Below are 57671 nucleotides of genomic sequence, written 5' to 3' on the forward strand. Positions count from 1 at the left end.
CCCCTATGCCTACATGAGGCACTTGCTGACTGAACTGCCCCGATGCCAAACCGCCGATCAAATCGAAAAACTCGTGCCCCACAAAATTGATTCCAAGATTTTAAGGTAAGGTGTAGGGTGGGTTTGGTGATCGCTTACGAATGGAATATTGACTGTTTTTATAGTTCTTTTTGTCTCAATACAATTGAGCGCCTGCGGAGGAGGCTCTAAAATTGGTGTGGGTGAATCACCAAAAGATGTCGTTGGTGATCCGGAGCCACCACCCGTGGGCGAAACAAAGCCACCGGAGGCCGTTGGTACGCCAGAACCCAGCCCATCACCAGGCCCCATACCTACCCCGGTCCCTTCACCTACTCCGAAAGAAGTCAAAGATTGTTTAACATACACAGGCAACATTTCCACGGCCGCAGATCTGACCACAGTGCCCCATGGTGTTTGCAAAATCATCGGTGATGTAGTGTTTATTGGTATTAACTTTACCGATGAAGATATTACAAAAAACCTACCAAAACTCAATTCGCTTAAGTACATTGAAGGTACTGTTGGTATAATAAAGACAAATCTAACAAACCTGCACTTCTTTCAAAATGTCCTGATGATTGGCAAAGACCTAAACTTGAAAGGAAATACCGATCTAAAAACTTTAGACGGTTTGGCTTCCCTAAACGTAATCCAGAAAAGCTTGTATATCATCGGTAACAAAAGCTTAGACAACATCGATGCCCTTTACGGCTTAAAATTTGTTGGAGCAGAAGCCCATGATGGTAGTGCAGCAGTGATAATTTCTGGCAATCAATCACTTGAAGAGACTGCTTTAAATGAATTCACTGAATTCCTCGATACACATTTAAACTTATCAAGTGCTGGTGGTACAATGGAATTCTATCCTAATAAAGCCGATTAATTAATTCAATGCAAGTTAAACACCCCCGCCTTTAGGCACTCTAAGCCTAGAGGCGGGGGTGTTTTTGAAGCCTAATGTAGCGGCCTTTTTCACTGTATACCGATGGTATGCGAAATCTGTTCGGGACTTAACTCATCACCCTACTTCATCACATAAGTTTCTCGATAAATATTTAACGGGCAAGGGTTTGCCCTTAAGGGGGTTTAGTTTATTATGGCAGGGCCTACTATTTCGCCAAATCCAGTGCCTATTGCGCAGCCTAGCGTTTTAAAGCCAACCGCAGAAACACCTCAAGAAGAAGTTGTAGAGCTTTGGGAAGAAACCCCAACCAGTAGGACAGCCGTACCTTTGCCCGATCCATGGGTTTCTCGACCTTTAAGCAAAGATGCCCGATTGCTTGGAGAGTGCCCCTTTCAAACTCCCATCATTGAAACGGCTAACTATGAAAGCTTTGTGGGCACCATGGAATTTCTGATCGGAGATACGGGGAGCCTACTCCAAGACCCCCTAAATATCAGCAATGGAGCTGTATTTCGTTGGGTTCATCAACGTGGCGGAATTCCGCAAGACAAATTGTTGCAATTGTCAGAATGTGAACTAGAAAATTTTTTGGTTTTGATGCGATACATCGGTATCGACCCAAGCGCTTTATTAGCAGAAGCGGCGCCCCTTGATCCAGTTTCCCTTGAAGGTTTACTCAAAAATAGGCCTGCCTTGGCTTACTTTTTCGATACCGCCGTTGATTTGAAAAACGAACACGCCGCTCAGCTAGATTACTTGCTCGGCCAAATTGATCAACACGGTCTTGTTTTTTATAAATTTTTTCGGTTGATGGCTGTCTTAGAAAAACTCAGCGGCAAACCCTGTTTGTTGCCACTCCCTGTCACAAAGCACTCAACTTGCCAGAAAGCCGCTGCCTTTATTTCTGAAAATAAAATTTCTTTTAAGGCCTTAATGAGGCTTGATGCTGTAGAATGGAATTCATGGATAGATTGCTTTCAATATTCGAAAGCTCGTGAATGGAACCCTGAAACCTATATTTCACCGTCACTGGCAGCCGATCGAGATCAATACCTAAAATGGTGTTTAGAAAAACCCACTCTCCTTAACTTTGTGCCTAAACAATTTTTAGAGGATCCTAGTTTTGTCGCCTCTGTTATGATTACTCATGAACGGGAAAATCCTGGGTGGCTTTGGACATCCTATGAATCTCATCGTGAATTCTTTTGGTCTGGACTTGAGCCCTCATTAACCTACTTAATGCCCGACTATCCCCTTCGCGAATTTTTCAAGTTACCTGAGGAGGAAAAAAACCGAGCCTGGGGCTATTTGCAGGCTCAAATGAGGGCAAGGGGAATTTTCTTTCCCTTTAAATTTAACGGCTACAAGGAATTTTTTACACAACTAGCAGAACATCAGCTTCATCGCTCAGATCGATTTAGTTTAGGAGAACTTGGGCAAATTTTTGAAAATCGTAGGGACACACAGGACCCACGAAAACGGTTACTAATGATCTATCCCACTGCAGATTGGAATAGAGCATTTGCAACCACAGCTTATGAAATGAACAAACTTAGCAAAGAATATCTTGTTCTCTATTATGAGATTAATTCTAAAGAAGATTTACTCAAGGCCTTACAAGAGGGAACCAAAAACTTTACCCAAGCTGCACATACGTTGGTATTGGGCGCCCATGGCAATCACAATGGCCAATATTTTGGGAGCATTGGCAGAGAAGGCCAACTAGTTGTCACCGACTTTTATCCTGGTTCTAAAATTGCCGAGGCCTTGCGTCAAGCTGTTGAAGTGAGAGTGATCTTAGAATCATGTTCTAATGGGATGGGAAGAAAACTTCTGGCAAACTTTGCAAACACCGTCGCTAACGTTGTAAAAGATGGTGTTGAGGTAATAAGCTCACCCCAAATAAGCTCTGCAACTTTGTCCCTTAATAATGGTGATGATCGCCAAGCAGAGATAGCCTACCGCGATGATGATCAAGAAGCAGTCGAACCTTACCTAGCCTATGGTAGTGAAAACCCAAAATATTATTCCCCTAATCTTCTGTTTGGCATGGTTTCTTATTGGAGACCTCATTCAGGAGGGCACTCCTTATTTAACGGGATGGGGTTCTCTGCTGCGCTGGGCTTTGCCAATTTAGATGGCTTAACTTTGGCAGCTGGCTTAGATTACAACCTTACCTCTCAACAAGAAATCTTGCCGACCCTTTCTACCTTTTACCAATTGAGTGATGACGTTTATTGGGAAAATAAATTTGGGATTGGCGTTGGGCTCCCTTTTTTGGACCCCCCCTACCCTACTGCAATGGGATCCTCAGGCTTGGGCGCTGAAATTGTGTTTGGAATAAAATTAAAAGGTGGGGTTCGGTTTAGTTTTCCCCTCGACGATCAACACCACAATGAAGATTACATCCCCAGTCTCTTTCTTGGAGTTGACTATTTTCTCTAAGGCCTTTTCATTTCGCCTTGCAACAGTCTGTATACAAAAAGTATACATAATTGCACCTTCTTTAACTCCTTCAATCAATTCCTCATCACCGCTTAATCGATAATCAAGGCTTAGAAAGGAGATGTATTATGAAACATTTCATTATTAGCTTAGTATTAAGTATCTCGATTTTGGGTTTAGGGGCCTGTGGGGGAAGTAGTGCTGACCTCCCACCGCCAGAAGAGGAGGCCAAAGAAGCATTTCAGGCTGTCGCAACGCCTACGGCTGTCGCAACGCCTACGGCTGTCATAACCCCTACACCAGAACCTTCACCTACTGCACTTCCAGATGGTGATTCCGATGGAATTCCGGATGCAGAAGATAACTTTCCTAATTGTAATGATTATGCGGCCTATTCGTGCTCGCAGAGGGTACGACAAGAATAATCGTCTATTTTATTTATAGAGAAGAATTGGCCTTGAGACCAACATACTCAAGGCCAATTCTATTATTAAAAAAAGTTCCGTATACCTTTGGTATACGAAAACTTGGCGAGTCGGCATTATTCATGCGGCCAAAAATAACTAAATCCCGATAAGGTTATTAGGACCAGCTAGTAACTTTAAATAAAGGGGTTTAGATATGAAGAACGTATTACTATTAAAGCTTGTCATGGTTGCCATGTTAATTTCGGGCGTAGTGGCTTGTGGAGATGCAGGCGACTCGGTTGATGTTGAGATTCCAAAGGCCCCTGTTGCCAGCACACCACCTGAGGTTACTGTTCCTACGCCACCGCCTACTGATGGGCCCATGACTCAAGAAGAAATGGTTGAATTTGTGGCTAGCTTGCCAAACGGTACCCTTGAAGCCCTGGCTGAATTAGGCAAGAGCAAGCAAAAGACGCGCCCTCCAGTGATTATTCAAATACCGGTGAAGCCCGTATGTCCAGAAGGAGAAATGCTCCCAGCCTATGATTGCACTTCTGCTACTATAGAAGAATAAAATAGGAATTAAAGGATTTTTTATGAAAATTATCTCCGTGTTTACCAAGTTTTTATCGATTGTTTTATTATTATCAGGGTTCATGGCTTGCGGAAGTTCAGACACCTTCATAGAAATTGTGATTCCAGAGGTTCCAGAGACTGAAACGACTGTATTTAATCCCAGTGAAGCGGCTGAAGAAGCACTCACTCCTGAACCTTCGCCTACGCCGTCTCCGAATGAAGAAGAAGAGCCTCTTGAGCGCTCTACTATTCCCGACTGCCCTGAAGGACCGCTACCTGCTTATAATTGTAAAACTGTCCACAAAGGGGGGAAGGACCCCAGCCGCACGCCTTCTGTCTCATTAGCCGCTGCTGCAAATACTACCTCCGTTGTTAAGGAATATATGGCGGAACAATTGGCGAAATATCGTCTCGATGATTTAATATTCGATGATAATAACGCCGCACTGTCTGAGGCAACAACGCCTGAAATGGAACAATTAGATTTAGAACTCAAGTAAGCACACATCGTATACGCGCAGTATACAAAAACTCTGTTTTTTAAGGGCTCCCTAAAACTCTACCCCTTTCCAGAATCGATAACAGCAATAAGGCACGGCAATACCATGGACCTATTGTTGGCCTTTCGAATGGGGTTTATGTGGAATATGGATTGCGTGTACGGTTCAGTTTAGGCTTTTTTTTGATGCTCTGTCTTGGTTTACTTGGTTATTCCAAAGACCTTTACGCTTGTGCCGGTGTGTTTCCCAATTTTAACGAATGTTTGTGGGGCTTCGAAAATAACGAAACAATTTCTCTTGTCACCCTTGAGGGCCCCGATGGCTCAAACCTTAGCCTAAAAGAAGGCTGGGTAGGCAAAGACATCCCTATGCTTACTTATGCCAATCAACCGGAAAGTGCGGCAGGGGCTCAAGCTGCACGCATCCAATTTAAAAAAATTGCTAGCATCACAAGCACAAATAAAACGGGGCAAGCCTATGGGATTCGTCGCCAATTAAAAAGTGGAGAGTGGAATAAAATACAGGCCCTCAGCCTCCAATATAAAATAGGAAGCGATGAACCAACTTCTGCTTTGGTACCCCAAAATAATTTTGCCCCTTCTGATAAAGACATTTTTCAATTTTCGATTGTTTGCCAAGATGGAACGATCCAACCTCCCATCGGTATTGATGCCTTGTTTAATTGGAGTTTTACCAATAGCTATAAAAAAAGATGGCGCGATGATATAGCCAGCCTCAAGAAAAATATCCGTTGCTCGGGGGATCCTGAGCTGGGCCCTTACACAGCGGACGCTCTCATTCTTTGGCTTGATATCCCAGAACCCATGACACTGTATTTAGACGATGTGCAAGGCATCTTTGATCAAGCCTTAAAATCACCTGCCGATTTTGCGATTGATCTGGGAGGCTCTTACACTGAGGCTTCGGCCTTTGCGGTTCTCAATTCTGTCGCCGATGAACTGCAACCAGCCCCTGAAGGAGCTATCATCAAGGCCTATGGTTGGGCAAAACCCCCTCAAGGTTCCATCAAATCTTTTGTTAACAATTATATAGGTGGCAATCATTATCCTTGGATCGTCGACGCCGTGCAGGCAGATTTTATGCAATTTGTCCCTGCAAATTATTGGACAAACGCAGGCATGTCTCAAAAAGCCACCTTTCGGCTCGAATTACCTTATCAAAAACAATCAGAACAAAATTACACGGTTTTACTTCTCCTGATGGATACCGGTAATGCAAACGAATTAGGACGATCCCACTACATGGACCACAGCGAGTATTATGCCAATTCGAGTGATGAAAATCCAGAAAAACGCCGCATTGAAATATTTCAAGAGGGCAACAAATTAACTTCTAAAAATGTTTCATCCCTTTGGAAATCTGGCGGAAAACCAGACAAAGGCTGGCTAGAACAAATGATGTCAAAAGAACCCGATTATAATACAAATATCTTTGACTTTCATTTTGCTCACAAACGCCAATGGGTTAGACTCGATTTTTCAATTAAAAAAGGAATTGGGAATCCCGAGGATGGCACAACGGTTGACATTGACCTAATGCCAGGAGTTTCTTTTCCGTTGGCTGCAATTTTTATTTTCAAAGACAAACAAACAGCCGATGATGACGAACTCACCCAACCGATCGAACAGTATTTTAAAATGTTTCAACCAAGTATCCCGCTAGTTTATTCACCCCCCTCCAAACAGGCATCGACACTAGCTCCGAAAAAGAATCTTGTGGTTTATCCTATTTCGGTTGGATCAGCGGTTGATCGATATGCTGCCCCGATCGATGAAGAAATCGAATGGGCCAATAACTTGGTTGATAACAAGTCTGCTCTCACTCTCAATGGTTTTGCTGGCGAGCGCGGGCAACTCGAACTGAATATCTACGCTCAAACAGCAGTGAATGATCTTAGTATTACACTGTCAAACCTTGATGAACTTCCTCAACCCAAAATGGAAGGCGGACGTTATAGTATTTATTCTGAGGGTCTTGGTAATCATGGTCTCAGCCCCTTCCTCATGAAAGTGCGCAGTTTTTTGCCGTTTAATGATTTCTCTTATTTTAAAATTCTTCAATCCAAGCAAAACCGCCAAGTGTTATTGACCTGGGATTTTCCTAAACAGGTGAAAAGTGGAACTTACCAGGGAAATATCGTTATTAAAGGTGGTGGCACAACTTTTTCTTACCCTCTGCAAATCAATATTTTGCCCTTTGCTTTAGAAACCCACTCGTTTGAGGGGCGTTTTTACAACGGAGACAATTATAAATCCTACATTCACGAAATAAACCAACTCAATCAAATGAATTGTTTTTATACTCAAAGCAGTCACGCCAATATTTCGACCAACACCCCCGAACATAATTGTCAGATCGGCAGTAACTCCGTAACATTGGATGAAGCAAGAATTTCAGAAATTATCGATACAACAAAGCATCATTTTCGACGTGGTAACACGCCGATTTGGTTGACAAGCGTGGTTAATGATAAAAATCCTCAAGAAATTATTAACTGGGATCAGCCCCCCAATGCAAACATTGGAATAAAAAACCAAAGCCTCTGGTTTTATAATGACATGGTTAACCCCAACATCCCACCGGCTTATTCGAATCAGGAAATACCGAGCTTTTTACCAAGCGACAATTCTCTCATCGTTCACCTTGACGCTCTCTATCAAACAGCCATGGTCTATGTGGCACGTAACAATAGTACTGGAAAGATTTGTAATAACGATTTTTTTGGCTCAGGTGTGGGAGACTTGCCTCCTTTAACGGATAATTGTAGTTGGAAACTAGAACCGATGGGGGTTGGGGGCGGTATTTTCTTGGGCCCTAACGACTACCAAATCGTCTCTACTTTTTTACCCAAATGGATCCAAAACGTTACCCATTTTGTCAAAAAATATTGGAGCAATAAAGATATTTATTATGACTTTTGGGGCGAATTGGATAATGCGCAAAATCACCTTAACGATGTAGCGGAGTATAAAGAAGATTATTATTTAAGCGGAGTTCTTGATCTTGGGTGTCAATTTCGAGATTTCCTAAAAAAAGTCGACCCTCAGGCCAAAATCAGCTTACGCATCAATGGCCTGGTTGGTTTAGCCGTTGCCTGTAACTATTGCACGCCTGAAGGTAAGCCCGGGCATTACAAGCCCTTACCCTTTCCTATTGCATCCTACAAAAACACCTCCCAAAATGGGCAAACGGTTAAAGAAAAATATTCCCCTGAACAGATGAAACAATTTTCTCAAGGAAACTTTTCTGCCATTGCGCAGGCATGTCTCAATAGTACGGATTCATCGCCAAAATTTAGGGTTTTTGCCAATCACGCGATGATTAAAAAATTTGAATACCAAGGCAAAGCGATAACCCCTATTGAATTATTGTATCAAAGTAGTCGGGAAGTCGGCTTTTACAATCATGGCTATGGAAGATTTGGGCATGGGTTCTATGCCATGGGGGTTGCTTACAAACTTTTACAAGACAATAAACAAGAAATCTCTGCCCAGGCAATGGCCTCTACGATTAAGATTGCACAAGAACATTACGCAAAAGAAGTGGGGGAATGTATTAATGAACTCGATGGGGACTCGGGTCGTACAACACCCGCGCAAGCCTGCCCCAGTGGCATTGTTTCTACACCAGGGTGGGAGGGCATGTACCAAGGCATGTCCGATGCTCACCATGTGATTACACTATTCGATTTACTATCAAAGGCTGAAACGAAGCTTGACGCAGCATTGCCCACAACCCTTCGTGGAGAGCTTGACGCCATACTTTCCCAAATACCCATAGCAGATGTCAAAGCACTACCTCCTGAGGCTATTGGTGAAATGGCGGGCTGGGATGGCCCCCAAATGGATAAGGTGCGGCTTTATTTAGCAAACTATATTTTAAAGATAAAAATCCTGCTGGGGGATTTTGAAAAACAAAATTTATCAGATTTCGATGGCGATGGTATTTTAACGGAAAATGATAATTGCCCCCTCATGGCTAACCACAACCAGGCCGATGAAGATATGAATGGAATTGGGGATGCCTGCCAGTACACTGCCATTGTACCTAAAATGCCACCTAAACCAGAAACTATAGGTGAAATTACAAAACCACCTTCTTATGAGTTGACGCTCGACGTTATAAAATCATATGCGAATTTCTATGAACAACTTAATTTCAACAAACACGCTGCTCAAAAACCAAATTGCCCCCCTGAAACTGTTTTAGTGGGCGACCTATGTTTCAAATTCCCTACTACGTCAAACTCAAATGACAATGAACCTCTGGAGTCGAATAACAATGAATCTCCGGGGAATGAACCTAACGATTGTGCTATGGAGCTTGAGTCATGTGATAACATCGACAACAATTGTAATGGTCTGGTTGACGAAAATTGCGATTGCTCGAGCGGAGACGAACAACTGTGCATTCTTCCCCTTGAAGAATACAAACCTGGGATTCAACAATGCATTGATAAGCAATGGAGCACTCATTGTGAAATGACCGACGATGACAAAGCTAACAATGGAATTATTTTCAAAGATGAGCAGGACAAAGCCGAACCACTGCATGACTCTCCAAGCATAATGGGCGGTGGTTGTTCACTCCACAAAGGATGATGACATCATTTTAGAAAAGTTTGGATGAGTTGATCGATTTGCGGGTTGGGTTGGCCGTTGACTAAGGCCTTGCCGTCTTTGTAACTGAACTCCATCGATAAGGTATCGGCTTTGCGATCAATCACTGCATAAGGTGTTATCATCATCAAGCTACTTGAAGTGCCAGGTTTGATTTTATCTAAAAACTTTTCGAAAGCACTCAACGAATTGATCTTATTAAGATAAGATATTTCTAATTTTTGCCAAAGATAAGGCAGCACTTTGCTTTGAACTGCTGGGTTTTTGCTTAAAGGCTCGCTCGTGAGTTCTTCGGGGTTTAAATTTAAATCTTTAAGATTAATGCTGGTCTTAAGATCGATCTCATCAGAGAACCATTGTGGCCTTAGATCCACCATTAAATAGAGATTAACCCCATATTGACCCTTTAACAAAGTTTGAAAAAAAGGTGCCATGTCTCTGTTGGGTTGACTCTCCGCCAGCATGCCTTGGGCATAACTGCGAATCGATTGCCAAGGATATTTAAAACCCATCTTTAGTTTTGCTGATAAATTTTCTAAAGTACCAACCGGGAGCTTGGGCAGATTGGCGCTGCCCGCAGCACTGATCATATATTCCAAGCCATTTTCGTTCAGGTCAAGGGCTACCGTAAGGTCTTTCAAATTAAAATTCGATTCACCATCCTGATAACTCAATTGGGCAACTCCAAGTTGAGATTTCCATTGGAGTGGGTATTGAGCAAGTGCGGTTAAGTAAAAAGGCCATAGTTCCCCAACCCCTAATTGGTTTTGAAAGGTTTTGCCTAAATAACGATAATAAGCGCTCAAAAAATTTGCATAAGACATGCCAGGATAAATGCTGGCAGAAGTTGCACGAACTTCTCCTAATTCCCATTCGCTAACTTTTTTCTCATGATCGGCCGTTTTTATTTTGAAGCCTTTGGCACTCATATCGGCATTAACCGAAAACCCATTGGGGCTTTCTTCTAGAAGCACAAGAGCTTTCATGGGTTTGATATCAAGCGATTGGTTTTTTTCTTTGTTGGTATAATGTAGGCCGTCCCATGAGCCTTCAGCTTTTGAAAACATGGGGGCAAATTCTGCAATCCAAGTCGATAGATTATCTAAAAGCATTAAAGGATTCTTGGGATCTTTTAAAACGCCATCGAATACCGACTTGATTTCTTGGGTTATTTCTTGGCGTCGCGTGATTGATGCATGTTTAATCGAACCTAGATAATTAAAATGCAGCCCCTTTAGGGGAATCATTTTAGGGGTAGCATCTTCTTTTAACAATAGATCGATGCTTCGAATATCACCTACTACTTCCCAATGATCTCTTTGTTCACGAGTCACCGATTTTAGAACCAAAGCAAGTTTGTTGAATTGAACTCCGTTTGAGATTGCCGCAGCCCCTTCGGGGCCTCGCAATGACAAAAAGCCTAAATTAAATTTGACTTCCCACTGATCAGGATTTTCATTATCGAAGGATAATTTTAAATTGGAAAATTTAAACTCCTTTTTAGGTTGAGGAATGACAATGTCGCGAATGGTTAATTGCGAAATTTTACTGGGGGATTTGAGATAAAAAGCAACCCCGGCTAACTTAAGCTTATCAATTTTATACTCATCGATCGTTAGTAAAGCATGTTTGCGATCCCAAGGGCAGGTCCGTAATTTAGCCCCAACCACTTGGAAGGGGGGGGGTTGTAAAAATTGTAAAGTGATGGGCTGAACACCAAAGGAAAGATAAGGTAAAAAGAGGCCCTTGGTTCCTGGTTCAGCAGGCGGGAGGGTGATTTTTAAACCCATGCCTTGGTAAATGCCGCCTGATTGAAATGCCTTGAGACGGCTTTGCATTTGGTAGCGGGTCCAAAGCAGGCCTGCTACCACGATCAATAAGATAATAAGAAAAATTTTGAGAAACTTTTTCATTATAAAACTGAAGATTGCTTTGCTATCATGGATCCCGGATCACCGGATCAAGTCCGGTGCAGGCTCGTCCGGGATGACATGGAGTTAAAAATGCACACCTATGGCTCCCATCAGCGACAACTGATAATCAAAGCCACCTCTAATAATCAGGGTGTCCACTCCAGCTACATCTTCACGTTCTTCCTGTAAGAAAAGTAGATCGTTGGCAAAATCTAAAGCAATAAATAGGGCACGATAATTAAGCTCGACCCCTCCACCCAAGCTCACCCCGCCACCAAAGGCCCCCACTTTGTCATCATCGACTGGCGCATTGACAAACAAACCATGAGCAACCCCACCCACTTTTACATAGGGATAAATTTTTACGTTTTTATCTTTTTCGGCTTGGCTAGTTAAAAAACTAACTTTGGCGTTGAGGCGAATATTTAAGGCATGCTCGCGCCCTTGCCCGCCCGAGGTCTGACCTGTGCTGGTGGAATAAGCAATTTGAAGCTCGGGGGCTATCCAATTGGTAATGTTATAGCCCAGCCCTAAGCCAAAACCAGACTCAAGATCACCGCCAAAGCGTATACCATTGTCTACATTGGTGTCGTGATCGAGCAACATCATACCACCCATTCCATAGAAGAAAAACCCTGTGTGATTGGTGCGCACGTCAAAGGCTTGCACGGGTTTTATTAAAAATAGAACCCCCACTACAAAAGAAATGATAATGAATGTTTTCTTCATTTGGGGTGCTATGCTAAGGATTTTTCACCAGATCGTCAACTGAAGAGTACTAAAAACACTGAGATTGCTTCGGGCCTCATGGGCCCTCGCAATGACAGATTCAAAATCCTATATTGACTCGATGCGGCACTTTCAGTAGATGTTAACTATGCCTCGACCTAAACGAATTTTAATTCCGAATGCTTATTATTATATCTCTAATGAGAGCAAGGGGAAGAGATCTGCCTTTAGCTCTGCTACCGACAAAAAATATTTTACCGACCTCCTTCATGAGATCGCCAAAGAGTTCAAACTAAAAGTTTTAGAATATAGTTTGACCCGCCAGGGCTATCATTTGTTGATCCAGATGCACGGGAAAAACCTTCCCCTGGCTTTGCGTTCGCTTAATGGTATCTATACCCAAGATTACAATCGAAAGTACCAAAAGAAAGGGTCTTTGTTCAAAGGGCGTTACAAATCGGTGCTTATGAGTGAGAGGCCCTATGTTACACAGATTGCAAATTATATCCGTAGTTTTGCCAAAAAATCTTTGCTTTCCAAGGTGAGTGAAGACGTTTTGCAAAGGCTCAACCCTAAAAAATGGCCTAGTGTTTTGGGGAGTGAAAAGTTTTTGAAGAAGATGAAGAAGAAGACGAGATAAAGTGGAAGAGATTGCCACGCTCGCCAATGGGGCTCGCTCGCAATGACATGTTTTTTACAAAAACACTTTGTCGTAAATGCTGCGAACCTTTTCCCGATACATCAAACATTGTTGCCAAAGATCATCTCCACTCTTAAACTCAAGTTGCTGGCTAAGTTTATTTAAAAAATCATCCCCCTTCACGATACGGTTGATCTTTCGTTTGGTAAGCAAGTAAAGTTTCGATTCCAAGGTGCGATAAAAAGTATAAGCCTCTTTTAAAAATACGTTAGCTTCGTCTTCACCTAAAATCCCCAATTGAATAAGCGCATCTAACCCTACAAAAGTGTTTACTTCTCGAAGGGTGGGGTATTGTGCCCCCTGAGTCATTTGTAAATATTGCAAGATAAATTCAATATCCATCAGCGCGCCCCGGCCTTTTTTAAAATCAAAGGCCAAATCGGTTTCTTGCCCCAATTCTTTTTCCACACGCATCCGTAAATGGTGCATTTCAAGACCGATTGAAGCGGGAAAACTCGTAGAATAAAGCAGGGCATGCAAATGGCTTTGGATCACCGAGGCCAAATGGGCATTCCCAGCAATCGGACGCGCCTTTAACAAACTTTGCCGCTCCCAAGTTCGAGCGGATGATTTTTGGTATTCCATAAAGGCTTCTAAGGTGGTTACCAGCGGACCTTGATTGCCAGAGGGTCTTAACTCCGTATCAATGCTATAACCAATCCCTGCCGGAGTGAGCATGGTAAGGATAAAAATAAATTTTTGGGTCAGGCGGGCAAAAAATTCACTATTGCTTATTTTCTGTTTGCCATCGGTAGTGCCAGGTTCTGAATAAATGAAGATAACATCTAAATCGCTGCCATAGTTGATTTCCATCCCGCCTAGTTTACCCATCCCCAACACCACCAACTGGGACTGGCCTAACAATTTGCCCCCTCGCACATAGGTGGGTTTGCCAAATCGATTTTCAATTTCTAATGTGGCAAGATTGAGGGCCTGTTGACAAATTAATTCAGCCACTCGACTCAAGCGCAACAAAATTCTTCGCCTCGAACTGAATACATTTTTCTCTACTTTTTGGATTTCTGCCTCTTGTTCTTTTTTGAAAAACCGCAAAAGGTTAATTTTTTCTTCTAAGTTTGAAGCGCCATGAAGTCTAAGGCCTAAGGCCTCTCGCATGGCAAAAAGTTCTTCTGGATCTTCTTCACTATACAAAGTCTTGGTTTGAAGGGTCCATTCTTCAGCAGCAAAAAGTTTATTAAAGACAGATTGCACGCCCGTCGTCACTTGCTGCAAATCGGCTGAGAAGGTTTTTAAAATAAGTTCATCTTCGCCCGTGTAACCCATACGCTTGGCAACTTGAATTTGTTCTTCCGACTCATCAGAAAGCAAATGGGTTTGCAACTCTTCAACTATTTGTAAACGATGTTCAAGTTGGCGTAAAAAAAGATAACTTTTGCGCAAAATTTCGGCATCGGATTTACTCATGAGCCTGGCGTGCTCTAAGCGAGTAATCGATTCTAGGGTGTTAGTGTGGCGCAAAGTGGGTTCTCGCCCGCCAAAGATGATCTGGAGCGATTGCACAAAAAATTCTATTTCTCGAATACCCCCAATGCCTAACTTAACATGAAAACCGGGGCGATTTTTCTTGGTAAGCTCTTCATGAACTTTTTGTTTCATGCGCACCATGGAAGCCAAACCCTCGATGGCGTAATAACGAGGGTAGACAAAAGGGCTAACCCGACGAATAAATTCTTCGCCTAAGGGGATAGAACCCGCACCTGGCCTTGCTTTGCTCAAGGCCTGCCGCTCCCAATCGGCCCCAAAAACTTCGTAATAATTTTCTAAAGCCGATAGCGAATTAACCAAAGTGCCAGATCGACCTTCAGGGCGTAACTCTAAATCGACTCGATAAAGAAACCCTTCGGCAGTCATTTCTTCCATAAAACCTTTTAGCGCTTGGACATGTTTGACAAAAAATTCGTGCAGGCTCAAACCTTGGGTAGTGGCGCCAGCATCGGTTTCGGTGATGACCAGCAAATCAATGTCGGATGAATAGTTAAGTTCTCGCCCCCCTAATTTGCCCAACATTAATAAATGATAGGCACAAACACCACCTTCGGCGCGCAAGGGCTTGCCCCATTTGCTTTCACTCCATAAAAAAGTTTGGGCGTCAACGGCTTGAAGCAAGGTAGAAGCTAAGTCGGAAAGTTCGGTTAAAATGGTTGCTGGCTCGATTCCAGAAAGATCTTTTATCGTAATGCGGGTGAGTTCTTGATATTTATAAACGCGTATGGCCTGCAGCCAATCGGCGAATGAACTGCATGGGATAACTTGAATCTCGCGCTGATAAACATCGGCTTCTTTAAGCTGATGCAAAAAAGGGGAATTTAAAATGCCATTAATAACTTCGGGATGGCGGAATAAAAAGCGTGGTAAAAATCGGCTATTGCCAAAAATTTTTAGGAAGCCGGTTGGAGCTTTGGGAGAGCAAATAAATTCGCGGCCCAATTGGCGCTGATAGCTTTCTAAAAATTGTGTAAAATCGTGCTGGGCAATAGCAGGTTGGGCAGACTTAGAAAAAATTTGTTCGGGTAAAAAATTCATAATATAGAAGATCGCTTCGCTATCATGGATCCCTGCCTTCGCAGGGATGACATTGTCCAGAATGAATGGATGCCGGATCAAGTCCGGCACGACGGTATTGCGTCATCCCGGGCAAGCCTGCCCCGGACTTGATCCGGGGACCCGGGATCCATATATGACATTCTATAACTTAAAGTGATGTTTGTAATTTTTTCATAAACATAGTTCGAGAGATTTCTTTGGCACCAAAACTTTTTAATAAAGGTGACAAGGTCTGCACGTCTAGCCAAGTATGCCCTAAAAGCTTTAAGTATTCCACCGTTCGCACTAAAACAAATTTAGAGGCATTGGGTTTTAGATAAAACATGCTCTCGCCTGCGAAATAATTTTTTAGCTTCACTCCATACATTCCCCCCACCAACTGATCCCCTGCATAAGCTTCAAAACTATGGGCATAGCCTGCCCGGTGAAAACGTTGGTAAGCCTTCGCCATTTCAGGGGTAATCCAGGTGTCTGATTGATTTTTGCGATTGCGACTTGATCGGCAGGCTTCGATAACTCCGTGAAAATTTTGATCGACTGCAAAGGTAAAGGGGCAATTTTTTAAAAATCGCACTAAACGTTTAGGAATTTTAAATTCTGAAAATTCTAAAATCCCTCGCTGAGGGGGAGCAAACCATAACAGGGGTTCACCCGAGACAGGCCAAGGAAAGATACCATTGGAATAGGCAACTTTTAGGGTTTCGACTTCTAAATCACCACCCATGGCAAGCAAGCCGCTTGCGTCGGCCAGATCAACACTGGGGAAATAAGCCACGACCATGAATATGATGATACAATGAAAAGAGGGAATAAAAAAGCCCGGCGAAAAAACTGGCTTTCTTGTCATTGCGAGCCCAACGGGCGAAGCAATCTCCTATATTTAACCGATGAGATTGCTTCGCCCGTTGGGCTCGCAATGACAGAGGGGTCCCTCTAGAACGCGCAATGACAATTAAATGTCGTAGTAAAGTGAGAATTCGTACGGTACGGGGCGTAGTTTCACGGGGTTGATTTCGTTTTCGATCTTGTAGTCGATCCAGTTGTGGATGACATCGGCCGAAAAGACATCGCCCGCCAGTAAGAATTCGTGATCTTTACGTAACGCTTCTAGGGATTCTTCTAAAGAACCGGGAGTATGAGGCACACCGGCTAATTCTTCAGGAGACAAAGCATAAATATTTTTATCAAGGGGTGCGCCGGGGTTGATCTTATTCTTAATCCCATCGATGCCCGCTAGCGTGAGGGCTGCAAAGGCCAAATAAGGATTACAAGAAGGATCAGGGAAGCGCGCCTCTAGCCGTTTGGCCTTAGGAGAGCTGACCACCGGGAGCCGAATGGCCGCCGAACGATTGCGGCTGGAATAAGCCAAATTCACCGGGGCTTCGTAACCTGGCACCAAGCGACGATAAGAATTGGTGGTGGGGTTGGTAATGGCGCAAAGGGCCTTGGCATGTTTTAACAAACCACCGATATACCAAAGTGCCATTTCAGAAAAACCGGCATATTTATCGCCCGCAAACAACGGCTGCCCACCCTTCCAAATGGATTGATGGCAATGCATACCACTACCATTGTCACCATAAAGTGGCTTGGGCATGAACGTGGCGGTTTTGTTATTGCGCCGAGCGACATTCTTAATGATGTATTTGAACCACAAAAGTTTGTCGGCCATCTTGGTGAGTGAATCAAAGCGCATATCAATTTCGCATTGACCCGCGGTGGCCACTTCATGATGTTGGGCTTCGATACGAATCCCCACCTTTTCCATTTCTAACATCATTTCAGTTCGAATATCTTGCAGACTATCGGTAGGTGGAACCGGGAAATAGCCCTCTTTAAAACGAGGCTTATAACCTAAATTTGGACCCTCATCTTTGCCTGAATTCCAACGACCTTCTTTGGAGTCGATGTAATAAAAACCATGCTGGGTGGTTTGATCAAAGCGAATATCATCAAAAATAAAGAATTCGGCTTCGGGACCAATATAAATGGTATCGCCAATCCCCGTGGACTTTACATAATTTTCGGCTTTTTGGGCAATGTAGCGTGGATCGCGAGAATAACGTTCTTTGGTGATGGGATCATAAATGTCGCCAATGACCGATAACGTAGGCACTTGCATGAAAGGATCAATGACCGCAGTAGAAGCATCGGGGATAACAACCATGTCGGATTCGTTGATGGCCTTCCACCCACGGATAGAGGAACCATCAAAACCCAAGCCGTCTTCAAAGAGACCTTCGCTCAATTCGCTGACGGGAATGGAAAAATGTTGCCAAACCCCGGGGAAATCGATGAATTTAATATCAACTACTTTGGCCTTGGCTTCTTTAGCTAAGGCAACGGCTGCTTTTGCGTCCATAAGAGAACTCCTTCATAGAAAAATATTATGGATCCCGGGGGTCTAAGCCCGGGATGACGGTGTCGCAACTTCGTTAATCCAGGTGCAAGATTATTGTCTAGAACAAATTCCCTTTGTGATGATTTTTTTTTGGGTAGTTAGCCTAATATTTAGGCAGATGCAGAGATTTTGGGCAAGAAGATTCGGCCTAGCAACAGGAATAAGAGGAACAACGCCCACCCGCCCCAAGGCAAGCCATGGAATGCCGTTGGTTGCAATTGACAGCCGCTGCCGGCAAAACCATTGGTATCACCACCCTCGCCGCTGGGGCTAGGGTCTGAAGGAGAAGCGGTTTCGTTGAGCGAAAAATAGACCACCTCCCCGGTAGAGGTCATGGTGTAAATCTCTTGGGCTCCATCAGTATTTTGGTCCATGAGTAAAAAGTCGCTACCTATTTGCGCTTGTTCGGTTTCTCCTACTAATTGTTTAGCATTAGAAATATCCGCAGCAAAAGAACTAGAACCATAGAAAACGTAAATAACCCCCACATCATCTTGTTCACAAGGTGCGCCCACCATTAAATCATCAAAACCATCGCCGGTAACGTCCCCCATCGCAAGTGCTTGGCCAAAACAGGCGCTTGATTCATGGTCAAAAACGAAACTCGCGTTGGCTGCGGTAAAATTGTAATCGGCCGTTAATGGGCCTAAAAATCCATACACCCAACCGTTGTTTAAGCTTAAGACCAAATCTATTTTGCCATCGCCGTTCAGATCGCCTTGCGCCAGGGCCTGAACTTGCCCACCCAAATTAATGGTGTGTTCAATCTCTTCACTAGAAAAGCGCTCGCCCATGACCCAAGCGCGCCCGGCTTCGAGCAAGGGCACGGTTTCAACCGAGGTAAATGGGTCAGCACTTGATACAAACGTCAGCTGTGGATTCATGGCCAGGTTGTCGGGCCCCAATAATAATTGGGGGGGCTCACCCGGCACTAAAGAAACCAAGAATAAAGAATAAATAGGATAGGCTTCACTACCTTCGATGAGACCAATCAATTGGGCGTGGTTATTATAAATGTAGGCGAAACCATGCTCGCCCGCCCCGGGGGCAGTCATGAGAAATTCGGAAATCCCGTCGCCATCAACATCGCCCGAGATTAAGTATTTGCCAAGCTCATCGGTGGGATTAAGGGCGCGGATTTGATGAAAACCGATGGACTCATTCGCTAGGCTAAGGCTCGAAGGGGTTTGTAAATTTTCTTCTTTGGCAACGTGGCTGCTCACCGGCTCGCGCAAGGTCAAATTACCTTTTAACTCAGTCCACGGCACACTTGATAAATACACGGTGTTGGCACAAGGATCCACAATGGCCAGATAATCTTGCTGGCTCACTTCGACATTATAATCTTGGCATTCCACCGCAATGCTGACCTCGCCAACTTTTAATTGAGTAACTTTAGTACCATCGTCTGCGGTGGTGTGACTTATATAAATGGGCGTGCCGTGTGCATTGGAGACAAAGGGATTTTCCAAAAAACCTTGTTTGGGATTGGCCAACATCACGGTGATCTCGGTAGAAGCCGCAGCCGTGTTGCCTTGGGAATCGGTTACCAGCAAGGTGAGGGTATCTTTACAAAATTCTTGGCCTGCCGCAAAAACAGCAGAAGTCGCCGGCGTATCGGGTGTTAAGGTACCACAACCACCCCGTTTAACAACCCACTGGTAATTAAAAGGCGCCACCCCAGAAACCTCGGCTCTTAGTTTAACCGTCTTACCTGCATCGAGGGTGATCTGCTTAGGCAAGGTAACACGTGGTTTGGGGGTTTCATCGTTATCCACCAAGGTAACCCGATAGTTGGTTTGTGAACCTAGGCTGGCTTGAAGCGGATTTTCTAAAGTCAAAAGAATAGTTTCGTCGGGCTCATCCACGGCATCGTCGATAATATTGATCAAAAAAGTACCCTTCGTTTCGCCCGCTAGGATGGTTACGGTATCAGACAAGACCGAATAATCTATGCCCGCACCTTGTGCTGTCCCTGACACTGTAACCGAAACGGTTACAGGTAAGGCCGAAGGGTTGTTCAACTCCACGGGAATGTTCAATGTAGCCGAGCCTTCCCAATGCGATTGACTGGCCTTGGAAAAATAAACTTGCGGAGGCCGATCATCATTTTGCAAAGTCGCTACACCGAGGTCGTCAACGATGTTTGCGTCTTGGGTGGCAGTGGTTAAGCGCAAACCAAATGCTTCATCGGGTTCATAGAGCGTGTCCCCTTTTATCGTAACCGTGAGGCTTGCTTGAGTGCTCCCTGCCGCAATTTCCACAACGGCGGCAGTCTCTTCATAATCAATCCCCGCCTGTGCAGTACCCGCTTCGGTTTGATAGCCGATGCTGATGGGCAGCGGATAAACGTGGGAAAGGGTTATGGTAAATTGGGCGGTGGTGGAATTGGAATCGCCTTCGTTAAGGGTGACATCATCAATACTCACTTCCGGCGGAGCCACCCATTCTACGGCCCCCCTATCCACGCCTTCCCCTTGCGGGCGCTCGGTACCATAAATATCGTAAGTGGGCGCGTTTGAATCATCCCCTTGGTCAACAATGGTTATAGATCGAGGGGTCAGGTCTAAAATTTGATAGGTGTTGCCAACCACCGCAAAGCTGGTGAGACTATTATCACTTAAAACGTTGAGTTTATTAACCGTGTTACCACGAATAAAAAAGTAATGGGGTTTGGCATCACCGGTATCGGCGATCAAAAAGAAACCCTTCCATTGATCAGGGGTCCAGGTTTGAGTAGCATCGGTTAAGGTTGTGGCGCTAATCTCGGTGGATATTCGGCTAGCCAGCACCTTAAACTGAGGATTGTCGTTGGTTCCGTTACTTGCCACCGTAAGATTGTTGAGCTGCCTGCCTCGGTAAAAAGCATAGCTTATACTATTCAACACCGTGTTGTTACGAATGAGGTTGGTGGTGTTTTGGCTCCCATAAATTCCAATGCGGCTGTTGAGAATAATATTGTTTTGCAAAAGCCCTTGCGTAGAATTGCCTGAATAAATACCATAAAAGCTTGTGGCATCGTCGTCGGCTAAGACAACGTTACCATCAATCAGCGGGGAGGCTAAATTTTCAATAAACAATCCACTGCCCCCGTTGGCTTGAACCACCAGATTTTTAATAACCAGTCGCTGATCGATTTCGCTGCCTCGCAAATGAAACACCTGTTTTTGATTGGGCCTGGCTTGCACAATCGCCATGCCATCACCCCGCACACGATCGGCCCGCACGGTGATGAGCCTACCCGCAAAGCCAAGCGGGGCAGGGCCTACATCGTGAACCCCACCTTTTAGCCAAACTATATCACCGCTCTTGGCCATGGCCATGGCATAACGCAGGCTTGCGCAAGCCACCGCAACACAATCTCCATCATCTATTCCCAATAATGCATCTACTTGTAACCGCCGGTTTAATTCTAAAACAGAATCGCTGGCCTTTACTGCACCCCGATCGGCGGCACCACGGGTATTGCCATAAACATCCAGGGACGGCAAACCAGTTAAGGTCCCCGTCCCTGCTACTGGGGAATTGGAATGGATAGCGAAATCTGTTATCACAAAGGCTGCTCCCAAAGTGCCAAAGGCTGTGCCTTCCCAGACCTCGAGCATGCTATTGTTGCTACGCACTGTGAGGGTGTTTTGGTTATTCCCCATAATATAAAAATATTGCGCACCGCCGGGGCGATTGGCATTGGGTGTCACAAAATAACCTTGCCATTGATTGTCTGCCCAATCGGCACCGGCAAAACTTAAGGTCGTAGCGGTCAAGCCAGAAGAAAGCCCCGCCGTTAAAACATTGAACAAAGGATCGTTGGTATTGTTAGTCGAGTCACTCGAACAATCGGTATCATCAAAATTGTCGTCGTTGGCAAAACTCGTGTTATAGGTGGAAGGAAACGTCGCCGCACAATCGTCAAAACCGTTGTCGTAATTATTATAAGCCAAATTATTGCGCCGGTTGCCGTAAGAAAAGGCATCGCCCTTGGCATTTACCACCGTATTGTTGGCAATAATATTATTGGCGTTGTCGTCTCCCAAAATACCCCAATAAGATTCTAAAATAATATTGTTGCGGATGACGAGATCTTTGCTGCCCCAACCATAAATGCCACGATACCCACTACGATTATCATCGCCAATGATGATGTTGTTTTCGATGATGGGAGAAGCATTGCCATTGACCACTAGGGCGTGGCCGGCTTTGGCTTTAAGCACGAGTTGACGTAAGACCGTTGTGTTGTTGATTTGGGGTTTGTTAAAAAGAAATAATTGAGCAAGGTTTGAACTTGCCTCGATGAGAGTTTGGTTTTCACCTCGCAAGCCACTCCCTTGAATAATAAGATTTTTGGTATTGGGATTAATCGTCGCAGTAATCGAACAAAGCCCGGGGGCAATTTGAACCGTATCGCCAAGGCCAGCTTGCATGACGGCACGCGAAATAGAACGGCAGACCTTCGTTGTGTTGTTGCTACAATCGTTGGTATCGCTGCCGCTTTGGCAATCAACATAACGGATTAAAGCTTGAGCAGTGGCTGAATAAATGAAACTGGTGGACAAGAAAATTAAAAGGCCCACGCCCCTCAGCCGATAAAGCTGTCGCACCCATCCCCTAACCATATCCCGATCCCTAACTTTTTTTTAAAGGAACTATCCCAGTTAATTAAAAATCCCAGACACTTAAAATTGTACGGCTTTGAAGAGCGGGTTGTCAAGATTTTGGATAAAATCCTATTTTGGCACCTTTACTATTAGATAGTGCCGATTAATTATAGATTGAGGGGGAGATTCGGGTTGAGGGTGAGCAATATTTCTAATCTTCCCAAGGGCTTACGTGAATATCTCGTGGCCCAAGATTTTCAATTATCTGATAATATCCAACCTAGCACGGCTAATCCACAAGTGGGTGATCGCCCCGACGATGGCAAGGTTTCTTTTTTGATTCAAGGCCGTCAATCGTCTGTCTATCTTGTAGTGGGGCGTAATGATCGAGTGGGGGTATTTAGAGATTTTTCACTATTAGGGTTTCCCCTAACTTATTTCCCGGTTCATATTGGTGCTGTTAAAGATATTTCCCGTTGGGCAGCAAAGATTGATCCCCCCACCGGACCTGATTACTGGAATACTGCTATTGCCGGTACAGAAAATCGAGCTTCACGAAATGCAAACCGCGGAATAACCCTAGCTACGGGAGTTGCCCCAAAGGGTTATCTTGAAACCAGCAGTCTCCGTGAATATTCAGAGCTACCCATAGGCCACCCTGCCAAAGATTTTTTAGAAGGGCTTTTACAAAAATTTGGTTCTGAAATTGATACTACCGCTCGCAATATTCGAAATCTAGATGAACGGCGTGCCAACGCGGCTCACATCAATAACCGTCATTTCCCAATGTTGTGGGACATGAAATCAACCAAGGCCCATTACGAAGCCGGACAAATCATTGCCGAACAATTTTCCTACATTTTGACTCAAGATAAAGTTCAGGTGATATACCCGGGGGCTGGAGGCAATATTGGCGCTTTGGCCACGGCTATGGCCTTGGTGGACCATGGTGCAAAGCAAGTTAAATTCATCATGACAGAAATTGAAATTCCAGGAAAACCCACCACTGTTCCGACTGATGCGCTACAAACGCTCCCGGCATGGATGGATGCCAATCCCCAATTGCAGGGTAACCTAACTTATGTTCGTCATCCAGGTTTAGCAAATGGATACCGTCTGCAAGCACAATTTTATTATAAAGGGGCACGGATCGAACTGGAATATGCCATCAATGATAGCCCTGGTGATCTTTATTTTCATCCAACAGATATTAACAACGCCGATGTTGTGTTAGTGCATGATCCCTACAGCGAGGCTGGGAACCCTGAAGCTTTATTACTCAAGCAAATTTTACCTGAACTTAAACCATCCCATTCTCCTAAAGCTATCGTGATAGCTAACGAACTCGATAATAATCAAACCCTTGAATATGCTTATCTACGCCCTTCCGTGCTGGCCCTCCAAGGTTGGAAGGTCCCGGCTAGTTTTGGCCATGGCGGGATGTACCCCTTTCGCAACAAACGGGTAGACATTGATTATTGGTCGATGGCGGAAATTGGGCAGGCACATAGTGGCTCGGGGTTGGTGGTATCTTCCCAGAACGGTTATTGGCAGGCTTTGAAAAATAAAGAACAAATCCAATTATGGGTTGATTTTTGTAGTATGGCGGGTGGGATTGAGGCTGAGAGAACTGGCGACCCAGGCGCTCCAGAAAGAGATTTTATGTTACGTCAAACCTATTGGAAGCGAAAGAATATAACCAAGCTTGAGCCTGAAAAAATTTATGCCTTTCTGAATGAATACCTTCCTCAATTGACAGCAACCGAAAGCGAAGTGGTGGCGCTTGTGTTGGCACGATTGGTTCTCAGCAATTTGCTTGATGATATGGGCTTCACTGATGATGAAAAACACGCTTTGTTAAATATCCCTGCACCGTTGAAACATGCAATGTTTTCTGCTTTAAAAAAGTATCGTATCCTAAAAGAGCCTTCCCACCAATGGGATCCTCTTACCACAAATTCTTCTCTGGATTCACAGCGCCAAGGCCTCATTAATAAAATTGATCAAATGATACTTCGGCTACAAAGGATCTATTACTAAAAACTAATTCTTAAACACATTTCTTTTTACGCCTCGGAAAAGTTTTTGCCGAGTGGGGGTGGACCACAAATTGCTGTCTTCTAAATCTTCTTTGACCAACAAACCTTGGGCAGCTGCCTTGCGCAAAGGGCTGGCTAGACGACGTAAAAATCCCCCTATCGTTACCGCATCTTCAATAAAATCTTTTCGCTCAAAAAACTCTTGGGCATCCGCAAACTTGGCCATAACATCTAAGGCTTCTTGCGCCTGATTATATTCTAATAAAAACCTTGCCCAATCAACATAAGCCTCTAAGTCTAAGGGATCGTGCATAGCCTTGCGAGCCCAATAATTAGAAATTCTTTTTACCCAAGGTCTTGGGTCAGCAAAAGATCGGGGCAAGGCAAACAGCGCCTCTTTTGCAATTTTATTAAGATAAAAAGGTTGCTCTTTTAAGAGCACCAAACCTAAGGCCTGTTTATCCCGGGAGGCCGCCAACAGCTCTAAATAAGCCGCGCGGCTGCCTGCACCAGGCTGTAATTGGCAATGCCGTCTTGCCAAGTTTAAGGCATCGTTCGGCCGACCCTCTGAAAGCAATTCAGATAAATATTCAAAGGTAATGGCATTGGGAAATTGCTCGTAATATTTTCGAGCTAAAGCAATTGCCTCGGGTTTTTGTTTGGCTTTGATTAAAATACGACCATAAGTTTTTAACATTCGGAGAGAATGATAATATTCATAAGCACGCTTGGCCAAAGCAATGGCTTGGGGGTGCTTTTTTTCTAAGCCTAACATGGCAACGGAGTAAACGACCTGATTTTCCGAGGGAGGGGACGCACTGTCAAAGATGGTAATGACTGTTTTAGCATCAGCATCTGCAGATGCTTTGAGAGCTTTGTCGCCCTCAGCAGCGACTTTAGCTAGAAAATTTTTAAGGTCGCGTTGGGGAATTTGCACCCCGAATCTCGCATGATTTTGCATCCAATGCTTTTCTTGGTCGGCAATCACCTCAAACCCTGGATTAAAAGTATGATCAACCACCATGGGCTCATAATAATAATCTTCCCAGCCAAGCCAATGACCTAGCTCGTGCGAAATGGCCCTGGCACCGGGGTCTGTTAAACTAGGTTCATCCCAATTCCCCATATTGGCGCGCCCTGATTTTACAAAACTAACGTCGGCATAGTCATTGGCACCCGCGGCAACAAAATGAACTTTAAGGATGGCTTGCAGCGGCCCATGTTCTAAAGAACGAGCAAAGACTAGCTCAACCCTTTGGGACAAACTTTGTAAAAATGACTTAGTTACAAAGGCCCCCATGCCTTTTTTTGCGTTTACCGTGAGTGTCGTTTCAATTAAAAATCTGTTCCCCCCCAAAGCCGTAACCGCTAAATAGCTATCTGCTTTTTTCACCGTTTCGCCGAGTGTAAGATCGATCCAGGCGCGCGGGTCATCGGGTTTTGAATCCCCCTCCACACAAACCCCATCGTTATCTTGATCTAAGGAACAGCTACGATCTAAGGGCTGAGGGTCTGCATCGTCGTAAACACCATCTTCGTCGGTATCAAAATAGGTAGGCCCTAATTTTCGATAAAGATCAAACAATTGGCTTCTTAGCCCACTGCGGAAGCGCTCAATATCTCCCAAGGTGGTTTGGCCAACACAATGGGCATTGACCAAAAGGCCCCCCACCAACAAGGCTTGCTCATCCATCATGGTATTTAAACCCGCCAGCAGTTCGGTCACCAGCAAGCGCTTGCGCTCTAAGGTCGCAGGCTGGTTTAACTTTTCACGATACCTTTCAATATAGTCATGGGCCAGTTTATTCATGCCCCTTGCACATTGAACTTGAGCGAAGCCACCCAAGTCAGGGAGGAATCGCCTTAAAACGGAATGTTCCCCTTCACGCTTTAAATGGGTCAACACCACGGCTTTGTCGGCATCTGACAGGGCACTATATTGTTGGGCAAAATAATCGAGTTCAATGGGGTGATAGGTAGCCTCATTCACTTGCGGCGAACTGTCTATCTCATAGGCCGCACGAGTGCGCATGATGAGCTGAATTAAATTGTGAGCTGGTGGGGCCATACCCTTCCTTTTTAAGTGTCTCCAAAAATCCAAAAAAATTTACTAAAAATACACTTTATTGGCATGGATTCATAATTTTGGACTCAATATGCCAAAAATGAAATTTTTGTGAAAATTACCAATATAAACTAATAAAAACAATAAGTTATGCATCGCAATTTGTGTACAAAAAGAAGTACTCTTTGCCCAATAAAGTATTATTTCACTCAGTTAAAGACTAAAAATGAACAGATTATACACACTAATTTTGTTCCTCCGTCATGCGGTTTGCTTCTCATTCACAGTTAAATCCGGGGCTTAAGTCTGATGGCACCCTTCTTGCTCTATAAGACGGTCACGGGGGTAGCGTTTTGTTCCTAACTAATAGGAGGCACACTTGTGATGCAACGTTACACCCCGAAACCCGGGAGCTTATTCCCCTTCATCCTCATCGCTCTGCTTGCCCTCAGTTATTTTGGATTAATACCATCCACGGCGTTAGGACAAGCACTAACCACACGTCAGGCACCGGCACCTATTCACAGTAATTTTTGCCCGGCTTACACTCAATCAGATTTATACCGGCCTCGTTTACAGCAAGTCACGGTGGGACCGCAAGACAATTGGATTAGCGCCATTCGCGGTGCACTCCCTGGCACGGAAATTTTGTTGCAAGATGGGGATTATTTTTTGGGCAGCACTTACACAGTCACCATTCCTGAAGAAGTAACCGTGCGTTCGGCCAGCGGGAATCGCAATGCCGTAACTATTATTGGCCAGGGTTACGGGCCGGGGGCAGAGGCTTTAATGGTTACGGGCAAAAATGTAACCGTGGCCGATCTTTCGATCACTCAGGTGCGCAACCATGGGATTGCCATCAAGGGCGAATCAGGGGCTCACGGAACTCATATTTACAATGTCAATCTCTATGACATTGGAACGCAAATGATCAAAGGGACCAAAGGCCCGCAAGATGCGGTCATCGCGTGTTCGGCAATGGGTTACAGCGCCAATGGCGTGCGAGGAGATTATATCGCCGCCATCGATGTTCATGGGCCTCAAGATTTATTGATTCGCGACAATTACATTTACAACTTCATGGGAGAAGGCACGGGCTGTGAAGTTGATATTGATTGTGGCGCTTACATGTCGCAACACCCCGCCATCTTAATTTGGAACGAAGGGGCACGTGGCACCATTATTGAACGCAACGTGATGATCGAAAATTATCGTAGCATTGCCCTTGGCCTCGACCGAGGCCATGAAGATGGGATTGTTCGAAACAATTTTATTTTTCGTTCTCAGCCTGGTGATGCAGGGATCGAATTGCGCACGGCTAACAACACCTTGGTTGCCCACAATACCGTGTATGTTGAAAATTATATTGGCGCCATCGAGCTAAGCCCTGGGACCAACAATCGAATTTACAATAATTTTATCAGCGCCTATTTCCGGACACGCGATGGGGCCACGTTTACCGAAGATGGGAATTTATTTGATTTAGAACCTGGTGATTTGCTCCAGGCAGGCGATTCGCATCTGCTCGACAATTCCCGCGCCATTGGCGCCGGAGTTTCGCTGCCCGACATTTTAACTTATGTTACTGACGACATCGATGGTGATTTGCGCGATGGGCGCTATGACATAGGTGCTGACCAATTTGTTGAAATAGCCCCACCACCCGAGCCCTTGTTTAGCCAAGCTATTCCCATCACCCAAATTATCGCCAAGACGAGCGAAAACCAAGGCACGCGCCATGTGTTTAACGCCAAGAATGAACTTTCTTATTTTGACTTCACTCCTCCTCAAGACGGCTGGTATCGATTCCAAGTTAATTTGGGGGCTAATGCACTTACCACTAAGTATTGGTTTGCTCTTCAAACGAACAATATTGTGGATGGAAGGATTATCCAATCTCAAAACGTTGATTCGATTGAAGCCAAAAATTATGATTTTTACCGTCATTTAACGGCTGGGAAAAAGACCCGGGTTAATCTTATTTCCGGCACCCGCAATGGAATGGAGCATTATCTCTATGGGGTGAATATTCAAGAGACTCATGCCTTTGATGAAACCCCGCCTGAAACGACACTTAATATTGTGCGCTATGAAACAAAATTGACGTTTAAAATTAGCACCAACGAACCTCATACAATTTTATTTTACCTCAATGGTGCGTTAAAATCATCCAATCACACCTTAACCACTTCACGTAAATTTACCTTTACGGGCTTAACCCGTTCAACAATTTACACTTACAAAATTATTACTAAAGATGCGTTTGGGAATGCTGACACGACTGAAGGCGAAGTAAACACCTTGCCCGATCCACTACCACCACCTCCACCACCTGAACCTACGCCGACTCCAACGCCCGTGCCTCCTCCACCGCCACCGCCTGCGCCCACACCGACACCTGTGCCACCGCCGCCTGCACCCACACCTACGCCCGTACCTCCTCCTGCGCCGACACCAACACCTGTACCACCGCCCCCCGTACCCACACCTACGCCCGTACCTCCACCGCCTGCACCTACACCGACACCACAACCGGTGCCTAATCCAACACCTCCCGCACCCACTCCAACGCCTGTACCACCTCCACCGGTTGACGACAGCATTGATGTACCGCTCACCGTGCACTTCCCCAGTGGGGCCAATGAATCGGTCCCTGTCACCGTGGGAGTGCCTGTGCCACTCGATGCAACCGGGCCCTTCACCGTGGTGAACACAAACAACGTCGCCGTGCCCACCCAAGTGCGTGAACAAACCCGCTCTAGCCATCAATGGTTATTGGTCGATTTCCAAGCCGAACCTAATCAAAGTTATCGCCTCAAAAAAGGCAACAGCCCGGCCGGAAATTACCAAATGAATGTCATCAACCAGGGTAGTGCTGGAATCACAGTCAACACCGGAGTCACCGAATTTAAATTACCGGCCGATACCCGATTGTTTGAACAAGTGCGTGATGCCAATGGCAATGCATTGATCGATCAAGCCGGCTTTGGTGCCAACGTAAGCCCTGCTCTCTTGGAAATCGCCGAAAATGGCCCCTTGCACACCATGGTTAAAGTCACGGCACCTCGTGCCATTCAAGGGCTTGACCTGGTGGCGAGGCTGCATTTTTACGCTGGCAAATCTTATTCCCGCGTCAGAATCACTTTGGTGAACCACAACAACTGCACGTGGAGTAGTGGTCAGCCGCGTTGTAATAATATTGGCGATACTGGCACGATTTCTTTTGAAGATGTTTCTTGGTCGCTCACGGTGCATAACCCAGAGGCCAGTCGTAACGAAGTGCTTTATCAAGATTCAAGCGGAACCAATGGTTGGAACTACTACCAAGGCCGAAACCCACGGATGCAAGGAGGGGTTAGCTTCCGTGGTTACCGCCGTTATGTGAATGGTGCCGTGGCCGAATCGGGAGATGCAGCACCTGGCACCTTAAGTTTTGGCGGCATTCAAATGGAAGTGCCTTATTTTCGCGAAATGTTCCCCAAGGCCTTGCGTGCCCAAAATGGCCTGTTGTCTTTTGCTATCTTCCCCACCGAGTTCCGGCCCAATAACTCAAGCACCTCGCACGCGATGCGACCGGGCGAACAAACCACCGTGGACGTGTGGGTCAATACCGGGAATAACCGTTCCCCTGGCAACATGGTACTGGCCTATCCCAGCCTGTCTTACTTACGCAGCACCCATGCCTTGGGCTTTGTCGGCCCACGGGTGGATGGGCAATTCTCGGATTATGAAAGCTATATCGATGCCCAATACGATTTCAGCAAGGCCAAAATTACCGGCCCCAATAATTGCCTTAATGCAGAATGTACCATCACCGGTGCCATCAATCGCTTTGATCACTATGGTTGGACCGACTTTGGCGACATCCCGCAAGACTTTGAACAAGGCAGTGCACCTTACAATTTAAAATACGATGTGAGTTTGGGCTTTATCTATCAGTGTATTCGTACCGGCAGCCCCTTCTATTGTCGCGATGCCGTAACTTCAAACCTACACTTTGCTAACGTTGACATCATGCACTCCACGGTACGCGGCTATAACAACCCCAACCGCGATTGGATGGTGGGTGGTTCTTGGGGTCATAGTCTGCACGATGAATCGGGCATCTCGAACCCCCATCGCAACAATAACAACCCACACCCTGACACCACCTGGGGTGGAGCCGGGCTCTCGGCCTTTGCACTCTTGACCGGCGACGACATGGTGCGCGATGCAAGCCTAGAACTTGCCGACAACATTCTATGGCGAGCTCAAAATTCTAACGACACGGGTTGTGATGGACAAGCTTGGGGCGGCGGGAGCGACAATGGTTACGCCATCCTCGGCACCAATCCACGAGCCGCGGGGAATATCGGTCGCTTACTCAATTGGGCCTTTAAACTCACCGGCGATATCAATTATTTGAACGGCGCCGCGGGCACTTCCCGTTGGGTGCAATGTGAACGCGCCAACCTCACCTGCGGAAGTTGGGGCGTTGCCCTTTCGGCCCGCGCTATTGGTGAATACATCATCACGACTCGCGATGCCGGAATTAGCGAAGACCCCAATGCCATTCCTGCCATGAACACCTTGCTTAATTCCATGGCCAGCAACACCACCCGAAGCGGTGACCGAGCTTGGTTTGGCGCTTGCACTGGCACCCAGGAAATCAATAACTGGATGGTTCTGGCCGCTGATGCCTTTAGTTTGGGTTATGCTGTGACCGGCAATCAAACTTGGCTAGACGACTATGCTCGCCCCAGTTTCAACACTGGCCAAACCGATCCTTTCTATAATAACGACTCGTTACACTACCACAGCACCAAAGAATTGGTGAACTCGGTAGGCGCAGGCACGACTTTCTTGCACTTTGCCAACAACGGTCAACCCGTGCCAGACCCTGTTCCAACGCCACCACCCCCTGTGCCTACACCAACACCTGTGCCACCACCGCCGCCTGCACCCACACCAACACCTGTGCCACCACCTCCAGCTCCAACGCCCACTCCTACGCCGGTGCCTCCTCCACCCGCACCCACTCCACAACCTGGGCCATTCCAAGTAAGTTTAAGCGATATCGAAGACACCTATTTGAGTGGCATCGACTGGACCTACATTCCCGAAACAGTCGGCAACTTTGGTAATGACGATATCATTTATCTCTACAACGTAAACTACGCCAGTTCACAAATCCGGATCGGGCTCATTAAGATGAATCTAACTCCGATCGACTCACAAAATCAGATCGATCGCGCCATCTTGCATCTTCCTGTGGTCAGCGGCAACCCCACACAGCTTAAAGCCTACGAAGTTACGGCTAATTGGAAAGAAGGCACCTGCGTCAATCAATATGAATGCACGGCCGATGGTACCACCTGGATTTCTCGTGGCCCAGGCTATGGTAATTGGGCAACAGCGGGCGGTGATTTCAACGCCGCCACGGCAGTGAATGGCCAACTCAGCAACGGAGAAGTGTTGTTTGACATCACGAATAGTGTCAACAAATGGGTGCAAAACCCCAACACAAACTTTGGTTTAACTTTGCGGGATAGCAATGCATGGGAAGAAATCAGTCTAGGGTCTTCAGAAAATGGCACTTTGTCATTACGACCCTATCTCGTAGTGCAAGGAAATGGCAGTGGAAGCACACCACCACCCGCACCGACGCCTGTACCAACTCCCACACCTACACCTGTGCCACCTCCACCACCACCTCCTGCACCCACACCCACGCCAACACCGACGCCCGTGCCACCACCGCCTCCGCCGCCTCCGCCCCCACCTACACCACAACCTGAACCGGTGGATTTCAATCCAGAAAACGAGCGAGTCATCACGCCTACCACCAACAACGTTAATCTAGCCCAGCCCGCCAATCTGCAAGTGTTCCATCGTTCCGGTCAAACCTTCCTCACTTGGAACGAAAATACCGGCATCAGCGGAGAACGCTACATTGTATATCGTCACACCGCACCGATCAACAGCAGCAATCTCAGTAGCGCCATCCCCATTGCCATCGTCAAAGAAGGTTCGAGTTATTATCGCATTGAAGCCGTGCGCTCGGGCAGCCGGCAATCCCGTTATATGATTCAAGATCTAGGGACCCAGCTGAGTAACACCACAGGTCTCTTTGTTTACACCACCAAACAAAATGGCGATTTTTACTACGCTGTAACCACGGCCAATGCCACTTCAGAAAATAAATCCGCCTTGGGTTCGACTAACAGCGTAAGTGCCACTATAAGTGAAACGGTGGCTGACCCTCAGCCCGTCTTAGTGTGGCGTGGTGCTGGCCTTTCCGGCAATACAACCTTATGCGGTTTGGTTTACACGCAATTTATGGATTATCATAATTGGAACCCCACCTTCCATGGTTATGCCTACAATTATTCGGTCACTCTACCTTCTTGTAACTACCAACCCGACGCTCAAAATCCCTTGTCAGTCGCGCTCTACATCGAAGGCAAGAACAGCCGCTATACCAACAGTGTCTATTACGCCATGAACAACAGTATTTATATCAGTGCCGAATCCGCTTGTTCGATTCCAGATTATGGCTGCGATAGTGAACAAGATTGGTATTGGGGATTTAGTTGTAAACACAATTTTAATGGCCCGCTTGCCGAAGGTGCCAGTACTAATCAATTTAATTACAATGTCACCCCAGGCCCGGTTTGCAATTACACCGAATTGCGAATTTTGCGCGCTGTGAAAGACACCCTACGACAATGGGCGGGCGATCCAAAACGCGTCTATGTTTACGGCCACTCCATGGGTGGTTCAGGCGCCATCACCCTTGCCATGCACTATCCAAAAATCTTCTCCATCGTCTATGCTAGCGAAGCCATGACCGATTACGGTAATTCTGGGAATTGGCTTGGAGAACTAACCCGCTTTTGGGGATCCCCCAACGACTCAAGAAACACCGTACGTAACTTAGGCATTCGTTGGCTCGATGGCACCATGACCAACGAACACTTAAAGCAATTCAATGACCGTATGAATGTGTTTACCTTCATGGATCACCAAGCCCTCGCCTCCGATCCTGATTACATGGATGAAGACAATGGATTTATCATTGCGGTTCATGGCACCAACGACAATGTGATCCCAGCGGCCACCCAAGGCTATGGCTTCTACGAAGAAATGAACCAAGGCCACCGCGGTTTCATTGGCATGGTAAACAGCGACGACCACATCTCGCAAATCGCCATGGGTTGGAACCCCAGCACCCCCATCAACTTTAGAAAATTGGTAGGCTATTATGATGGCCAAGAGCACTTCTATAACCAAAGTTACCCGGCTCTCTCCAACATCTCAGGCACAAATTATGCGGTAACCTCGGGCACGGCCAATTACAATCGCAATGTTTATTGGGATCAATACACAGTGGTTGATCAAGTCGATCGTTACGAGATCACCTTGCAAGGCCTTTCGGGCGCAGTCACCGCCGACGTCACCCCACGCCGCTTACAAGACTTTAGCCCCCAAGCCGGCGAAGTCTTGCAATGGCAAAATCTGCAAAGTGGGGAACAAGGCCTAATTACGGTTGACCCCTTCGGCCTAATCACAATCCCTCAAATGAGAATCGTGTCTGGCAACAACCGATTGGTGATTACGAGGTGATTAATGAAAAGTATAGTATGACAGGGAAAAGTATGACGAAGGTACGATTTTGCTACTGTTTATCAATCACTAATCGTCCGAAAATCATACCTCCGTCATAAATTGCGCTTTTCATAAATCATCATTAACAACTTTTTGTGGCATTATTCCCGCAAAATCCTTATCATTTAACTTGTCTCCATTATTCGAAAAGGGCGGAAGTGATACAACAAACGCTGAGAATTAGTATTTTTGTTATGGCCATCGCATTGACCGGTGTAACCGCAGGAGCATTTGATAAAATCCCTTACAATCCAAAATTTCCCCCGAAGGTCCCTCCTAAGGGGGGGTCTGTCTGGTCTAAGACTCAAGGGTTGATCGAGCATTTCTGTTTCTCCGATGGGATGTGTAATCAAAAAGAGGGTAAGATTTGTTTCAATTTTCGTTGTGTGTTGCAATGCACCGATTCTGACGGCCCCCCAACAGAAAAGAGCTATGATGGGATATTGGTTCCGGGTAAAATTACGTTCTACTATCACGCTGACGGCACTCCAGGGTCCAAGTATGTTAAGGAAACGCATTACGACGCGTGCAACTATATTCCTTCAAAGACCAAGCCTGGGGCGGTTGAAATCGATCCCCAGCATCTTACCGAACGTCGGTGCCACTGGGATAACGGGAAACTGATGGGTGGGCATGTTTGGGTTTCATGTCCGGAGGGAACCGTTTGTCAGGAAAAAAAAGAATCCTATGGCTACTGTGGGCCGCCTCCCCCACCTTTCACCCCGCCTTTTGCTGATTTTTGTCAGCAGCAGGAGGAAAAGGGTCTTTTGAATGACTTTGTCCCTTGTACGGTTGATGCGTGCGACAGCACGACGGCTAATATCACCCATACCCTTGTTGCCTGTACGGATAAACAAGCATGCCATCCGCAAACAGGGAAATGTGTTTCCTTAGCGTGTGTCAACACACCCCTCGATGACCTGAATGCCTGTACGGATGATCTTTGTGATGCGGTTACTGGCGAAGTGACTCATGTGGATCTCTCGATCAATCCGACGGGTGGTACTTGTGAAAAACCAAAATTACCCGACTATGATAGCGACGGGTATTCCGACTTGCAAGACAACTGCCCACTGACCATCAATGCAAACCAGATTGATAGTAATAAAGACGGTATTGGCGATGCCTGTACCTGTAGCAATCACCAGGAAATGGCTCCGTTCGGCATCATGAAGGGATTCCCAACCGCAACTTGGTTTATAAATATCAAGGAAGTGAACTTTTTTTACAGTGATGGAGATCAACTGAGTGATGGAGATCAACTGTATGCCGGCACAGAGATGGATGGACTGTGGCAATTCAAATCAGATGACATCGGCTGGATATCGCTCAGTCAAGGGTTGCCCAAAGAGAACCCTCCAGACCCTAAGAACCCTAGCGCGTTTACGAGTATCTTTTCGCTGCAAAGACATGGGGCTTATCTCTATCTCAGCGCTGCCAATGCCGGTATTTATCGTACTCAAGATCCTGAAAAAGGCTGGGAGCTTTTCTCCACAAACCCACCGGGGATATCCTATCTCGTAAGTCTTATTTCCTATGGTGGATATTTATATGGTGCTGCGCAAGACGGGCTTTATCGCCTCGTGGAGGACGGAACGTGGTCTAAACTCACCAATTTCGCTGAACCCTCCGGCGTTTATGATGTCATTATGCACAATGGGGCTCTTTACGCCAGTACGCAAAAAGGGGTGTTTCGGTTATGGAAAGAAACCTTCATTGGCTGGCAAGATGTTAGCTGGCAGGATGGAGGAAACGGCCTCCCCCTCTGTGCGGGTGGTGGAAAATTTTATATGGCGGGTCTTGGTGCCTGGGTGTTTGCTGAATTTAATGGAAAACTCTACGCCGGGTGCCCTGCTTCAGGAATAGGTTTGTATGTCTTTTCTGATTTCAGTGAAAGTTGGAGTGCCTTTGCTATCACTGGCTTGCCAAAGCAGGTACAAATTAATCACCTCCACGTCTATGGTAATAATCTGTATGCAGCAACTTCCAGTCAAAACCAGGGGGGAGGTATTTACCGATGGAATCCGATGGACAACCAGTGGAAGCTCTTGAGTACGGACGGGGAATATCCACTGTATAACGGTTCGAAGATATCTGCAAAAGATATCTCTTGTAATGACTTGACAACTTTTAAAGGTTCATTGGTGGGGGCTTGCACTAACCTGGGCCTCTACCGCTTCGTGGGTTGTGGCACACCAAAATTATTTTGATTATGAAATACCAGAATGGCGCCGTTTTCCATTTTAATGCCCACATCTAAATCGCCATCTCTATCTAAATCAATGATGCCAAAAGATTGAAGTTTTAACCCACGGCCGGGTTCATCATAACCATCGAAGATAACTAGCGGACTATCCGATTGCCCACGAGCGACGGCTTGACACTCTCCAAAATAAGCCACGAATCTCCTCATCGGAAATTTTTTCATATCTTCGGGTACATCAGGAATTTTATCTGAAGGAATAACCAAAGCAGCGGCCATAAAACAGGCATCTTGCGAAGCAAGGCCTAACTTTTTCGGATCTAAAGACCCAGTACGATACCAATCAAAAGCATGACGGAGGCATGATTTTGCCACTGTTTTCAAATCATTGATTGCTCGAAAATCTTATAATTGTTGATGAATGATAATAGGAACACCGGTGAGGGGTAAGTGGCGATCCGTTGACCGACAAGTTTTAATAGCAAAGAAGCATGAAATAAAGAAGCATGACGAAGGTACGATTTTCAGACGATCGATTATCCTAAAAACGGCAGTTGAAATCGCTTCTCTGTCATTGCGAGCCCAGTAGGGCGAAGCAATCTCAATTGGCCCAAGTGAGATTGCTTCACCCTGCTGGTGCAGGGTTCGCAATGACAAATCGTGCATTATTTCAGAAGAAATTATTGATAAATAGTAGCAAAATCGTACCTCCGTCATAAATTATATTATAGCTACCACACCTACAAAAGAATTTAATGACTTCAGTTATGGCTTCATTTAGAATAAAATCCCAAATGAATAAAAATCTTATCCAAAAATTAGGGTGTTTTTTTCAAAAGAGAAGGGAAATTAAGTTGGCTTATCTTTTTGGTTCAGAGGCTAAACGTCCTCATCAACCTTCTCGCGACGTGGACATTGCTGTTTTGTTGAATAAATCACTGCGTGGTTTGCAGCAATTTGATTATCGTGTTCAGCTTTGCCAAGGATTGGAAGATTTTTTGCATTCTTTTAAACAAACCTTGAAAGTTGATTTGGTACTTCTCAATGAAGCAGATCCTTTTTTAACCTATCAGGTGTTGAAATATGGGCAGCTTCTCTTTGAACGTCAAAAAAAAAGTGATCGAGATTTTAAAGTGAGATCTATGACACGTTATTTTGATGCAAAACCTCTCCATGATTTTTTCTTCGAACGGGCGTTAAAACATTAGTTATGGTTGATCGATTACTCATTCAACGAAAAATCTTACTACTTGACGAGAAAAAAGCTGCTCTAAAGTCGTTTGCCCTTAAAACATATAAAGAATTTTTAAAGGGACCTTACCCTAAGGCGGTAGAAAAACTTCTTCAAGAGATGGTGGAAATTTGTCTAGATATTGGAAAGCATCTTATAGCTGATGAAGGATGGGAATTTGCCAATGAGAGCCGGGACATTTTTCAGAGATTAGCAGAAAAGAAAGTCATTTCCAAAAAATGTTTAAAGACTATGCTCAAAATGGTGGGGTTTCGAAATCTCGTTGTTCATTTGTATGAACAAATTGATTCCAAAATCGTCTACAAAATTTATCAAAGACATTTAGGTGATTTTGCAAATTTTGCAAAAAAGATTTTTCATTACCTTCAAAAGTAGCTATAATAATAATAAACCACAACGAAGGTACGATTTTCGGACGTTCAATTATTGATAAACGGTAGCAAAATCATACCTCCGTCATAAATTATTTTTCTTCGTAAGTGCTCAGCAAACCTTTCAATTACCCACAAGTTTTTGAGCCATTGGGAATCCTAATGCAATATCCGTTAATCGAGACAGCCCCCATACGACCCTATTGCCTGGCGGGGCCTTTAACTGTAAATCAGAGCGAATGAATGTGTAGTTAGCACAATCGTTGGCCATCGTGCTCACTCATCCGATACCTTCCCGCTTGTCAACAGCCTTAAGTTTGCCTTGCCAGCAACTTAAAAAATATCATCTGCCGATATACAAATACGATGAATGTAAAATGATGGCCCTAAATTCAGCCAGCGGTCAGATTTAGGGTGATACGAGGTATATGATACATGTCTGGCCCAGAAGATAAAGCAACTCTAAAAATTTATAATTTTCGATGGATACCTACAGACTTCTTCGAAATGGACAGAAATAAAGACATGCGGCTCAGTGTTGGGGAATTTCTTCAATCTAATCAGCCACCACACTTCGTTGATCGAGTAGTGTCATCTTGGATAAATTTTTCAGGTCTACCGAAAGATTCTCAGCATCCAGACACCAACAATAGTTTTAATGATGGAAGAGACTTTTTAAAGGAATTAGAACAAAGAGATCCTCACCGTGCTGCAGACTTATACCAATCCATCCTCACGTATTCCAGGTCACTTTATACTCCTATGGCACGCTCTTTCCTATCACGTCAGTCTCCTACACCCGGGCTTACGCTACTTTCGGATACAGAAGGGAGGATCACACACCTGCTTATAGTCCTAAGAAAGGATCGCCAATATGACATGCTAGAACCCATCAAACGACTTTTACAGATATATCCCAAGGCAAAAATCACCATCCTCTCTGAGAAAAAATCTGAAACAGAAATAAGAAGTCTGTTAAGAGATGAACTACCAGATGATGGTTTAGCACGCATAGATTTTGCTTCTGGAAGATTTGCAATCGGTACTAGTGAAAGTGAAGTTCACGACTGGCCACAAGATCCCATTCATGTGATAAAAGACAGGAATGGAGAAAATGTTATAATTGAGGCTTCCCATCAAGATATAAGCCTTCTCCATCCCACCACTAGACCAGAATCACTGACTAATTTTGCCGATGTTCTAGCCGAGCATCTCCACATGAGGCGCGTGGTTGCACCCTTTGATATTGATGGTGGTAATGTTGTAACAACACCTGATGAAATTTTTGTAGGCATTGATGAAATCAATAGACACGTCTTCGAAGAGCCTCAATTGAAAAAAGAAATTGAAGGGGAATTTTCTAATCCCTCCAACATCGAGACATCGCGTCAGGGTAATTTTATAATGGCCGAATTTGATGCCGAAGGAGAACATCATAAAATTACTTTTCCATTACGAACAAGAGAAGCATTTATGGAAACCTTAAAAAGATATTTTGGCGACAAAAAAATAGTATTTATTGACAACGGAAAGGGAAACCAAGCTATTGCCCATATCGATACGTTTTTTCACCCTTTACCATTGACACACGCGAAAGATGGAAAGCCCTTTGTTTTAGTGGGTAATCCACAACTTGCCGAACGGATAATTCAAGCAATCCCCCCTGAACGTTTAGAAAGATACAGAAATGAAATCAATGCCAAAGGCGGCCATTACTTTAAATCCCTTTTATTTCGACATGATCAATATGAAACAGAATTACAGTCCGAGCTAGATCAACACGCCCAACAACTTGAACTGCTCGGGTACCATGTGATTCGAGTACCCTATCACCCTAATATGACTCTTTCTTACACAAATTCACTTTTCGAACATCAACATGAGGGTGGGGAAAATATCTATCATGTCACAATGCCTTCCTATGGGATCGATGAAATGGACCATTGGGTGAAGGAACTTTTCACAAGTTTGGGATTCGAAGTCAACACCATTGATTTACGAGAGAGGGCTGGGCAGTTTGGTGCGTTGCGATGTAGCGTCAAGGTATTAAATAGAACGTAAGCGGATTTGGAATTTAAGAAATTTAAACCGGAGGCGTTATAGCCTTTCAGAAATCCCATAGATCAAGGCGCCCGCCTTGGGCGGACAACGCATAGTAAGGGCAATTATGAAAGGCGGTCCAAAAAAAAGCCCCGTGGAAGGAGAGTACCACGGGGCTTACCCAATCTCGCTAAAGTCTAAAGCACAGTAGGTTATACGTAATCAGGCCTATTTAGTTTTACCTTATCTTAAAAAAATTGATTTCCCCGGCTAAAAAAGCTATTTTCCGCCCATGAAATACCCCTTAATAATCTTAATTAGCTTTGCCCTTGCACAACCCGTCTTTGCCAAGACCGTCCAACCCCCAAAAAATCTTGCGACACTGCTGGCAACCCAGGCCCTTTCTGAACCTTTGCGGGGCAAAAACCCCGAATTTTTTATTCGTGGGGTGATTATGAATTATCAAGAGCTTGGCAAATCCCAATATAAAGTGACTTTCCTGCCCATCGAGGTCTTAAGCAACCGCCAACATTATGTCACCTTCGATCGCTTTCAAAATGGCCTTGATACCACCCTCACCCTTACCACTAAAAGTATCCGCCATTTAAAAAAGGGGAATGTCGCCGAATTAAACCAATATTATATTGTACATGAAGAGGGGAAGGGCAATGCTAAACTAATCGCCCTAGAGTTTCGGCAAGATTTTCAGGCCTACCCTGCCTCCGCGGCTCCTTACTTAAGCAAGCCCAATCTGCTCGAACCGCAACTTACCAATGCCCTCAAGGGTCTTTTACTTTTTGAAGGTAGCTTAACCGACAATACCAAATTAAGAGACGATTTAGATCGTTTGAGCAAGCACCCCAACAAAACCCTTGCAACGTTAGCCAGCAACGCCCGCAAAAAGATTTTTAATAATTAATAACCTACATGAACCCTCTTGCCCCCATTCCTGTGGTCTATGGCTTACCCTTTCTGGTTTTGCTGTTATGTGTCCTATTTTTGCCTTGGTTAACCCCACGTTTTTGGAATAAAAATCTCTACAAAGTCATGGTCGTGGCTTTATTAAGCGCCTTAACCTGGCACTTTTTTGGAAAAAATTATGGCTATGCCCCCTTTCGCCATCGATTTGGAGATTATTTTTCACTCCTTTGCTGGATAAGTTCTATTTATATTATTGCAGGGGGCATTGTGCTGAGGGGTTTAAAGAAAAGCTCCCCCGTGCTGAATACCCTCCTTTTGGCCGCGGGGGCCCTCATCGCCAATTTTATTGGGGGCATTGGGGCAACCGTTCTCATGTTAGCCCCCTTTTTAAGGGCCAACCAATCCCGCCAAAGTTCTAACCATTTAATTGTTTTTTTTATCATCCTCGTCACTAATTTAGGCGCCATCTTAACCCCCGTTGATTACCTTTTTGCCTTCTTTTTTCCATTTTATAGTAAAACCCCCAACCCCCTCAATGTTTGGCACCTGAAGTTATTGCCCTTTTGGTTGACATCGCTGGTTTATTTGCTCATCCATTTTTATTGGCTGGACTCGCTAAAATTTAAAAAAGAAAATCAACCCATTGAAAAATTGCGAGATTTATTATCCCATTTTTCTTTGCGGGGGATTTACAATTTTATACTTCTAATCGGTGCAGGCGGGGCATATTTTTTCCCTACCCCTTATCGCGAAAGCCTGCTTTTTGCCCTCGCCGGTTGCAGTTTAATGTTAACTTCCCATGAATTGCGCAACGAAAACGCATTTTCTTTTAAACCCATGGTCGAAGTCGCTATTCTTTTGTTTGGAATTTCTATCACCGCCATACCCGTTATCAATATTTTATCATCTTCCGTCCCTGCTTTTGGTAGTTATGTTCAGTCTTTTTGGCTAAGTGGAATCAGCGCAAGCCTATTCAACAAAATTCCTGCCTTTGCCGCCTTTGCCCAAATGGGAAATTACGATTTTCTGTGGTACAGTACGATCTTTGCGGCGACCTCCCTTTTTGGCACCCTCACGTATTTTGGCAACGTCCTCAATCTCATGGTTCAAACCATGACTCATGGCTTGGGCCTAAAAACCCCCAACCATGCGGTTTATTTAGCTTGGGCTAGTCTTGCCCTATTTCCTATTTTATTAGTGATCTCGGTCATTCTTTATTTGCATTAGTTTTTGTAACCAGTCAGTGAACGGGTGAAACAAAGCGTTGTGTCATTCCTGCGAAGGCAGGAATCCAGTCTTTTTTCAGTATTTCTGGATCCCCGCCCTCGCGGGGATGACAGCCAACCACCCGTTCACTGACTGGTTATTAGTTTTTAAAATTAAAACTTGAATTTTTTTGCTTCGGTACTAGAGTGCATGCAGCGAAAGGGGGCCCCATGAAGGCTTTAAATTTTGTCTTTTTTATTGTTTTTTTAGTCATTGGCGAAATGGTCGCCATTTCGATTGCTGCCGTATCACCACCGTTGGGTGGGTTGGTTGGCGTGCTGGCCTTCTTTTTTGCCCTTTTCATCGCCATTATGATTAAGGTTGCCTACCAATGGGAACGGGCGGTGGTCTTGCGCCTTGGGAAATACAGCTCCACCAAGGGGCCAGGTCTATTTTTGGTCATTCCTATTATTGATCAAGCCATTTTTATCGACACGCGCATCCTTACCGTCGACATTCCCCAACAACAGGCCATCACCAAAGACAATGTGCCGGTAACCGTTAATGGGGTCATCTTTTTCCAAGTGCAAGACCCTAAACTCGCTATTCTCACCATTCAAAATTATTCCTTTGCCATGCGCGAATATGCCTTAGCCACCTTGCGCGATATCATCGGCGAATTTATTTTAGACTCACTGCTCTCCGAGCGCGAACTTATTGGGAAAAAGATCGAAGATGCCGTAGAAAAAGAAGCCTCCAAGTGGGGATTAGTGGTCAGTTCAATCAAAATTCAAGATATCGACATGCCCGAAGAATTGAAAAAGATGATGAGCCGGCAAGCTAGTGCCGAGCGTGAAAAACGCGCCACCATCACCAAGGCCGAGGGCGATCGCGATGCCTCCATCAACCTGGCCCATGCTGCCAGAACCATGGCTGAGAGCCCCGGCGCCATGCAACTTCGCACCCTGCAAACCATCGATGGTCTAGGGCCAACGGCTTCCAATACTGTTGTGATTCCGTTGCCGGTTGAGTTTTTTCAAACCATGCAAGCGTTTGTCAAAAAGAACGCCTAAGGGCGGGTCAAAAGGTTTTGCCATGGCATAATGCCAAAGCGACACCCTCCCCGCTTCAGCCACCTTCATCAGATGAGGCACCTGATTAAGTTTAGCCAAAAAATCGGGCGGCGGGGCATTAATAAACCAATAATCGTAGTAATAGCCATTGGCGAGCAATTTTGCCCATCCGATCTCGCGTAACTTATTACAATCAATGGTTCCAACTCTATCGGTAGGCTGGCAGGCATTATTTTCCGCAAGATGTTGTGGCTCAATTTCAGTAGGGGCTGGGAAATAAGTAGGAGTAGAAGGATGAATTCTAAAAATCGACATTAAATGGTCATAAGCAAAAAGATTAGGGGCAAGCACCATGCGATCATCAGGGTAAACCGCCCATAAATGAAGCAAATGAGGGAAATTACGCGCGCTCCCATTTATTTCGAAATTAAGTGGATAAAGTAGGCTTTGCTTAGGCAAATGAGTATAAACTTGCTTGGCTTCTTGAACGATTTTTTGATCTGCCTGTATGCCTTGCCAAATATCGGCACCTAAAATTAAAAAAGTAAAAATGCTTGCCGCCCCTACCCATTTTTTAAAACGAGTTGAAACCACCAATCCCAAGGGAAGAAATAAAAAAATGTAAGGCACAAACCTTTGGTTAATATGACTGCCGCTGTTACCTCGGTCCGGAAATAAAAAATAAAGTAGCAAGGCACTCAACCAATAAATTTTAAACGAAACAGGAACCCGCCACAGGGAATAAAGCATCATGCCCAGCAACAAACCAAGATAGGGCAAATGCAAACTAAAGGGCAAAAAACCAAACCGAGGAAAGTTTGCACCAAAGAGTTTAGTTAATAAAAGAAATACCGGAAGTGCGGTATAATCAATATGGGAATCTGCTGCAGTCAACAAATAAGTAAAGATGAACGCCATGAAAAACCCAACCGCAATCAAGGCAAATGGCAAAATTATTTTTAGGCGAGTTCTCCAATAGTGCCAGGTCATAATAGCTATGCTTAAGTTGATGATAAAAAATGGGAAGGGGTGGGCTAAAAAAGCAGCCCAACTGGACAACAAAAAAGCTATAACCCACCTTAAGTTCTTTGTCTCAACGCCTTGCTTAAAAAAAGCCAACGCTAAGAAAGTAAAAGGGATGCTAGCCAAAAAATTATACATCCCCTTGATGAAAAATAGATCAAACACAAAGGGTAGGGCTATAACCCACAAATCACGATTGGCAGGGTACCAACATTGAAGAAATAATCGATAACTGATCAGCAACAACACGGCAAAAAAACCGTAGAACCATTTTTCATAAGCATCGATGCTTAAAACCTTTAAAGCGGGAACAGCCAGACAGGTAAAAAGCGAATTCGTCGTTAACCAACAACTATTCCGTTGGTAAACTTTTTGGGCAAGGGGGCTAGTGGGCAACTGTTGATAAAGCGTCACTACCTTTTTATGATTGGGGCCATCTTGAGTAAGTAACGGAACTTTATAAAAAAAAATCCCTATAAAAATGATGGCGCAGATCAAAAAGCCATGCTTTAGTGCAAAGTTCCTCATAAATTAGCCTTGCTGGAGGCTAAACCACAACCTGACGAAACACAAAATAAAATATGGAATCGATTCTCCATGCCTATAAACGCCACCAAAAACTAGGGTGGTTGCTCTTTTTATTGATTGGGGCATGTTCCGCTTATTTTTCCAAAGGCTTGCATCAGTTGGACGAACACTACCAAGTCATCGAATGGAGCCGATGGATCATGGGGGAGAGCTTTTCGCAAACCTGGGAAGCCACCCAAAAATTGCGGCACCCACTTCTCTCTTACTGGATGGCCGGTTACTTAAAACTGGGAATGGGTTTAGGAATCCAAAACCCCGAATCGCTTATGCTATGGGCCCGCTTACTTTCTTTTGTCTTTAATGGCTCAATACAGCTTTATTGTCTTTATCAATTTGGCAAACGTCTTTTTTCTCACAGCGATCAACGTTTGTGGTTTCCCTTTTTATTCATCAGCTCCCCTTTTATTTATTATTTTTTGGTGCGTACCAGCAGCGAAACCTATGCCATGACGTTTTTATTGTTGTCGCTCACCTTGATGCTCAATCTCACTCGCCTCCCAACTTATTTAAGCCAAATATTGGCTGGCTTTTGCACGGTGGTGGCCTTTGCTATGCGCTTTGCAGTAGCCGCGGCCTTTATGGGGCAACTGGTTATTTTATTTGGGCAGTTGCGCAAGCGGCAATGGGGGCAATTTTTTGCTTATGGAATGGGCATTCTCCTGGGCCTCATGTTTTTTATGTTCATTGAATACGAGTTTTATGGGGAATATTTTGCAAGCCCTATTCAATACTACCAATTTAATGTGGGCAGCGGAGAATCCGCTTCAACTTTTGGCATAGAACCGGGCTTCAATTTTTTAACCTTTTTTTTGGTCATTTTTTTCCCACTCAATATTTTATGGTTGTTTAAATTAATTTTTAAGCCACACCAATTGCAATGTGAAAACAACCCAGCCTTCGCTGCTATTTTCTTATCCCTTATTGTTGCCTGCATCAGTTTTACCTTAGTGCATTTGAAAATTGGTCATAAAGAATTTCGCTTTCTCCTTCCCATCCTCCCACTACTTTTTATCCTCATCGTATTTCCTTTAATCCAACGCCCCCTCATCACCCGAAAAATTTGGGCGGCGATGATTTTTTTGCAAATTCCTATCTTTTTTTATTTGTCTTCAAACTACCCTATTCAACTACCCGTCACCCGAGTAGGTTGCAATCCCATGGCTTGGCACCGCAACAAGCCCACTACCATGATCTGGACAGAAGGGGCCTATCGATTTTACCATTTCCCGGCTTTTTACTGTGGTATTCCTATTGAAGTGCTGCCGCTTGCCCAAAGATTCCCGGTGGAACTTGTCGCCACCCAGTCAGAGTTGAGAACTTATTTAAAAACCCTACTCCCCTTTGCACCCAAAAAAAATGACCCTATTCAACCACGCTTTGTTAGACAAGATAGTTGGTTTTATTCGGATGAAGAAAGGGCAGCCCAACTCAAAACACTCCCCCTCTTGCTAAGCTTTTCCCGCAAACAGCCGCCCAAATCTATCCCTGAGGGGTGCTTTTTGAAAAGAGCCCCTCAACCTTTTGATTTTTTGGTGAGGCCGTTGCCTTCCCCTATTCAGAATTGGTTCTTGAGCCACAATTTCTATTTATATTGTGCTAAACCCCTTAGCTAATTTACTTGATAGCAGTTGGAGTTGGGGAAGATGCTTTTGGGCTGCACTTAAAATTTGCCGTGGAGTTTTTTTAATATTGGCAAACCAATCTTGGATCATCCCTTCAGTCATTTCAGGGTGAAACTGCAGCCCATAAACCTTTTTACCATAACGAAAGGCCTGATGTTTAAACACCCCTGACTCTGCCAAATGCACCGCACCTTTAGGCAAATCAAAAGTCTCGCCATGCCACTGAAACATCATGAGCTTTTGAGGCCACTGTTTAAAAATGGGATCTTCTGCTGCGGCTCGAGTAAGCAAAAGCGGATACCAACCAATTTCTTGAACCCCCTGCGGATGACCATAAACAGGAGCCCCTAGGCTTTTGGCAATTAATTGCGAACCCAAACAAATGCCTAACAAAGGTTTGTCTGCCTCAATAATTTTGGGGATCAATGCCAATTCGGTTTTAATAAATGAAATCGTGGCTTCGTCATTGGCGCTCATGGGCCCACCCATGATGATAAACCCATCATAATTTTTAACCGTAGCAGCAATATCTAAAAAAGGTTTTTCATAAAGCCCATGAATTTTAACCTCTGCCTCTTGGCTTAAATATTCCCCCAAGGTCCCCAAGCCTTCATAAGCTACATGCGTAAGTGCTAATATTTTTTTTGACATAAATTTATTCTATACTTTTGTAAAAATTGTCATAAACACCATGATCTTTTTTGGTTCTTTCGTCAATAAGTTGCAAATATGGATGGAAAAATAACTCAATATGATTTGGTGTGATGTTTGTCATCCCTGCGAAGGCAGGGATCCAGTGCAGAAAAGATTAGATAGAGTCAATGAATCCAGATTGGATCCCTGCCTTCGCAGGGATGACATTCAGTCTGATTTGCAACTTATTGATGAATGAACCATAAAATCGAGAACTTTTCATGAATCCAATTTCTGATAAAAACGTTCTTGAGATAATTTTAACCGGCTAGGCACTACCGGTTGTCTTAACTGCCAATCCCCTAAAAATAAAAATTCTTGCGCACGAGGATTTTTTTCATCTAAGAAACGCAGATCTTCTAGTAAGGCCCTATAAACGCGTGATTGAGGGTAAAGTAATTGTCTTAATTTGATTTCTTCGAGCAATTGTCTACGAAGCACTTCTAGCAAAGGAATCGATTTTTCAGTAAGCTCGTAAAAAACTCTACCTCGTCTATAGACTTTACGAACAATCTTTCTCTGCAATGCCAACTTGAGCATGTTACGTGCACGGTGAGTTATGAACGCATTTCTAGGCAAAACCCCGCTGGAAATAATCTTTTTTAAAATATCTATCATTGTATAACTATATAAAATTATTAATTTTAATTAAAGTATGTACTTATTTGTTTTATAATATATAAATACTCAATTAATTACAGTTAGTTACATAATATATAAAAATATTATTGTCACGCCCTGATAATTGATAGAAGAGTCATAATCTAACCCTATGAATCATAAAAAACCAACCCCAGCCCTACTCAAGTGGTACGACAAAAATAAGCGGGAGCTGCCGTGGCGTAAAACCTGCGATCCTTATAAAATCTGGGTCTCCGAAATCATGCTACAACAAACCCAAGTGGCAACCGTCATTCCTTATTTTGAACGTTTTATTCAAGCATTTCCAACCATCGAAATTTTGGCTAAAAGCCCGTTGGAAAAAATGTTGGGTTTGTGGTCGGGGCTTGGCTATTATCGACGGGCCAGGCATTTGCACGAAGCTGCAAAAATTATTTATCAAAAAAAATATTTTCCAAAAACTAAACTTGAATGGTTAGAACTGCCTGGGATTGGTGAATACACGGCTAGCGCTATTGCTTCGATTGCGTTTAACGAAGCTACGGCTGTAGTCGATGGCAATGTGGTTCGAGTTTTAGCCAGGGTTTTTGCACTCCAAGGTCATGCCAAAGCTCTTCAACTTAAAAAAACGGTGCAAGCTAAAGCTGATCAACTGATTGATTTAAAAACCCCCGGAGATTTTAACCAAGCCATGATGGAATTGGGGGCAACAGTCTGCACCCCCAAAAACCCCAACTGCCCACAATGCCCCATAAAATCTCATTGCCTATGTCTTTCCCAAGGTGGGCCTGAAGTTTTCCCCAAAACATCTCCTAAAAAAGAAATCGTTAATCTCAACCGCTTGGCTTTACTCATTGAACGCGCGGGGAATTTATTCTTAACGCAACGCCATCCCCAATTTCGCTGGTTAAAAGGGATGTATGCCCCCCTTGAACATTGGTTACCCAACCCCCATATACCTTCAAAACTTATTCAAAATTTTTCTTTTGTGGGCACCACACAGCATACCATCACCCATCATAAAATTATCACTTACATTTACAAAACCACTTGGGCACAAAAAAAATTGCCCTCCACCACGGGGCAATTTTTTTCCTTAACTGAAATTACAGATCTCCCTTTGGGAAACCTCGACCGAAAAATCATTAATCAATTTATCTCAAAAGCCTCTTCATAGCGATTTACCAAGCGCAACCAAACGCGTTTTGACTCCTTGTCATTAGGTTAAAGTATCAACCCCCTGAATCGTATTCAATTAATGGTTTGGGGGGCCAGGTTTGCAAACAAAAATCTTTTTGGGTGATTTTTTGCCAAATTTAGCCCATAACTTGTCTAACCTATCCACTAACCTATCCACGGAGGTCCTTATGAAAAAAAACCCTTTTCGGAAATTGGCCCTTTTCTTAATCTTATTACCCCTTTTCTTAAGCCCAATTTCCTGTGGATTATCATCACTCATCAATTCTTTGCTCACCGATCAAAACATGGAAAATATTATCAATCTTTCTAAGCAAAGCGGTTGCGAGACCATCGATGTTGATGAACTAAGCGGCTTGGTTTCAGAAATAGGCGACAGCAATATTTTAGACGTTTTTGGCATTTCAGAAGATGCACTCAATGCCCTAATCAACGATTATGCAGCTGAAAATCAATCTTCGCTTTGCATTTTCACCGCAACCTTAAGTGGCAGCACCACCCACCGGGCCTACTTTTTCACTACCGATGACAATCACACTTCAGATACTTGGAACACCACTGACGTACAAATCACCGAGACCCTCAGCGATACTTCAACCCAAACCTATAGCGCGAGTGCCATCACCGCCTTTTCCGATTTTGCCTCCGATGCAGCCAACACCACTTTTTCATTTTCAGCCGTCATGGATTACAGCGGTTCGATGAGCGATAATGATTTAAGCGCGCTTGAATCCGGCCTAACCACTTTATACCAAAACATCCCTGACAATTTTAGAAGTGAAGTGATCAAGTTTTCCGAAGCTGTCAGCGTGGTTCAAACTTATACCGATAATAACTCTGCCTTAACCTCGGCCGTTACTTCCGGAAATCCATCTCGCAGTTCTACGGCCCTTTACGATGGAATTTATGAAGGCCTCACCAATACCTCGGCTGAAACTGGCAAAGTAAGGTTTGTTATTGCCTTCACCGATGGCTTAGAAAACGCCTCTTCTCACACTCGAGCTGAAGTGGTTGCCCTTTCCCAAGCCCAAGGCATCCCCTTGGTGCTCATTGGCATGGGCACCATCGTCGACATTGCTGATTTGTTGCAATTAGCCAACGACACGGGCGGCTTTTTCTTTTACGCCTCTTCTTACACCTTCTTAAGCACGGCCTTTAGCGAACTCGAAGATTATCTCTCCAACACCCATGTGCTCACCTGGACCTCTACCAATCTCAGCGGAGTCAGCTCCGTCAGCTTGACTGTTAATAGCACCTTCACCGGAACTTATACTCCATAATCATATCATATGCTTTATTAAGTCATATTATATGCTTATATATTGACATTCTTGATGTCTTATGATTTACATGGAATATATGAGGAGAACAACGTTACTATTAGATGACTCGCTTTATAAAAAGGTAAAAACCATAGGGAAATTGCGGGGCACTAGTTTAAAAGAAATTATTAACGATCTCCTACGAAGCGCGCTTAATTCCACGGTTGAAGAAAAAACAACTCACCTGCCAATCCCTTTACATCGTAAAAATGGGCCCCAAGAAGGCATTGATATTTCTGATCGAAGTAGCCTTTACGATATTCTCGATCATGAATAATTGAGGGGGTACTCTATGAGTCTTGCCATTGACACCAATCTCTTTCTTTATGCCCACATCGAGGATTTTTTTGAACATACCAAGGCAAGATCTTTTTTAAAAAAAATCTTGCAACAAAAAGATTTTTTTTACATTAGTTGGCAAGTTTACTATGAATACGTACGACTAACCACACACCCACGCGTGCTAAAAAAACCCCTAAGCGTCAAGCAAGCCTGCGCTGATTTGTCGCCTTATTTAAAACATCCTCATTGTCGTCTATTATTAGAATCTCCCCACCACGAGGAAATTCTAAATGAGGTTCTCCAAAACCTACCGGGTGCCAAGGGAAATTTTATTCATGATTGTCATTATGCTGCCTTACTTAAAGAAAATGGAATTACCAAAATTGCAACGGCAGACACGGATTTTAAAAAATTCGATTTCCTTGAAGTGCTAAACCCCTGTCTTTAATCTAAAAATTTATGGGGAGTTGCTACAGATATGTGTAATTTTATAAAATATAGTCATATTTTATCACAATAAAATTCAAAAATATGAACTTCTTCCCATTTAAAGCCGATAAAAACCCTAAGGAATTTTTACTATGGGTGATGGGAATATTCGGCGTTTTGCGCTTATCATTAATGGGGACCCCAAAGAAGCTAGGCATTTACAAAATGTCGAAGATGCCATTGCTGGTTTAGAACAAGAGGGGGAATTCATCATTGGCGTAGCAAGCCCTCGCAAACCCAAGGGCTCAACCGATCTCTATCAAGCACCCTCTGCCGAAGGCATTGAGAATATTGTCAAAGCCTTTCAAGAAAAAGGCATGGATGATGATGACCGTTTAGTCGTTTATGTCACAGGCCATGGTGATAACGAAACCGATGGAGCTTGCGCAAAATTACCAGGAGTGTGTTATTCCTTTCGAACCCTCAAAAACTTGCTCGACCAACTCCCTTATGGTTCGCGCTTTGTTTACACCGACACCTGTCAATCAGGAAGTGCTATTAGCCAGTTTTTCAACGGAAAGACCCAAGCTTCAAGCATTGGCTCTGCGGGTGAAGATGTTGCTTGCCAAACCATAAGTCGCCATTTTTGGTCAACAAAAGTCCCTGATGCCAACGCTGATGGCATCGTCAGTATCGAAGAACGTTTTCAATACGCCATTGCCCAAAATGATGGGGAAGAAAGAACCTTAAATCAATTTTACAACCCCGACCTGCCAGTTTCTTTATCAGGGGCTAGCGTCAAAAAAGGTGACTTTCCCGAAGAAGTCTTCACGGTACATTCAGGAAAAGAATTAGATGCCCAATTATCTAAACTCAAACCCGGGCAATTGGCCCTTGTCACCTTTTCGGCAGACTGGTGCGTGCCCTGCAAACGTTATGCTAAAACCTTTGATGAATTGGCTAAAACTTATCAAGGCCGATTTTTGATGATCCGTGCCGAAGGGGTCAAGGGAAGCGAAAGCGATTGGCACAACTATTTATCTATAAAAGAGTTCCCCACGGTTGCCTTTATAGACTTTAGAAAGATTGCGAGCCTGGTAGAAGATAAAAAATCTCCCATCGATTCTCTTTCTTTAACGGCCATTAATTCTGAAGAGGAAAAACTGAGCTACTACACCAAAAAACTGGCTAGCCCCAAACCCCAGGCAAGGATCAGCGCCATTCGACGATTGGTTCAAATGGGCCCTGCGGCTGAAGCAAGCCTTTCAAAAATTGAAGCTCTATTAAATGACGAATCCCCAGAGGTTGTTTATGCGGCGATTGATGGCCTGCTGGAATTAAATCATCCACAAGCCATTCAGTTTAAACATCTTTACAAACTAGACCCCAGCAATCATCACCTTTGGTTTACTTTGGGCAAGGCTTGTGTAATACTCATCGCCAACAACCCACAAGCCGCCTTGCAAGAATTTCAGGCAAAACTAGAAGACAAGAGTGAAGATGGAAGATATCAAGCTCATAGTTTATTCGGTTTAAAGATTTATGCTCATGAACATGATCTCCCCAATGCCCTTCGTCAAAAATTGCGTGATTGGACAAAAAATCAATTCACCAAACACTCCGATCTGGCTTGGTGGGTCTTGGCCTGTCAACAAGAAGAACATTTTTTCGAAGATCTCGATGTTATTTTAGATCTTAGTACTGGGTTACCCGGCATCGGCTTAGACGATCCAGTCCCTAAGAATTTACTATTCCGCCGCCTTTTGGGTGCACAGGGACTTCCACCCCAAGCCCTCATTGCAATTGCACAACTGCTAGAATATGAGTCTTATACCGATTATCAAATATTTGCCATCCAAGTGTTAAACTCAATGGAGTTCAACCCAACCCAACTCGAGATTTTAAAACCCTATTTACAAAAAGCAGCTGCCGAGCCTTTCCCATCAGTGGCGATGACCGCTACCAAGATGCTATTTAAATATAAAGTTGAACCTCGCCCTCCGATCAGTAATATCGCCCAACGTGTAGTAGACGATTATTTTTTAAAGTTAGATACGGATACCCAAAAAGAAATTTTACAATGCCTTGCCTACTACGGCCCTGAAGCCAAGATTGTACTCCCCCAACTGATCGACTTATTGAAGCACGAGCGACCACCCGTCGTTATTGAAACACTTCACGTCCTAGCTGCCATAGGTCCTGAGGCCCACGAGGCCCTCCCTGCTATTGAATTACTTGTCAAAATTTATACGCCTAAGATGGATAAAGACAAAAGAAACCGCCCGTATGAAGACGCCCTCTTTGAGGCTTATTTCAAAATCAAAGGAAGAGATGCAAAACCAATACCTAACCAATCCCTATGGGATGTGGGAGCTGGTGCTTTTACGGGATTAGGATTTGGCTCTGATAATGCCCCGCCCTCTGTAGGAGTTGAAGAATATATTCGGTACAAGCTCTCGCCTTCCTTAGCCCTTACCGCAAATTTCTTTTACCGACACGATAGTTCTGATCCTGATAAGGACGTTAAAGAACAGCATACTGTGGGGTTTAATGTTGGCTTCAAATTAAAAAAATTATTCGATAATGGTTCAAGTCTAGCGGTCCACCTACCTGAAATTGGGGCTGGCATGACTGCCTATCGTGGTCTAACACCCATTGTCCGCCCTGGAATTAGCGTCACGGCTCCCAAATTATTTGATTTTTTTCAACCAGAAGTTAGTTTGCGAATCTTTGTCACAAGGTCCAACCAGGCTTATTATGATGTTGGGTTACTCACTCGTCTAATATCATTTTAATGACGAAGTCCATCGCCACCAATAAAAAAGGGCCGCCGAACATAGGTCCGACAAGCCCTTTTTTCGAGGGAGGTAATCTTAATTGCTTTGACTCAGGCTGCTTTTTTAACCAGTGTGCTTAAGCGTTTTTCTAAGGTGGTAATTTTTCTCTCCAATTTTTCCACGTCTCTTTGCGTGGGAATGCTTAGACTTACTAAAATATTTTCGCGGGCCTCTTCTACCAAGTGCTTTGCCTTTTCAACCAACCCATTTTCACGCAACACTTCTACAAACGATGCTAAATTTTTTCGGATATCTGCGAAAACTTTGGTGACGGCCTCAGATTGAGGAAGAAATTCGATATCTTTAAACCGGCTGAGGACTTCATCGGCCAAACGACGCACTTCTTTTTCAATTTCAACACCCTTGGTATTTAACCCAAAATTACCACCCTTTATTTTTGCAAAGAGATCTTCAAAATTACGCCGCAGCTCTTGGCGTGAACGACGGCCTTGAGTCACTAGACGTTTTAAAACTTTTTCAGCCTCCAACTCAAACTTAGCAATCACTTTATTGATTTGCTTGAGGGTGGTCTGAATGGAATTGGCTGGTTTTGTTTTCTTTGGCATAACCTAATCTCCTTGGCCTGATAAAGTGGTGAATGTTTTTACGGGTTAAACTTATTACAAATTGGAACAGCGTGTCAATATGATTGTTAACGCTTTGCGTTATTTATGAATGTGGGAAGATGTGTTTGATGACCAATTGAATGGATTTTTGCCCCTGATAACGATTAATTTCAGGGCAAAATATTATTTGTTTTTGAGTAGTTACAGAAAAATCTTGGGTGGCTAAATTGAACCCGATAAACTCTAACATTTGCCCCTGATTTTCGACCCTACCTTTGACATGTTTTTCCCCCACAATACGGGGGTAACGAAGGGTGACTTTTTCCCAAGCTAATAGCGGTTCTGGGTTGCCCTGCCCAAAGGGTTGCAAGGTTTGTAATTCTTGCATGAGCCGCCAGTTGATCTCTTCTGACGTGGGAGTCGCATCGACTTTGATCCCTGGCATGACAGTTTGATTGGCAGAATTTAACTGCTGTTTGATTTGCGCATCAAAACAACCATAAAATAAAGTAAAATTTTCTTTCAGGAGAGTTAGGCCTGCGGCCATGGCATGCCCGCCAAACCGCTCGAGATAAGGTGCGCACGCCCTTAGCGCTTCTACAATATTTAAGCCTCGCACCGAGCGGGCAGAACCTTTTAGCAAAGATCCCTCTTCTGCTAACACAATAGCTGGGCGGCCGTAACGTTCCACAATGCGACTGGCCACAATGCCCACCACACCCGAGTGATAAGCCGGGTCATGCACCACTAAACTTTGCCGGCTATGGTGAAGCTCGGTTGACTCAATCTTAGCACAGGCATCGGCGGTGATTTGGCCTTCGATTTGTTTGCGTTTTTGATTTTCTGCATCCAGCTGATCCGCCAAGGCCAAGGCCTCTGCTTCGTCTTTCGTCAATAATAATCTCACCCCAAAACTGGCCTCGCTTAATCGACCCACCGCATTAATCCTGGGCCCAATGCGATAGGCCACATCGGTTACATGAACTGCTTCACCTATATTTGAAACTTTACAAAGGGCCTTTACACCCGGCCGCTTGCTCGCTGCGATTTGCTGAAGACCCAACTTTGCCAATACCCGATTCACCCCAATCAAAGGGCAGAGATCAGCAATGGTGCCAATGGCGACTAAATCTAAATATTCTTTGAGATTGGGCTCAAGGATTTTAGTAAAATAACCCGACTCTCTCAAAACCTTGCGCAACGCCATTAAAAAAACAAAGGCCACCCCTACGCCGGCCAGTTCTTGCCCTGGCCCTGTCGTATGGCGTTTGGGATTAATGACTGCATAGGCTAAAGGCAATTCATCACCCAATTCATGATGATCGGTAATGATGAGATCTACACCTAGGGCCAAGGCTAGGCTTGCTTCGGCATTGGCACGTATTCCATTATCAACGGTAATCATCACCCGCGTGCCAGCTTGTTGCAATTTTTTTAAGGCAGTTTCGTTTAAACTATAACCTTCAGTTAAGCGATGCGGGATATAGTAATTTACTTTTGCACCAACACTCTGGAGAAAAGCAACGAGTAGGGCGGTGCCCGTTGTGCCATCTACATCATAATCCCCATAAACCGTGATGGTTTCTTGTTGGCGGATGGCTGTTACCAACCGCTGCCCGGCCTTTTCCATATCGGCCAACAAAAATGGATCGAATAAATGGGCAAGCGACGGGGCCAAAAATTTGCGAATGGATTCAGGCTCGCACAAACCACGATTGATGAGCAGTTGCGCTGTTAGCGGCATGATATCAACTTGGTTAGCCAGTTGCTGGCACAATTCAGGATTAGAAGGAAACACCTGCCAGGGTTGCATATTAAGCAGCTTTTTTCTTAAAAACTTTTTTGCACCAGAGATAAATGGGGGCAGCAATAAAGAGAGAAGAATAAGAGCCGACAATGGTTCCTACCACCATGGCCAAAGCAAAATCTTGGATGTCGCCATCGGCGCGCAAAAATAATACCAACACAACAAAAAACACGGTTAAGGCCGTAACTAGGGTACGAGAAAGCGTTTCATTCAAACTTAAATCAATAACTTTTTCTAAAGTCATGGTTTTATGTTTTGCAATATTTTCGCGGATACGGTCGTAAATCACGATGGTATCGTTGATCGAATAACCAATAATGGTGAGCAAGGCCGAAACCACTGTAAGGTTGACCTCCCGCCCGGTTATGGCAAAGACACCCACGGTAATTAATACGTCATGAATCAACGCCACAATCGCGCCCGGTGCAAAATAAAAATCAAATCGAAACCCAATGTATAAAAGGATCACCACCCAGGCAATCAACATGGCAAATTGGCCTTTGCGTTTTAATTCTTTACCCGCCTTAGGGCCTACAAAATCGTTCTTAAGTAGGGTGGGGGTACCTAAAGTGAGATCTTGTTTGAAGGCGTTTTGGACTTCTTCGACTAATTTATTGGAATCGATGTTTTCAACTTCGGTTCGTAACACAAAGGTGTTTTCTTCCGATTTGCCAAACCGCTGCACCACAATGTTAGTTTTACCGGCTTTACGTAACACCTCATCGATTTTACGTTCAGTAACCGATTCTTGATTGGAAAATTGAAACAGCATGGTCAAGCCGCCCTTAAAATCAATCCCGTAATTAAGACCCTTGGTAAAATAAAGATAGCCCGTCATGGCAATGAGTAAAACCGAAACCGCTATGAATGGCCATTTCAATTCAAGAAAACGAATATGAGGTGTTTTGATTTTCATAAATTAAATACTCAACACATTCTGATTTTTAGCTTTTCTGGCCAAATATTCCATCATCAAGCGGCTCACCATAATGGCGGTTAGCATGGTGGTCGCAATCCCAATCATTAAAGTAACTGCAAACCCACGCACAGCGCCCGTTCCATATTGATAAAGTACAATGCCTATAAAAAAGGTAGTTAAGTTAGAATCAACAATGGCACTCATGGCATTGCTAAACCCGGCCTCGACTGCTGCAACCACTTTTTTGCCTTCAGCCAGTTCTTCTTTGATACGTTCAAAAATAATAATATTCGCATCAACCGCCATACCCATCGTAAGAATAATCCCTGCTAACCCAGGCATGGTAAGGGTCGCCCCAAAAATAGCCAACAAAGTTAGAATGAAAAGCACATTAAACCCTAAAGCAAGATCGGCCACGACGCCTGACAACTTATAATAAAAAATCATAAAGATAATAACGATGGCCCCGGCAATCAGCATTGCTGAAATCCCTTTTTGAATAGAACTCTTGCCGAGCGATGGCCCAATGATCGTTTTAGTCGCTTCTTTGAG

General features: G+C 44.4%; 37 protein-coding genes (1 of these 37 running past the window's edge). 22 read left to right on the plus strand and 15 right to left on the minus strand.

What is annotated here, in order from left to right:
• Window positions 1-217 precede the first annotated feature (217 nt).
• The 6 genes from HYU97_03690 (at window position 218) to HYU97_03715 (ending at window position 9475) form a co-directional block, all read left to right on the plus strand.
• Window positions 218-904 (plus strand): hypothetical protein, encoded by a 687-nt coding sequence (locus HYU97_03690; protein ID MBI2335845.1) that lies wholly within the window; start codon window positions 218-220, stop codon window positions 902-904.
• A gap of 213 nt (window positions 905-1117) precedes the next feature.
• Complete coding sequence (locus tag HYU97_03695) at window positions 1118-3370, plus strand: hypothetical protein (protein ID MBI2335846.1); 2253 nt, start codon at window positions 1118-1120, stop codon at window positions 3368-3370.
• Window positions 3371-3498: 128 nt separating this feature from the next.
• Window positions 3499-3795: a hypothetical protein gene (locus HYU97_03700; GenBank protein MBI2335847.1), complete on the plus strand. Its 297-nt coding sequence runs from the start codon at window positions 3499-3501 to the stop codon at window positions 3793-3795.
• Window positions 3796-3991: 196 nt separating this feature from the next.
• On the plus strand, window positions 3992-4351 hold the full coding sequence (locus HYU97_03705; GenBank protein MBI2335848.1) for a hypothetical protein: 360 nt from the start codon (window positions 3992-3994) through the stop codon (window positions 4349-4351).
• 22 nt (window positions 4352-4373) lie between these two features.
• Window positions 4374-4853: a hypothetical protein gene (locus tag HYU97_03710; protein MBI2335849.1), complete on the plus strand. Its 480-nt coding sequence runs from the start codon at window positions 4374-4376 to the stop codon at window positions 4851-4853.
• Between the two features lie 3239 nt (window positions 4854-8092).
• Complete coding sequence (locus HYU97_03715; GenBank protein MBI2335850.1) at window positions 8093-9475, plus strand: hypothetical protein; 1383 nt, start codon at window positions 8093-8095, stop codon at window positions 9473-9475.
• A 5-nt stretch (window positions 9476-9480) separates the two neighbouring features.
• Here HYU97_03715 and HYU97_03720 read toward each other — a convergent pair whose 3' ends face one another.
• On the minus strand, window positions 9481-11406 hold the full coding sequence (locus HYU97_03720; protein ID MBI2335851.1) for a hypothetical protein: 1926 nt from the start codon (window positions 11404-11406) through the stop codon (window positions 9481-9483).
• Window positions 11407-11490: 84 nt separating this feature from the next.
• On the minus strand, window positions 11491-12135 hold the full coding sequence (locus tag HYU97_03725) for an outer membrane beta-barrel protein (protein MBI2335852.1): 645 nt from the start codon (window positions 12133-12135) through the stop codon (window positions 11491-11493).
• A gap of 148 nt (window positions 12136-12283) precedes the next feature.
• Here HYU97_03725 and HYU97_03730 point away from each other — a divergent pair, with 148 nt between their 5' ends.
• Window positions 12284-12775: a transposase gene (locus HYU97_03730; GenBank protein ID MBI2335853.1), complete on the plus strand. Its 492-nt coding sequence runs from the start codon at window positions 12284-12286 to the stop codon at window positions 12773-12775.
• Window positions 12776-12829: 54 nt separating this feature from the next.
• On the opposite strand, the gene HYU97_03735 is transcribed toward HYU97_03730, so the two are convergent.
• From HYU97_03735 to HYU97_03750, 4 genes are all read right to left on the minus strand, one after another.
• The gene (locus tag HYU97_03735) at window positions 12830-15379 is read right to left on the minus strand and encodes a hypothetical protein (protein ID MBI2335854.1); all 2550 of its coding nucleotides are present in this window, start codon (window positions 15377-15379) and stop codon (window positions 12830-12832) included.
• Window positions 15380-15548: 169 nt separating this feature from the next.
• Complete coding sequence (locus HYU97_03740; GenBank protein MBI2335855.1) at window positions 15549-16181, minus strand: leucyl/phenylalanyl-tRNA--protein transferase; 633 nt, start codon at window positions 16179-16181, stop codon at window positions 15549-15551.
• A 171-nt stretch (window positions 16182-16352) separates the two neighbouring features.
• A complete protein-coding gene (gene glnA / locus HYU97_03745; protein MBI2335856.1) occupies window positions 16353-17762 on the minus strand; it encodes a type I glutamate--ammonia ligase in 1410 nt (469 codons plus the stop codon).
• A 149-nt stretch (window positions 17763-17911) separates the two neighbouring features.
• On the minus strand, window positions 17912-22414 hold the full coding sequence (locus HYU97_03750; GenBank protein MBI2335857.1) for a right-handed parallel beta-helix repeat-containing protein: 4503 nt from the start codon (window positions 22412-22414) through the stop codon (window positions 17912-17914).
• A gap of 174 nt (window positions 22415-22588) precedes the next feature.
• Between HYU97_03750 and HYU97_03755 the strand changes: the two genes are divergently transcribed.
• On the plus strand, window positions 22589-24436 hold the full coding sequence (locus tag HYU97_03755) for a hypothetical protein (protein MBI2335858.1): 1848 nt from the start codon (window positions 22589-22591) through the stop codon (window positions 24434-24436).
• Between the two features lie 3 nt (window positions 24437-24439).
• Here the strand turns inward: HYU97_03755 and HYU97_03760 are convergent, their stop codons facing one another.
• Window positions 24440-26503 (minus strand): hypothetical protein, encoded by a 2064-nt coding sequence (locus HYU97_03760; protein MBI2335859.1) that lies wholly within the window; start codon window positions 26501-26503, stop codon window positions 24440-24442.
• A gap of 378 nt (window positions 26504-26881) precedes the next feature.
• Between HYU97_03760 and HYU97_03765 the strand changes: the two genes are divergently transcribed.
• On the plus strand, window positions 26882-34105 hold the full coding sequence (locus HYU97_03765; GenBank protein MBI2335860.1) for a DNRLRE domain-containing protein: 7224 nt from the start codon (window positions 26882-26884) through the stop codon (window positions 34103-34105).
• A 137-nt stretch (window positions 34106-34242) separates the two neighbouring features.
• Window positions 34243-36357, plus strand: coding sequence for a thrombospondin type 3 repeat-containing protein (locus tag HYU97_03770; protein ID MBI2335861.1), 2115 nt, complete (start codon window positions 34243-34245; stop codon window positions 36355-36357).
• On the opposite strand, the gene HYU97_03775 is transcribed toward HYU97_03770, so the two are convergent.
• On the minus strand, window positions 36318-36734 hold the full coding sequence (locus HYU97_03775) for a hypothetical protein (protein MBI2335862.1): 417 nt from the start codon (window positions 36732-36734) through the stop codon (window positions 36318-36320). The two genes, HYU97_03770 and HYU97_03775, sit on opposite strands and share 40 nt — an antisense overlap.
• 410 nt (window positions 36735-37144) lie before the next feature.
• Between HYU97_03775 and HYU97_03780 the strand changes: the two genes are divergently transcribed.
• From HYU97_03780 to HYU97_03805, 6 genes are all read left to right on the plus strand, one after another.
• Window positions 37145-37558, plus strand: coding sequence for a nucleotidyltransferase domain-containing protein (locus tag HYU97_03780; protein MBI2335863.1), 414 nt, complete (start codon window positions 37145-37147; stop codon window positions 37556-37558).
• 2 nt (window positions 37559-37560) lie between these two features.
• Window positions 37561-37977, plus strand: a complete 417-nt coding sequence (locus tag HYU97_03785) for a DUF86 domain-containing protein (protein ID MBI2335864.1) — start codon at window positions 37561-37563, stop codon at window positions 37975-37977.
• Window positions 37978-38408: 431 nt separating this feature from the next.
• Window positions 38409-40034 (plus strand): hypothetical protein, encoded by a 1626-nt coding sequence (locus HYU97_03790; protein ID MBI2335865.1) that lies wholly within the window; start codon window positions 38409-38411, stop codon window positions 40032-40034.
• Between the two features lie 271 nt (window positions 40035-40305).
• Window positions 40306-40932, plus strand: coding sequence for a hypothetical protein (locus HYU97_03795; protein MBI2335866.1), 627 nt, complete (start codon window positions 40306-40308; stop codon window positions 40930-40932).
• An 8-nt stretch (window positions 40933-40940) separates the two neighbouring features.
• Complete coding sequence (locus tag HYU97_03800; GenBank protein ID MBI2335867.1) at window positions 40941-42161, plus strand: sodium:proton antiporter; 1221 nt, start codon at window positions 40941-40943, stop codon at window positions 42159-42161.
• Between the two features lie 260 nt (window positions 42162-42421).
• A complete protein-coding gene (locus HYU97_03805) occupies window positions 42422-43213 on the plus strand; it encodes a slipin family protein (protein MBI2335868.1) in 792 nt (263 codons plus the stop codon).
• On the opposite strand, the gene HYU97_03810 is transcribed toward HYU97_03805, so the two are convergent.
• Window positions 43124-44764, minus strand: coding sequence for a hypothetical protein (locus HYU97_03810; protein MBI2335869.1), 1641 nt, complete (start codon window positions 44762-44764; stop codon window positions 43124-43126). The two genes, HYU97_03805 and HYU97_03810, sit on opposite strands and share 90 nt — an antisense overlap.
• Before the next feature lie 53 nt (window positions 44765-44817).
• Between HYU97_03810 and HYU97_03815 the strand changes: the two genes are divergently transcribed.
• A complete protein-coding gene (locus tag HYU97_03815) occupies window positions 44818-46437 on the plus strand; it encodes a hypothetical protein (protein ID MBI2335870.1) in 1620 nt (539 codons plus the stop codon).
• On the opposite strand, the gene HYU97_03820 is transcribed toward HYU97_03815, so the two are convergent.
• Window positions 46411-47097, minus strand: coding sequence for a gamma-glutamyl-gamma-aminobutyrate hydrolase family protein (locus HYU97_03820; GenBank protein MBI2335871.1), 687 nt, complete (start codon window positions 47095-47097; stop codon window positions 46411-46413). The genes HYU97_03815 and HYU97_03820 overlap by 27 nt on opposite strands.
• Before the next feature lie 261 nt (window positions 47098-47358).
• On the minus strand, window positions 47359-47757 hold the full coding sequence (locus tag HYU97_03825) for a hypothetical protein (protein ID MBI2335872.1): 399 nt from the start codon (window positions 47755-47757) through the stop codon (window positions 47359-47361).
• A 154-nt stretch (window positions 47758-47911) separates the two neighbouring features.
• Here HYU97_03825 and mutY point away from each other — a divergent pair, with 154 nt between their 5' ends.
• The 5 genes from mutY to HYU97_03850 all read left to right on the plus strand — a co-directional run bounded on the left by mutY (window position 47912) and on the right by HYU97_03850 (window position 53785).
• Complete coding sequence (mutY, locus tag HYU97_03830; protein MBI2335873.1) at window positions 47912-48937, plus strand: A/G-specific adenine glycosylase; 1026 nt, start codon at window positions 47912-47914, stop codon at window positions 48935-48937.
• 190 nt (window positions 48938-49127) lie between these two features.
• Window positions 49128-50237 (plus strand): VWA domain-containing protein, encoded by a 1110-nt coding sequence (locus HYU97_03835; GenBank protein ID MBI2335874.1) that lies wholly within the window; start codon window positions 49128-49130, stop codon window positions 50235-50237.
• A gap of 79 nt (window positions 50238-50316) precedes the next feature.
• Window positions 50317-50556, plus strand: a complete 240-nt coding sequence (locus HYU97_03840; protein ID MBI2335875.1) for a hypothetical protein — start codon at window positions 50317-50319, stop codon at window positions 50554-50556.
• A gap of 15 nt (window positions 50557-50571) precedes the next feature.
• Entirely contained in the window at window positions 50572-51009 is a 438-nt protein-coding gene (locus HYU97_03845; protein MBI2335876.1) for a PIN domain-containing protein, read from the plus strand.
• A gap of 133 nt (window positions 51010-51142) precedes the next feature.
• Complete coding sequence (locus HYU97_03850) at window positions 51143-53785, plus strand: hypothetical protein (GenBank protein MBI2335877.1); 2643 nt, start codon at window positions 51143-51145, stop codon at window positions 53783-53785.
• A gap of 92 nt (window positions 53786-53877) precedes the next feature.
• On the opposite strand, the gene HYU97_03855 is transcribed toward HYU97_03850, so the two are convergent.
• The 4 genes from HYU97_03855 to secD form a co-directional block, all read right to left on the minus strand.
• Window positions 53878-54393 carry a hypothetical protein gene (locus HYU97_03855; GenBank protein MBI2335878.1) on the minus strand — a complete coding sequence of 172 codons (516 nt, stop codon included), beginning with the start codon at window positions 54391-54393 and terminating at the stop codon, window positions 53878-53880.
• A 103-nt stretch (window positions 54394-54496) separates the two neighbouring features.
• Window positions 54497-56206, minus strand: a complete 1710-nt coding sequence (gene recJ / locus HYU97_03860) for a single-stranded-DNA-specific exonuclease RecJ (GenBank protein MBI2335879.1) — start codon at window positions 56204-56206, stop codon at window positions 54497-54499.
• A gap of 1 nt (window position 56207) precedes the next feature.
• Window positions 56208-57116, minus strand: coding sequence for a protein translocase subunit SecF (gene secF, locus HYU97_03865; protein MBI2335880.1), 909 nt, complete (start codon window positions 57114-57116; stop codon window positions 56208-56210).
• Between the two features lie 3 nt (window positions 57117-57119).
• Window positions 57120-57671 carry the 3' end of a protein translocase subunit SecD gene (gene secD / locus HYU97_03870; protein ID MBI2335881.1) on the minus strand. Its footprint extends 1212 nt past the window's final position, so the window shows 552 of its 1764 coding nt (coding positions 1213-1764); the start codon falls outside the window, past its right edge; it ends in the stop codon at window positions 57120-57122.

Source organism: Deltaproteobacteria bacterium (assembly GCA_016183235.1).
In the GTDB taxonomy this organism is placed as follows: Bacteria; UBA10199; UBA10199; order DSSB01; family JACPFA01; genus JACPFA01.

Coding starts and splice junctions, on each gene's coding strand:
- HYU97_03695 (MBI2335846.1), top strand. CDS start 1,118: ATGGCAGGGCCTACTATTTCGCCAAATCCAGTGCCTATTGCGCAGCCT.
- HYU97_03700 (MBI2335847.1), top strand. CDS start 3,499: ATGAAACATTTCATTATTAGCTTAGTATTAAGTATCTCGATTTTGGGT.
- HYU97_03705 (MBI2335848.1), top strand. CDS start 3,992: ATGAAGAACGTATTACTATTAAAGCTTGTCATGGTTGCCATGTTAATT.
- HYU97_03710 (MBI2335849.1), top strand. CDS start 4,374: ATGAAAATTATCTCCGTGTTTACCAAGTTTTTATCGATTGTTTTATTA.
- HYU97_03715 (MBI2335850.1), top strand. CDS start 8,093: ATGAAACAATTTTCTCAAGGAAACTTTTCTGCCATTGCGCAGGCATGT.
- HYU97_03720 (MBI2335851.1), bottom strand. CDS start 11,406: ATGAAAAAGTTTCTCAAAATTTTTCTTATTATCTTATTGATCGTGGTA.
- HYU97_03725 (MBI2335852.1), bottom strand. CDS start 12,135: ATGAAGAAAACATTCATTATCATTTCTTTTGTAGTGGGGGTTCTATTT.
- HYU97_03730 (MBI2335853.1), top strand. CDS start 12,284: ATGCCTCGACCTAAACGAATTTTAATTCCGAATGCTTATTATTATATC.
- HYU97_03735 (MBI2335854.1), bottom strand. CDS start 15,379: ATGAATTTTTTACCCGAACAAATTTTTTCTAAGTCTGCCCAACCTGCT.
- HYU97_03740 (MBI2335855.1), bottom strand. CDS start 16,181: ATGGTCGTGGCTTATTTCCCCAGTGTTGATCTGGCCGACGCAAGCGGC.
- glnA (MBI2335856.1), bottom strand. CDS start 17,762: ATGGACGCAAAAGCAGCCGTTGCCTTAGCTAAAGAAGCCAAGGCCAAA.
- HYU97_03750 (MBI2335857.1), bottom strand. CDS start 22,414: ATGGTTAGGGGATGGGTGCGACAGCTTTATCGGCTGAGGGGCGTGGGC.
- HYU97_03760 (MBI2335859.1), bottom strand. CDS start 26,503: ATGGCCCCACCAGCTCACAATTTAATTCAGCTCATCATGCGCACTCGT.
- HYU97_03780 (MBI2335863.1), top strand. CDS start 37,145: ATGAATAAAAATCTTATCCAAAAATTAGGGTGTTTTTTTCAAAAGAGA.
- HYU97_03785 (MBI2335864.1), top strand. CDS start 37,561: ATGGTTGATCGATTACTCATTCAACGAAAAATCTTACTACTTGACGAG.
- HYU97_03790 (MBI2335865.1), top strand. CDS start 38,409: ATGTCTGGCCCAGAAGATAAAGCAACTCTAAAAATTTATAATTTTCGA.
- HYU97_03795 (MBI2335866.1), top strand. CDS start 40,306: ATGAAATACCCCTTAATAATCTTAATTAGCTTTGCCCTTGCACAACCC.
- HYU97_03800 (MBI2335867.1), top strand. CDS start 40,941: ATGAACCCTCTTGCCCCCATTCCTGTGGTCTATGGCTTACCCTTTCTG.
- HYU97_03805 (MBI2335868.1), top strand. CDS start 42,422: ATGGTCGCCATTTCGATTGCTGCCGTATCACCACCGTTGGGTGGGTTG.
- HYU97_03810 (MBI2335869.1), bottom strand. CDS start 44,764: ATGAGGAACTTTGCACTAAAGCATGGCTTTTTGATCTGCGCCATCATT.
- HYU97_03815 (MBI2335870.1), top strand. CDS start 44,818: ATGGAATCGATTCTCCATGCCTATAAACGCCACCAAAAACTAGGGTGG.
- HYU97_03820 (MBI2335871.1), bottom strand. CDS start 47,097: ATGTCAAAAAAAATATTAGCACTTACGCATGTAGCTTATGAAGGCTTG.
- HYU97_03825 (MBI2335872.1), bottom strand. CDS start 47,757: ATGATAGATATTTTAAAAAAGATTATTTCCAGCGGGGTTTTGCCTAGA.
- mutY (MBI2335873.1), top strand. CDS start 47,912: ATGAATCATAAAAAACCAACCCCAGCCCTACTCAAGTGGTACGACAAA.
- HYU97_03835 (MBI2335874.1), top strand. CDS start 49,128: ATGAAAAAAAACCCTTTTCGGAAATTGGCCCTTTTCTTAATCTTATTA.
- HYU97_03840 (MBI2335875.1), top strand. CDS start 50,317: ATGAGGAGAACAACGTTACTATTAGATGACTCGCTTTATAAAAAGGTA.
- HYU97_03845 (MBI2335876.1), top strand. CDS start 50,572: ATGAGTCTTGCCATTGACACCAATCTCTTTCTTTATGCCCACATCGAG.
- HYU97_03850 (MBI2335877.1), top strand. CDS start 51,143: ATGGGTGATGGGAATATTCGGCGTTTTGCGCTTATCATTAATGGGGAC.
- HYU97_03855 (MBI2335878.1), bottom strand. CDS start 54,393: ATGCCAAAGAAAACAAAACCAGCCAATTCCATTCAGACCACCCTCAAG.
- recJ (MBI2335879.1), bottom strand. CDS start 56,206: ATGCAACCCTGGCAGGTGTTTCCTTCTAATCCTGAATTGTGCCAGCAA.
- secF (MBI2335880.1), bottom strand. CDS start 57,116: ATGAAAATCAAAACACCTCATATTCGTTTTCTTGAATTGAAATGGCCA.